The sequence below is a fragment of the Rhodoplanes roseus genome (assembly GCF_003258865.1).
Classification (GTDB): Bacteria; Pseudomonadota; Alphaproteobacteria; order Rhizobiales; family Xanthobacteraceae; genus Rhodoplanes; species Rhodoplanes roseus.
In genome coordinates this window covers 1-42,728 of sequence record NZ_NPEX01000020.1, presented here as the reverse complement: position 1 = coordinate 42,728, position 42,728 = coordinate 1, and the positions used below count along the sequence as shown (strand labels likewise).

General features: G+C 69.5%; 43 protein-coding genes. 20 read left to right on the top strand and 23 right to left on the bottom strand.

What is annotated here, in order from left to right; translation table 11 throughout:
- Positions 1-49 precede the first annotated feature (49 nt).
- From CH341_RS05040 to CH341_RS04995, 10 genes are all read right to left on the bottom strand, one after another.
- On the bottom strand, positions 50-403 hold the full coding sequence (locus CH341_RS05040) for a DUF4031 domain-containing protein (protein ID WP_111417939.1): 354 nt from the start codon (positions 401-403) through the stop codon (positions 50-52).
- Complete coding sequence (locus tag CH341_RS05035; RefSeq protein ID WP_111417938.1) at positions 400-663, bottom strand: hypothetical protein; 264 nt, start codon at positions 661-663, stop codon at positions 400-402. Before CH341_RS05035 ends, CH341_RS05040 begins: the two co-directional genes overlap by 4 nt.
- The gene (locus CH341_RS05030) at positions 660-2,459 is read right to left on the bottom strand and encodes an SNF2-related protein (RefSeq protein WP_111417937.1); all 1,800 of its coding nucleotides are present in this window, start codon (positions 2,457-2,459) and stop codon (positions 660-662) included. Before CH341_RS05030 ends, CH341_RS05035 begins: the two co-directional genes overlap by 4 nt.
- Complete coding sequence (locus CH341_RS05025) at positions 2,456-2,893, bottom strand: hypothetical protein (protein WP_111417936.1); 438 nt, start codon at positions 2,891-2,893, stop codon at positions 2,456-2,458. The genes CH341_RS05030 and CH341_RS05025 overlap by 4 nt, the downstream gene beginning before the upstream one ends.
- A complete protein-coding gene (locus tag CH341_RS05020; RefSeq protein ID WP_146604379.1) occupies positions 2,890-3,252 on the bottom strand; it encodes a hypothetical protein in 363 nt (120 codons plus the stop codon). The genes CH341_RS05025 and CH341_RS05020 overlap by 4 nt, the downstream gene beginning before the upstream one ends.
- Complete coding sequence (locus CH341_RS05015) at positions 3,249-4,271, bottom strand: DUF5131 family protein (RefSeq protein WP_111417934.1); 1,023 nt, start codon at positions 4,269-4,271, stop codon at positions 3,249-3,251. The genes CH341_RS05020 and CH341_RS05015 overlap by 4 nt, the downstream gene beginning before the upstream one ends.
- Positions 4,268-4,708 (bottom strand): hypothetical protein, encoded by a 441-nt coding sequence (locus CH341_RS05010; RefSeq protein WP_111417933.1) that lies wholly within the window; start codon positions 4,706-4,708, stop codon positions 4,268-4,270. Before CH341_RS05010 ends, CH341_RS05015 begins: the two co-directional genes overlap by 4 nt.
- A complete protein-coding gene (locus tag CH341_RS05005) occupies positions 4,705-4,944 on the bottom strand; it encodes a hypothetical protein (protein ID WP_111417932.1) in 240 nt (79 codons plus the stop codon). Before CH341_RS05005 ends, CH341_RS05010 begins: the two co-directional genes overlap by 4 nt.
- Before the next feature lie 615 nt (positions 4,945-5,559).
- The gene (locus tag CH341_RS05000) at positions 5,560-6,546 is read right to left on the bottom strand and encodes a tripartite tricarboxylate transporter substrate-binding protein (protein ID WP_111417931.1); all 987 of its coding nucleotides are present in this window, start codon (positions 6,544-6,546) and stop codon (positions 5,560-5,562) included.
- Between the two features lie 58 nt (positions 6,547-6,604).
- The gene (locus tag CH341_RS04995) at positions 6,605-7,471 is read right to left on the bottom strand and encodes an amidohydrolase family protein (protein ID WP_111417930.1); all 867 of its coding nucleotides are present in this window, start codon (positions 7,469-7,471) and stop codon (positions 6,605-6,607) included.
- 132 nt (positions 7,472-7,603) lie between these two features.
- Between CH341_RS04995 and CH341_RS04990 the strand changes: the two genes are divergently transcribed.
- Positions 7,604-8,794: a LysR family transcriptional regulator gene (locus CH341_RS04990; RefSeq protein WP_245430886.1), complete on the top strand. Its 1,191-nt coding sequence runs from the start codon at positions 7,604-7,606 to the stop codon at positions 8,792-8,794.
- 73 nt (positions 8,795-8,867) lie between these two features.
- Here the strand turns inward: CH341_RS04990 and CH341_RS04985 are convergent, their stop codons facing one another.
- From CH341_RS04985 to CH341_RS04965, 5 genes are read right to left on the bottom strand one after another with little or no spacing between them, the layout of a single operon-like run.
- A complete protein-coding gene (locus tag CH341_RS04985; protein ID WP_111417928.1) occupies positions 8,868-10,061 on the bottom strand; it encodes an NnrS family protein in 1,194 nt (397 codons plus the stop codon).
- Positions 10,058-10,801: an ABC transporter ATP-binding protein gene (locus tag CH341_RS04980; RefSeq protein ID WP_111417927.1), complete on the bottom strand. Its 744-nt coding sequence runs from the start codon at positions 10,799-10,801 to the stop codon at positions 10,058-10,060. Before CH341_RS04980 ends, CH341_RS04985 begins: the two co-directional genes overlap by 4 nt.
- 42 nt (positions 10,802-10,843) lie before the next feature.
- Complete coding sequence (locus CH341_RS04975) at positions 10,844-11,665, bottom strand: ABC transporter permease (protein WP_111417926.1); 822 nt, start codon at positions 11,663-11,665, stop codon at positions 10,844-10,846.
- Positions 11,662-12,705, bottom strand: coding sequence for an ABC transporter substrate-binding protein (locus CH341_RS04970; RefSeq protein ID WP_111417925.1), 1,044 nt, complete (start codon positions 12,703-12,705; stop codon positions 11,662-11,664). The genes CH341_RS04975 and CH341_RS04970 overlap by 4 nt, the downstream gene beginning before the upstream one ends.
- Complete coding sequence (locus tag CH341_RS04965) at positions 12,702-13,706, bottom strand: ABC transporter substrate-binding protein (protein ID WP_111417924.1); 1,005 nt, start codon at positions 13,704-13,706, stop codon at positions 12,702-12,704. The genes CH341_RS04970 and CH341_RS04965 overlap by 4 nt, the downstream gene beginning before the upstream one ends.
- A 266-nt stretch (positions 13,707-13,972) precedes the next feature.
- Here CH341_RS04965 and CH341_RS04960 point away from each other — a divergent pair, with 266 nt between their 5' ends.
- The 4 genes from CH341_RS04960 to nusB all read left to right on the top strand — a co-directional run bounded on the left by CH341_RS04960 (position 13,973) and on the right by nusB (position 16,555).
- Positions 13,973-14,836, top strand: coding sequence for a DMT family transporter (locus CH341_RS04960; protein ID WP_170149477.1), 864 nt, complete (start codon positions 13,973-13,975; stop codon positions 14,834-14,836).
- A gap of 57 nt (positions 14,837-14,893) precedes the next feature.
- A complete protein-coding gene (locus CH341_RS04955) occupies positions 14,894-15,499 on the top strand; it encodes a riboflavin synthase (protein WP_111417922.1) in 606 nt (201 codons plus the stop codon).
- Between the two features lie 61 nt (positions 15,500-15,560).
- Positions 15,561-16,067, top strand: a complete 507-nt coding sequence (gene ribH, locus CH341_RS04950) for a 6,7-dimethyl-8-ribityllumazine synthase (RefSeq protein WP_111417921.1) — start codon at positions 15,561-15,563, stop codon at positions 16,065-16,067.
- Complete coding sequence (nusB, locus tag CH341_RS04945; RefSeq protein ID WP_111417920.1) at positions 16,064-16,555, top strand: transcription antitermination factor NusB; 492 nt, start codon at positions 16,064-16,066, stop codon at positions 16,553-16,555. Before ribH ends, nusB begins: the two co-directional genes overlap by 4 nt.
- Before the next feature lie 21 nt (positions 16,556-16,576).
- Here the strand turns inward: nusB and CH341_RS04940 are convergent, their stop codons facing one another.
- Positions 16,577-17,008, bottom strand: coding sequence for a hypothetical protein (locus CH341_RS04940; protein ID WP_111417919.1), 432 nt, complete (start codon positions 17,006-17,008; stop codon positions 16,577-16,579).
- Positions 17,009-17,306: 298 nt separating this feature from the next.
- Here CH341_RS04940 and CH341_RS04935 point away from each other — a divergent pair, with 298 nt between their 5' ends.
- Positions 17,307-17,888 (top strand): TetR/AcrR family transcriptional regulator, encoded by a 582-nt coding sequence (locus CH341_RS04935; protein ID WP_111417918.1) that lies wholly within the window; start codon positions 17,307-17,309, stop codon positions 17,886-17,888.
- 69 nt (positions 17,889-17,957) lie between these two features.
- On the opposite strand, the gene phbB is transcribed toward CH341_RS04935, so the two are convergent.
- The gene (gene phbB, locus CH341_RS04930; protein ID WP_111417917.1) at positions 17,958-18,692 is read right to left on the bottom strand and encodes an acetoacetyl-CoA reductase; all 735 of its coding nucleotides are present in this window, start codon (positions 18,690-18,692) and stop codon (positions 17,958-17,960) included.
- A 553-nt stretch (positions 18,693-19,245) separates the two neighbouring features.
- On the opposite strand from phbB, the gene CH341_RS04925 reads away from it, so the two are divergent.
- A complete protein-coding gene (locus CH341_RS04925) occupies positions 19,246-21,276 on the top strand; it encodes a methyl-accepting chemotaxis protein (protein ID WP_146604378.1) in 2,031 nt (676 codons plus the stop codon).
- A gap of 77 nt (positions 21,277-21,353) precedes the next feature.
- Here the strand turns inward: CH341_RS04925 and CH341_RS04920 are convergent, their stop codons facing one another.
- On the bottom strand, positions 21,354-22,415 hold the full coding sequence (locus CH341_RS04920; RefSeq protein ID WP_245430885.1) for a CBS domain-containing protein: 1,062 nt from the start codon (positions 22,413-22,415) through the stop codon (positions 21,354-21,356).
- A 164-nt stretch (positions 22,416-22,579) separates the two neighbouring features.
- Here CH341_RS04920 and CH341_RS04915 point away from each other — a divergent pair, with 164 nt between their 5' ends.
- The 3 genes from CH341_RS04915 to CH341_RS04905 all read left to right on the top strand — a co-directional run bounded on the left by CH341_RS04915 (position 22,580) and on the right by CH341_RS04905 (position 26,190).
- The gene (locus CH341_RS04915) at positions 22,580-23,995 is read left to right on the top strand and encodes a bifunctional enoyl-CoA hydratase/phosphate acetyltransferase (RefSeq protein ID WP_210208181.1); all 1,416 of its coding nucleotides are present in this window, start codon (positions 22,580-22,582) and stop codon (positions 23,993-23,995) included.
- 114 nt (positions 23,996-24,109) lie between these two features.
- The gene (locus CH341_RS04910) at positions 24,110-24,616 is read left to right on the top strand and encodes a hypothetical protein (RefSeq protein ID WP_111417914.1); all 507 of its coding nucleotides are present in this window, start codon (positions 24,110-24,112) and stop codon (positions 24,614-24,616) included.
- A gap of 26 nt (positions 24,617-24,642) precedes the next feature.
- Positions 24,643-26,190, top strand: a complete 1,548-nt coding sequence (locus tag CH341_RS04905; RefSeq protein ID WP_111417913.1) for a hypothetical protein — start codon at positions 24,643-24,645, stop codon at positions 26,188-26,190.
- A gap of 14 nt (positions 26,191-26,204) precedes the next feature.
- Here the strand turns inward: CH341_RS04905 and pyrC are convergent, their stop codons facing one another.
- From pyrC to CH341_RS04890, 3 genes are all read right to left on the bottom strand, one after another.
- Complete coding sequence (pyrC, locus tag CH341_RS04900; protein WP_111417912.1) at positions 26,205-27,254, bottom strand: dihydroorotase; 1,050 nt, start codon at positions 27,252-27,254, stop codon at positions 26,205-26,207.
- A gap of 147 nt (positions 27,255-27,401) precedes the next feature.
- The gene (locus tag CH341_RS04895) at positions 27,402-27,716 is read right to left on the bottom strand and encodes a hypothetical protein (protein ID WP_111417911.1); all 315 of its coding nucleotides are present in this window, start codon (positions 27,714-27,716) and stop codon (positions 27,402-27,404) included.
- A gap of 109 nt (positions 27,717-27,825) precedes the next feature.
- A complete protein-coding gene (locus tag CH341_RS04890; protein WP_111417910.1) occupies positions 27,826-28,860 on the bottom strand; it encodes a LysR family transcriptional regulator in 1,035 nt (344 codons plus the stop codon).
- A gap of 123 nt (positions 28,861-28,983) precedes the next feature.
- Here CH341_RS04890 and CH341_RS34065 point away from each other — a divergent pair, with 123 nt between their 5' ends.
- The 8 genes from CH341_RS34065 (at position 28,984) to CH341_RS04855 (ending at position 36,885) form a co-directional block, all read left to right on the top strand.
- Entirely contained in the window at positions 28,984-29,886 is a 903-nt protein-coding gene (locus tag CH341_RS34065) for a polysaccharide deacetylase family protein (RefSeq protein WP_170149476.1), read from the top strand.
- On the top strand, positions 29,883-30,872 hold the full coding sequence (locus tag CH341_RS34060; RefSeq protein ID WP_170149475.1) for a hydroxyacid dehydrogenase: 990 nt from the start codon (positions 29,883-29,885) through the stop codon (positions 30,870-30,872). The genes CH341_RS34065 and CH341_RS34060 overlap by 4 nt, the downstream gene beginning before the upstream one ends.
- A gap of 42 nt (positions 30,873-30,914) precedes the next feature.
- Positions 30,915-31,703, top strand: coding sequence for an HpcH/HpaI aldolase family protein (locus tag CH341_RS04880; RefSeq protein WP_111417909.1), 789 nt, complete (start codon positions 30,915-30,917; stop codon positions 31,701-31,703).
- 19 nt (positions 31,704-31,722) lie between these two features.
- Positions 31,723-33,021, top strand: a complete 1,299-nt coding sequence (locus CH341_RS04875) for a hydantoinase/carbamoylase family amidase (protein ID WP_111417908.1) — start codon at positions 31,723-31,725, stop codon at positions 33,019-33,021.
- A gap of 162 nt (positions 33,022-33,183) precedes the next feature.
- The gene (locus CH341_RS04870) at positions 33,184-33,597 is read left to right on the top strand and encodes a phasin family protein (protein WP_111417907.1); all 414 of its coding nucleotides are present in this window, start codon (positions 33,184-33,186) and stop codon (positions 33,595-33,597) included.
- Between the two features lie 197 nt (positions 33,598-33,794).
- A complete protein-coding gene (locus tag CH341_RS04865; protein WP_111417906.1) occupies positions 33,795-34,478 on the top strand; it encodes a collagen-like protein in 684 nt (227 codons plus the stop codon).
- Between the two features lie 312 nt (positions 34,479-34,790).
- A complete protein-coding gene (locus CH341_RS04860; RefSeq protein ID WP_170149474.1) occupies positions 34,791-35,675 on the top strand; it encodes a Bug family tripartite tricarboxylate transporter substrate binding protein in 885 nt (294 codons plus the stop codon).
- 88 nt (positions 35,676-35,763) lie between these two features.
- Positions 35,764-36,885, top strand: a complete 1,122-nt coding sequence (locus CH341_RS04855) for a mandelate racemase/muconate lactonizing enzyme family protein (protein ID WP_111417904.1) — start codon at positions 35,764-35,766, stop codon at positions 36,883-36,885.
- 42 nt (positions 36,886-36,927) lie between these two features.
- Here CH341_RS04855 and CH341_RS04850 read toward each other — a convergent pair whose 3' ends face one another.
- Complete coding sequence (locus CH341_RS04850; RefSeq protein ID WP_111417903.1) at positions 36,928-37,932, bottom strand: tripartite tricarboxylate transporter substrate-binding protein; 1,005 nt, start codon at positions 37,930-37,932, stop codon at positions 36,928-36,930.
- A 42-nt stretch (positions 37,933-37,974) separates the two neighbouring features.
- Positions 37,975-39,051, bottom strand: a complete 1,077-nt coding sequence (locus tag CH341_RS04845) for a tartrate dehydrogenase (protein ID WP_111417902.1) — start codon at positions 39,049-39,051, stop codon at positions 37,975-37,977.
- 196 nt (positions 39,052-39,247) lie between these two features.
- Here CH341_RS04845 and CH341_RS04840 point away from each other — a divergent pair, with 196 nt between their 5' ends.
- A complete protein-coding gene (locus CH341_RS04840) occupies positions 39,248-39,967 on the top strand; it encodes a GntR family transcriptional regulator (RefSeq protein WP_111417901.1) in 720 nt (239 codons plus the stop codon).
- A 475-nt stretch (positions 39,968-40,442) separates the two neighbouring features.
- A complete protein-coding gene (gene pflB, locus CH341_RS04835; protein WP_111417900.1) occupies positions 40,443-42,701 on the top strand; it encodes a formate C-acetyltransferase in 2,259 nt (752 codons plus the stop codon).
- Positions 42,702-42,728: the final 27 nt, after the last annotated feature.

Here is a 42,728-nt window from a genome sequence, read left to right as displayed (position 1 = left end):
TGCATCACGCCCTTGCCGCAGCGAAGGCACTTCGTGAACTCTCGTTGTTTCATGATGCTGCTCCCGAGCGGGTGGTGATGGTCCGTGCGGCCGCAATTCTGGCCAGCGTCCTCTCCCCTCTCGCGACCAGCGCGGGATCGGCCGAGGCGAGGTGCAGCCGGGCGACGTGCTCGACCGGCCCGTATCGGTCGGTCAGCACGGCGCCACGCCGGAGCGCCAGGCGCTTCTTGCCGAGGCTGATGTCGTAGTGCCGCCAGGAGGCCTTCGGCGGCTGCTGGAACCAGCGCCGCGCGATCCCGAGGCCGTCCGCCATGGCGTGCAGCTCGTCCTCGGTGTCGGCCCACATGTGGCACATGATCATCTGGCCGAACCGGTGCTGGACGTCGTCGACATAGACGGTCACGTCCGTCCCTCCGTCGTCTCCAGGAAGCGATGCTGTCGGGACGCGCCGCGCATCATCGCTTTCGTCACCGCGTCGAGCGACCAGAGGCAGAGCTGACCGCGCAGCCCGCACCGAGTCGTCAGCTCTTCGAGGATCACCGGCGCAGCCGCGTCCTCGCCGTGGACGCGAAACACGGCGAGAGGCCTGCCGCCGTGCCAGATCACCGCACCGACGGCGATCGCGGCGTCGCGCCGCAGGGCAGGGCGGAGCTGGTCGCTCACGTCCGTCCCTCCGTCGTCTCCAGGAAACGCTGCGCCAGCAGCTTGAGGCGGCTCTGGTCGCGGACGACGATCTCGGGGCCGGCGAGCGGATCGGTGATGCCGCGGGACTGGAAGGCCTTGAGGCCGAGCACGCCGGCCATCACCGGATCGGCACCGCCGTTCGCATGCAGGATGTGGGCATCGACGGGCCAGCGCTGCTGGCCGAGGCGGCGGAGCCGCCAGACGAGCTGGTCGATCACCTGGGGCGACCAGTCGAGCTCGCCGACCACTAGCGTGTTGCAGACCTTCTGCAGCCCGTCGAGGCCGGAGCCGGAGCGCAGCGAGATCATCATCACGCGCGAGCGGCCTGCGATGAACGCGGCCTTGTTCTTGTCCTTCTGGGCCGGGGTTTCGGACCCGGTGTAGAGGACGGGCGAGAACGCCGCGAGCTCGCGCAGCCACACCTCGTAGACGTCACGGTGCCAGCCGGCGAGCAGCACCGGGTCGCCGCCGGCGAGCAGCAGCCGAACATAGGCGGCGACATGCCTCGCCTTCGCCATGCCGGTGATGCGGCGCAGCCGTGCATCGAGGTCGCGCGCCGCCTGGCCGCTCTCCGTGAATGAGCCGGTGGTGACCTGGATGGCCAAGGCGCGGCACAGCGCCAACTCGTCCTGCTCGACCTCCTCATCGTAGGGGACGTCGACGACGATGCGGTTCGGCTTGGGCAGCGCGTCGCCCAACTCGGCCTTCACCTCGGCGTCGTCGTAGGTGCGGCGGATCGTGATGGTCTGCTCGCGCAGATGCATGCCGAGCGCGTCGGGCTCCTTCACCACCCAGTGCTGCCCGACCGCGTGGCACCACTCCCGCCGGAACTCCCACACCGAGCCGAGCGCGCCCGGCTCGATGTACTCGACGATGTTGAACATCTCGTCGCCGTAGTTGTAGATCGGCGTCGCGGTGAGGCCGACCCGGATGGCGGCGTTCCGGACGAAGACCTTTCCGGCCTTGCCCTTCTGTGCGTCGCCGCCCCGGCGCAGCTCCTGAATCTCGTCGAACAGCACGACCCGGAACACGCCCTGTCCGGCGATGTCGACCCAGCCGGCGATGTTGGAGTAGCGGAACACGTAGACGTCCGCCTCGGGCAGGTCGTAGGGCCGGGTGCCGTCGATCACGTAGACGCGCAGAGTCGAAAACTCGGCGATGCGCTCGGCCCACTGGGTGGCGAGGTGGGCCTGGACGACCACGGCGGCCGGGAACAGGCCGGCCTTCACCATGATGCCGGTGCCGGTGATCGTCTTACCCATGCCGCCCTCGTCAAGGACGAGCAGGCGCCGCATCCGCACGGCGATCTCGATCGCCTTCTCCTGAAACGCGAAGGCGCGCTTGTCCGCCCGGAGCGCCGTGTGCACGGCGGGGCGCCACTCGGGCAGCAGGATGCGCTCGAACTCGGCCCGGCTGGCCTCGAAGCGCCGGCGCTCGCGCGTCAACCGGCGGCGGTCCTCGGCCGTCATGTCCATCCGGTAGCGGGACAGAAACCAGTCGAGATCAGCGCAGACGATCGGCGAGTCCTCGAAGGTGAACCGTCCGGTCTCCGCCTTGTCGAGGCGCGGGAACACGCTCTTCAGCCGCAGCGCGACCTGCGGGGCGACGCTGCTCATCACCCACCGCGCACCACCGCGGCCGCCACAGGAAAAGGAGAGCCGGCCATAGGCGCCTGCGGTGGCCCGCGCAGCCGGGCCCGCCCGCGCGGCGTTGGTCGCGCAGGGGAGCTGCATGATCTCGGCGGGATCCGTGAGCAGATCGACGCGTATGGTCACAGCCAGGCCCTCCCGAGATCGACCACCCGGGCCGGCTTGCCGGCGATGATCGGGGGCAGGGCGCCAGGGCGGACCGTGGCCAGCACCAGGCCGACCACGTCGGGGTGAAGGCAGTAGCGCTCGCACTGGCGATAGACGTCGCGGCGGCCGCCGTGGAGCTTCACCTCCACGGCGATTCCGTGGGGCGGCGCCGCGCCGGGCGGGGCGAGCACCGGCACGTAGAAGTCGACGATGTCGCCCGGACCGAGGCGTTTTTCACGTTCGAACACCAGGCCGAACCGGCGGAACGTCGCCTCGATCGCGTTCTGCAGCCCGATCTCTGAGCCGAACGGATAGCGCTCGCCGCGCAGCATGAACGCGATGGAGCCGAGCCGTTCGGACACGATCTCCGGGTTGATCGCAGCAGCCGTCACGGTGTAGGCGGTGACGCTCACGGCCGAGCCTCCTCGGCCGCCGGTGCGGCGCGGTACCAGGCGCGCGCGTCGTCGTGCTGAACGATCGCCTCCGTCAGCGTCTCCAGCGTCAGGAACTCCCGCCCGACGTCGTCGATCAGCGGCGGCGTGAGCTCGTCGACCTCGATCACGCCGTCGTCGGCGAAGTGGAATCGGGTCGCGACCTTGTCGCTCCGGTCCCCGGTGACGGCCTTCGTCACCCGCGGATCGCGCACCGACACGAAGTGCTGCTGCCAACGGCCACGCGCGAAGTCGATGCAGGCGACGCGCCGCCACCCGCCCGCGCGCAGCTCGCCGGCGAGCACCTCGGCCCGGCGTCGCACATGCTCGGGAACGCTCACGGCCGCACCTCCGGCCATTCCCGCACCCGCAAATCCGACGGCCACTCGGCCGGGTCCTCGCCTTTGCGGTCCTTGAAAGCGACGACGTCGACGCTCTTGTGGCGCCGCCATTTGGCGCCGGCGGCGATTGCGGACACGGCCTCGGCGCGCGTCATGCGGCAGGTGCGGCCGAGCTGCTTCACGAAGACCGGCATCGCCGATGTCCGGCACTGCCGTACCAGGTCCCGGACGATGTCGATGTCGGTCGGCTCGGGGCCGTTGAGGCCGCCGACGATCGCCAGATCGAGGCCGCCGGACCGGCCGCGGCCGCCACGCACGTCCCATCGGACGCCGCCGCCGCAATCGATCTCGGCGAGGTCGATGTAGTTCAGCAGCGGCTCAAAGGAGACCAACCGCTTGGCGAGAGGCGTCTGCAGGACCTCCGGAATCATCCGGTTCGCGTCGTCCTGGGTGGAGCAGGATGGGCCGGCCCAGACGTTGGGGAGGGGCCAGTCCTGGCCTTCCTGCAAAAGCAAAACGGCGTCACCGTCTCTGCTATCCGGCGCCTTCCACCCCGGCCGCCGGACGTACGGACGTCGGCCCGGATCGGACCGCAACGCGCTTAGGTAACGCCCCATCCGCTCCGGCCGCTTCGTCAGCTCGATGTAGGTGTGCTGCGGCGTCAGGGCCTGAACGGCCTTGATCCGGTCGATCCACTCGTCCGGCACCCACGACCCGTAAAGGTCCGTCATCGAGCAGGCGAAGATCCGGAGCGGCTTGCGCCAGTGGAGCGGGGCCCGCAGCGTTTTTTCGTCGAGGAAGAGCTCGACGTCGTCACGGTGCCCCGGCTTGTAGGGCAGCCCGGTGCCGCCACGCGCGCCGGCGCGGTTCTGTGCGGCCGCGTAGCAGTGCTTGCAGCCCTCGTGCACCGGCTCGCAGTGCCAGCCGATCTTGCCGGTCGCCCTGTGACGCGCCCGGATCGGATTCCAGGTCCGGCCCGGCCGGCCGGTCTCGTCCCGCAGCCACGAGATCGTGCTCATGCCGGCTTCCTCCCGAGCGGGATCGAGCGCACCGACACCTTCCGGCAGAACTCGGCGAAGGTCAGTTCGCTGAACGAGTCGCGGAGATCCAGGAAATAGCTGTACTTGGCGCGGCCGGGTGTTGTGGCGACCACCGTGGTGGTGTGACTGTCGTAGAGCACCTCGAACGCCCGGTGGGGGTCGCCGGCCTGCAGGAGGTAGGCCGCGAGGGCGCGTCGACCCTCCTCCGTGACCCGGCACGAAACGATGCCACCCGGCATCGGGCTCCCGACATCCCAGTGCGGGGTTGCTGCAAACTGCGCGGCGAGCACCGGCGGTGCCGCGAAGTAGTTCCGGTGGGTTTCGACGAGAGGATCGAGCGGGCGCCCGAGAGCATGGTCGATCGCCTCCATCGCTTCGTCGGCGAGACAGCGGTTCACCCTGAGGGTCGTGCTCATCGGCCGACACCTCCGGCCGGCCACCACCAGTCGGGGCGGCGATCCGTGCAGTAGGGAAGGCGGGTGAACCAGGCGTCGGCCTGCCGCTGCGCCACGGTGATGTGCGCGGCGGCCCGGCGGCAGGCCTCGAGGTCCTGGTACTGGATGCCCTGCACGCCCTGGTGCAGGCCGTTGTGGGCGGCCGAGGCGAAAATCAGCCAGGTGGTGACGGCGCCGGTTGCGGTGACGGCTGCCATGTCAGCCCCCCGCCGTCAGCGCGTCTCCCACCTCGAAATGCGATTCAACTTTCTCCCCTGAAGATGTTGAATCGCTGGCCTTACAGGCGCTGTTGCCCGGCAAAAAGTTGAATCGGGCCTTGAGAGTCCTGCTGAACCGCCGGCCTGTCACGCCGGAGGTCGCGGGTTCGAGTCCCGTCGCTCCCGCCATCAAATCAAAGACTTGATGGCCCTCCCGATCTCGCGATTGGACCCTCGCTGATTTGCGGGTCGACGCGTCGATTTTTGCTCCCTCCTCTCCGTCGTGCCCATTCGCGAGCCCTTGCCTCGTCGGCGAGCCGTGGCGCTCGTGCGGGAGGTGCGCTGCAGCTCACCGGTCTGATCGACGGTGTTGGCGCCTTGCCGACGAGCGCATGGGACATCGACTCCGCCGGGATTTCCACGGACCCTCGACCGGAACCCAGGCGACGATCTGGACCGGCGACGTGGGAGCACGTCCAGAGATCGGCCGGGGAGGGATCTGCAGATCGGCTGGAACCGGGACGGAGCCGCTGCCGTCAACGAGCGGGCGCAGCCCGCCGGGTCGCACGACGGCAGGAGTCTCGGCCGCGGGACGTCCGGAGGGCTCGCGGCGGGCTACTTCTTCTCGATCCCCGCGTCGGCCACGACCTTGGCCCATTTGACGACCTCGCGGGCGATGCGGGTCCGGAACTCCTCCACCGAGCAGCCCCGGGCCGTCATGCCGAACTTGGTGGCGGAGCCCTGGATGTCGGGCAGGGCGAGCACCTCGATGACGGCGCTGTTCAGCGTCGCGACGATGTCGGGCGGCGTCGCGGCCGGGGCGGCCAGACCGTTCCAGCTCGTCACCTCGTAGTCGGGCAGGCCACTCTCGGCGACGGTCGGCACCTCGGGCAGGGCGGCGGCGCGCTCGGTCGCCGTGGTCGCTACCGCGGTGATCTGGCGGTCCGCGAGCGCACCTTGCAGGGCAGCCTGATACTCGAACAGCACGTCGACGTCGCCCTGGATCATGGCGGTGACGAGCTGTGGCGTCGTCTTGAACGGGATCGACGTGACCGTGATCCCGGCCATCGACTTAAACAGCTCGCCGGCGAGGTGCTGATTGCTGCCCGGATTGATGCTGCCGAAGTTCAGCTTGCCCGGCGACGCCTTGGCGGTCGCGATGATGTCCTGCACGCTCTTGAGCGGGGAGCCCGCCTTGGTCGCGACGACGAGCCCGTACGAGGCCGTCGTCGAGATCGGGACGAGGTCGCGTTCCAGATCGTAAGGCAGCGACTTGAACAGCGATTTCGCCGCGGTCAGTCCGCCCCCGATCATCGCCAGCGTGTAGCCGTCCGGCGTCGAGGCGACCACGGCGTTGATGCCGATCACGCCGGCGGCGCCCGGCCGGTTGTCGATGATGAACTGCTGGCCGAGCTTGTCCGACAGCTTCTGGGCCACCATTCGCATGGTGACGTCGGCGATGCCGCCGGCGCCATAGGGCACGATGATCCGCACGCTGCGGTTCGGGTAGCCGGCCTGGGCGGGCGCCGCCGCCGGCATGGCGCCGACGACGGCGCCGGCGAGGCCGCCGAGGACGACGGTACGGCGATCGGGACGGATCATGGTCTTTCCTCCGGTCTTATCGTTGTCTCCGTCGCCGCAGCGGCGCCGGAGGGACACGTCAGGCGTGGGCCGGCTCGCCGGCGAGCGCGGGGTAGAGGCGTCGAGCCGTGCCGGCGAAGATCGTGGCCCGGTCGGTCTCCGACAGGCAGGATAGGCTGTCACGAGCGGCGGCGAGGATGCGGCTCATCGGCCCGGGCTCGGCCGGGAAGTTGGAGCCCCAGGCGATCCGGTCCGCCCCGAAGGTCGCGACCAGACGCGGGAAGAAGTCCTCCGGCCGGGACGCCCCTGTCGAAGCTTCGCGCACGGTCCGGCTGGTCAGCTTGAGCACCACGTTCGGTCGGTCGGCGAGGGCGAACAGCCAGCCCGCGTTGCGATACGGCGCGCCGTCGGAGAGATCCACGCGGGCGAGGTGGTCGAGGATCACGGGGACGCGCCGGAACCGGTCCAGCAGGATCAGGAGCTGGTCGATGCCCTCCGGACGCATCTGGATACAGACAGGCAGGGCGGCGGCCTCCGCCCGCTCCCAGATCGGGAAGGTTCGCGGATCGGCGAGCCAGCCGGCCTGGCCCGGCTGTGTCGTGCCGGTGGTGAACAGGCGGAGCCCCGTCAGGCCGGCGGCGACCCAGTGGTCGAACACGCGGGGCGCGTCGGGCGCGAACATGTCCATCGAGAAGACGCCGGTGAACCGGTCCGGAAAGGCCGCGACCGACCATGCGGCATAGGAATTATCGAACCCGTAGGCCGTCGACGCCTGCACGACCGCCGCCTTCGCGACGCCTCCCTCGTTGAGGGCGGCCACCAGTTCCTCGGCCGTGGTCGGGTGGGCATGCGACCAGTCCGACTGCTTGCCTCCGAGAGGGGCCAGCGGGTAGCGCGCCGTATCCGGCGAGATCACATGCGTGTGGATATCGATGATGTCTGTCATGGGCGGATCCTCATCGCCGCCATGTCAGCATCTTTCGACACAGTCGCAGGCATTCCAACCGTGTTTCGGGGCATAACTTTGTGCTAAGTATTCATGCCGCGCCGCACTGTCCGGGAGGAGCGCTTGGATCCGGTGACGCTCGGGCGCCTGCGCGCCTTCCACCACGCCGCAATGGCGGGCGGCATGACGGCCGCGGCCCGAACGCTGCGCTTGACGCAGCCGGCGGTCAGCCGCGCCGTCCAGGGCCTGGAGGAGGCGCTCGGGACGACCCTGATGGAGCGGCGCGGCGACGGCAGCGGGCTGACCGAGGACGGGCGCGTGCTGGCTCGCCGGATCGATCGCTTCTTCTCGCGGCTGGCCGGCGCGGTCGGCGCAGCGACCGGACGCGATCCGGCCAGCGAGGCCGTGGCCCGCACCGTCCGAGCGCTGGGCGACGCGCATCTGCGCAGCCTCACCGCGATCTGGACGGCCGAGACCTTCCGCCGCGCCGCCGCCGCGCTGGGCGTGGCCGAGCCGACGCTGCATCGCGCCGCGCGCGATCTCGAGCAGCGCGTCGGCGTGCCGCTCTATCGGCGGACGCGCGACGGAGTCGGGCTGTCACCGACCGGGGCCGAGCTCGCCCGCCGGTTCGCTTTGGCCGGGGCGGAGATCCGGGCCGCCCGCGAGGAGCTGAGTCTCGGGCGTGGCACCGCCGCGGCCGTCGTCACGATCGGGGTGCTGGCGCTGGCGCCTGTCCGGCTGGTCGCGCGGGCTGCCGAAACGCTGCTGGAGCGGCATCCGTGGGCGCGGCTGACGATCCGGGAAGGGCCTTATGCGGCGCTCGCCGACGCGCTGCGCAGCGGCAGCCTCGACGTGATCTTCGGTGCACTGCGTGCGCCGCCGCCCTTCGCGGATCTCACCGAGGAAGCGCTGTTCGACGATCCCTACCGGGTCGCATGCCGGTCGGGCCACCCGCTCGCAGCGCGCCGTGACCTCGCACCCGCCGACCTGCGGCCGTATGGCTGGGTGGTGCCCACCGCCAGCCTGCCTCGGCGCGCCGTGATCGATCGCATCGTGACCGGCTGGGACTTGCCGCGCCGGGTCCAGATCGAGGCGGATTCGCTCGGCGGCACCGTGGCGGCGCTGGCGGCGAGCGATCGCTTGAGCCTGCTGCCGCAGGGCTGTGTGATCGGCGAGGGCGGGGGTGACAGCCTCGCCGTGCTGGATCTCGCCGTGCCGCACCAGCGTCGGACCGTGGGTCTCACGACACATGCCGATTGGCTGCCCACCGCCGTCCAGGCGGATTTCGTCGGCTTGCTGCGGAGTGCGACCGCGGCGGCGTGACACCGGCCGCGTCGGCCCGCCTCACGGCCGGCCGCGTCCGGTCATCACGGGTCGGAACGCGTGGAGGTCGGCATCACCCGGGCTTGCCGTCGAGGCGAGGGGTCACGAGCCAAGGGCCGAACACCACGAGCCAGGCGAGGAAGCCGGCCGCCCACAGCGCGCTCGGCAGTGCGACCCCGAGCCACGGCATCGCCTCCGGGGCGATCTCCGGGACGGCGACCCGCAGCAGCGTCGCGGCGATGATCAGGAGCGGGCCGATCCACACGGCGCGCGGCAACGGGAAGGCGCGGCCGCTGTGGCGCAGCGACACGATCGACATCACGGTGACGACCGTGAGCGAAGCGGCGCCCATGCCGAGCAGGTGGCGCAGGCCGACCGGATCGAAGCAAGCGCCCAGCGCGGCGGCGCCGAGTCCGGCCAGGCCGGCCGCCATGAAGGCTTGCGCCACGTAGAACAGCAGCACCTGCGGGCGGCGAAGCGCCGCGCCCCGGTGCAGCTCCACGATGCGGTCGAGCTGGGCGCAGGCGGCGGCGAGGGCGATCCATCCGGTGACCGGACTCGCCGGAGCGAACGTGTCGGCGGCGGCAAACAGCGCGAGGGTCGCGGCAGCGAAGTGGCGCCGCCCGGGCGACAGGCGGACCGGACCGCGCAGTCCGGCCTCCTGCAGCGCGGCGCCGAGCGCCACCGGGAGAATCCGGCCGAGCGCCAGTGCGATCGCGACCAGCAGCAGATCGAGGCCCAGCACCACGGCGACATCGGGCGTGCCGGGCAGCGCTCCCAGCCGCGTCATGTGGAACCAGAAATTGGCGAGCAGCAGGCCGGCAACGACGAGCCCGAGATCGATCGGCCGCTTTCCGGCTTTCGCGAGCGCCGGCAGGGCACTGCCGAACACGGCCGGCAGAAAGGCGAGGTCGGCGAGGGCGACCAGCGAGGCGGGCAGCACGCCGTCGAGCCAGAAGGCGAGGCGGCCGGCGAGCCAGACCGTGACCAGCATCGCGAGCGGACGGCCCGTCACCGCCGGCGTGCCGGTCCAGCTCGGCAGGGCGGTGAGCAGAAACCCGGCCATCGCCGCGGCGAGACAGCCGAACACCTGTTCGTGGGCGTGCCACGCCGCACTGCCGATCGTTCCGCTCCCGACGAGACCGGTCCAGATCACGGGCAGCGGCAGCACGGCCGAGATGGCGGCGAGCGGAACCAGCAGGAAGAACGGGCGGAACGCGCTCGCGAGCACGATGTCGCCGAAGCGCGGAGCGGCCGGCGGCTTCACGACAGGCCCTCGACGGCGAGGGCCTCGGCCGTCGCCGGATCCGCGAGCAGCCGTCCGACCTCGGCCTGGACGAAGCCGTCGTCCCGCGCCGCGCGGGGCATGCCGATGTCGTGCTGCGCCGCGACGTGCGCCGGGCGCGGCGACAGCACGACGATGCGGTCCGCCATGCGTACGGCCTCCGCGAGGTCGTGCGTGACCAGCACCGTAGTGAGCCCGCGGGCGTCGATCAGCCGCCGCACCAGCGCCTGCATCTGCCGGCGCAGTCCGACATCCAGCGCGCTGAACGGCTCGTCGAGCAGCAGCAGGTCGGGCTCGATCGCGAGGGCCCGGGCGAGCGCCACGCGCTGTCGCATGCCGCCGGAAAGCTCGCGCGGATACTTCTCACCGTCCTCCGCCGTGAGGCCGACCGTGCCGAGCAGGCGGTCGGCCCGTGCGCTACATTCCGTCCGGCTCATCGGCAAGGCGTTCAGGCCGAAGGCGATGTTGCCGCGGGCATCGCGCCACGGCAGCAGGCAGGGGTCCTGGAACACGAAGGCGGGCCGCGCGAACGGATGGGCGACGCGTCCCTGATCGGGCCGCAGGAGCCCGCCGATCATGGCGAGCAGCGTGCTCTTGCCGCAGCCGGACGGCCCGATCAGGCAGCCGACCTGTGCGGCCGGCAAGGTGACGGAGAGGCCGGACAGCACCGGCTCGGGTCCGAAGGCGTGCGACACGGCGTCGATCGCGAGCCCGGCGCTCATCCGTCTCGGAGAGTCCTGAGCGATCATCACGGCGGGGCTCATTCAGATGCCCTGCGGGTCGCGCGTCTCGGCGCCGGGCAGCTCGCGCCGCCAGCCGAGGACATGCCGGCGCAGCGGCTCGAGCAGCAGATATTCGACGGCGAGGAGGAGCGCGACGACGACGAGGATCCAGGCCATCGCCTTGACGGTGTCGACCTGGACGCGTGCCGTGGCGAGCCCGTCGCCGATTCCGCCGGCGCCGCTCAGCAGCTCGGTCATCACGGCGACCTTCCAGGACAAGGCGAGAGCGGTCGCGACGGCCGGGAACAGATAGGACAGCATGTGCGGTAGATAGACGTCCCACACCAGCACGCGACGCGGCACCCGGAAGGCGCGAGCCATTCGCTGCAGTGCGCCATCGAGGCTGCGCACCCCCTCGGCCGCGCTGGCGAACACGACCGGCGCGCTCGTCACCAGCACGGTGAACACCACGGCGAGCCCGCTGCCGCCGAACCACAGCAGCGACAGCACCACCCAGGCGATGGCCGGAATCCCGAGCATCAGCGTCGAGACCGGCGCGAGCAGCCGGCGCATCATGTCCGAGAGGCCGGCGAGGGCGCCGAGCAGGCCGCCGACCAGCACGCCGCCCAGGAAGCCGGCGAGGGCGTTACGGCCGGTCTCGACCACGGCTGGCCAGACCCTGCCGTCCAGCGTCATGCGCCAGAGCATCGCGAAGGTTTCGCGCGGCGAGGGCAGCACCAGGGTGCCATAGGCCTCGTGCCCAGCCTCCCACAGTGCGACCAGCAGCAACAGGCTCGCGGCGGCGCCCCATCCGCCCCACACGTAGTCGAGCGCTTGGGCGAGTCGCGTCCGCAGCGGGATCATGCGGTGTCTCCCCAGTAGAACCGGGCGGGCGGCAGTGGGCCCCCCAGGACGTTCGGGGCGACGGCGGTGAGGTCCGCATAATAGTGTGCGATGTCGTCGTGGGCCGCGGCCGCGGTCACTACGTCGAGCCGGAAATGCGGCAGCGACGCCTCGATCACGGCGGCGGGCAGATCCAACGGCTCGGCGCCGAGCCGGCCGGCCGCCGCCGGCTCGGCCCGCACCCAGTCGGCCGCGGTGACGCAGGCGGCGTGGGCGGCCACCACCAGCTCGGGCCGTGACTGCAGCAGTGCCTCGCTCGCCACCAGCCCGGCCTTCGGCAGGCCGCGCGGGCGTCCGACGAGGGCGCCATAAGCTGCGGTGAGATCGGCGATCCGGCGCACCGGCCGGTCGGACGGCGCGGCCCGCATCAGCACCGCGGTAGCGACCGGCTCCGGCAGCGCGGCGAGGTCGGTCTCGCCGGCGAGCAGCCGCCGGGCCGTCTCGGCCGGCGAGCCGCAGTAGTCCAGCTCGACATCGCGATCCGGATCGACGCCCAGCCGGCGCAGCACCAGGCGGAGGATCAGGTCGGGCGCCTCGCCCCGGAACGCCACGGTGACACGCCGGCCGGCGAGCTGCTCGACCCGCTGCACGTCGGCGCGGCCGATCAGGAACAGGAGCCCCCAGGCGAGCACGTCGACGAGGCGGATCGCGGCGCCGGCGTTGAACAGCGAGGCGGCCGCGTCGGTCGGCAGCGCGACGAGGTCGTAGGCGCCGGTGCGCACGCCGGCGCGCAGCTCGTCGAGGGTACGCCAGACCGTCAGGGTCGGCGTCGTGACATGGGACGCGAACGCGCCGGACGCGATGGCGCGGGCCAGCAGCACGGTCGGGGTGGCCGGCATGCCGGCGATCACCAGACGCTCGATCTGTCCCGCAGCGAGACCACCCGTTTCGGACGCGCCGCTGCGGCCGGAGGCCAGCGTCCATGCGGTGGTGGCGAGGCCCGCCAGCGCGGCGCGGCGGGAGACGGCGCCGGCGCGGTCCGAAACCGCGCGGCCGATCATGCGCTCTGGCCCCAGTAGAACCCGTCGTCGGGCAGGCGTCCGCCCAGAATGTCGGGCGACATCTCCATCAGGTCGGTGAAGTAGCGTTCGATGTCCGGACGGGCCGCCGCCGCCGAGACCACCTCGAGGCGGAAATGAGGAACCGACTGGGCGATGGTTCCGGGGCCGAGATCGAGCAAGGGCGCGCCGAGACGGCCGGCCTCGACGGGATTGTCGAGCACCCACCGCGAGCCGGCGATGCAGCCGTCATGGATTGCCTGCACGATCTCGGGATGCGCCTGAAGTAAATCCTCCCGTACGCCGAGGCCGGCTTGGGCGATGCGCGGTGGCCGGCCGGCGAGCCGGCCGTAGACCTCGGTCAGGTCGGCGGCTCGGCGCAGCGCGATGCCCGCCTGGGCGCCGCGGATCTCCGCCGCGGTGGCGGCCGGCTCGGAGATCACCGCGAGCTCGGCGCGGCCGGCGAGGAGGAGCTGCACGGCTTCGGTCGGGGTGCCGACGTAATGGAGCCGGACGTCGGCGTCGGGGTTCATCCCGAGCCGCCGCAGCGTCATGCGAAAGATCAGGTCGGGCGCATCGTTGCGGAACGCCATCAGCACCGATTTTCCGGCGATGTCCTCGATCCGACGAACGCTCTCGTCACGGCTCATCAGATAGAGGAGCCCCCAGGTGACGATGTTCATCAGGCGCACCGGAGCACCGCGGTTGCGCATGGTGGCGCAGGAATAGGACGGCGTGCCGAACACCTTCATGTCGCCCGAGATCACGCCGGCGCGCATCTGGTCGGGGCTGCGCCAGATCTTCAGCTGGGGCTTGTCGGCGAAGGTCGAAAGCGTGCCGGTCTCGATCAGGCGCGCCATCACCACGGACGGCGTCGCCGGCATTCCGTGAATCACCAGGCTGTCGAGCCGGTTCGGCGCCGCTGCGACGCGCCGTGGCAGGAGCGCCGCTGCACCTGCGCCGACGACGCCCACCAATGCGTCGCGTCGGGTCGGCCCCATCATGCCGTGTCTCCTGTTGCCGCGAGGCGTCTTACGCTCCAGCATCCGCGATCGCCGGGTGGACCGGTGGTAGTCGGTCGCTCGGTCGCCCGACATACGAGAGATTACCGAGAAAATATGGAATTGGCCGAAACTGCCGCCCCGCACAGGCCCCGCTTGACGCAGCCGCCCGGGCGGGGGAGTGCTGCAGGGCCAGCCCGTCCGACATCTCCGACCGGGCTCATCCGACGCTCGATGACCTTTCCCGACATGACCTCTCCCGACGGCCCATGACATCACGTTCCGTTCTGCCCGGCATCTTGTTCATGGTCGGCGCCACGATCATGTTCTCGGTCGGCGGCGCCGTCTCCAAATGGCAGCTCACGACCTATCCGGTCGGCGAGATCCTGTTCGTGCGCGCCGTCGTCTCGCTGCTCACGGTCGCCGTGATCATCCTGCCGCGCAGCGGCCTGGCGGTGTTCCGGACGAACCGGCTGCGCGACCACGCCACGCGATCGGTCACTCAAGCAGCGGCGCAGACCTGCATCATGGTGGCGCTCGGACTGATGCCGCTCGCCAGCGTCATCGCGGTCAACTTTTCGGCACCGCTGTTCGCCACGCTGATCTCGGCCCTGGTCTTCAAGGAGGCGGCGGGCCGCGCCCGCTGGGCTGCGCTGGTGGCGGGCTTCGTCGGCGTGCTGATCGTCACGAATCCCGGGGCCGAGACGTTTCAGATCGGCTTCCTGTTCGCGATCGGCAACGCGCTGCTCTACGGCGTCGTCACGGCCGGCGTGCGCAGCATGACCAAGACGGAGTCCGCCGGTACCCTCACCATGTGGCAGATGGTGATGCTCACCGCCATCTTCGCGGCCGCGCTGCCGTTCGGCTTCGTGACGCCGACGCCGTGGGACTCCGTGCTGATGATCTTCAACGGCGTGTCCAACGCGGTCGGCCAGTACTGGTGGACCCGCTCGCTCCATCTTGCGCCAGCGGGTGCGGTCGGGCCGTTCTACTACCTGTCGCTGGTGTGGGCGATGGTGATCGGCTTCGTCGTGTGGGGCGACATTCCGACCGTGCATCTCCTGGTCGGGTCGGCCGTGGTGGTTGCCTCGGGGATGGCGCTGCTCTGGCACGAGTCGAGCCGGAAGAGGTGAGCCCGCCGACGTGTTGCGGCGTTGCAATCCGGGCGCCGGCAGCCTAATCCAGGAGCCATGTTCACGGGCATCGTCACGGATATCGGCACGGTCGTCGCGGTCACCCCGCGCGCCGACGACCTGCGCCGGCTCACATTGTCGTGCGGCTACGACCGTTCCACCATCGTGGACGGCGCCTCGATCGCATGCAGCGGGACCTGCCTCACGGTGGTCGCCGCGGGCGTCGATGGTGGGCGGACGTGGTTCGCGGTCGACGCCGCGGCCGAGACGTTGCGGCTCACCACGGTGGGTCGCTGGACGGTGGGGACCCGGGTCAACCTGGAGCGGTCGCTGAAGATCGGCGACGAGCTCGGCGGGCACCTGGTCACCGGGCATGTCGACGGCCTCGCTGATCTTCTCGCGCGCGACGATCTCGGGGAGATGTCGAAACTGACGTTCCGGGTGCCGGTGCGGCTGGCGCGCTTCGTCGCCACCAAGGGCTCGGTGACGCTGGCCGGGGTGTCGCTGACCGTCAACGAAGTGGCCGGCGACACCTTCTCGGTGCTGCTGATTCCCCACACGCTGCAGGTGACCACCTTGGGTGATCTCGCGTCAGGCGACCAGGTCAACCTCGAAGTCGACCTGATGGCGCGTTACGCCGCGCGCCTCGCAGAGGCGGTCTGACGCGATCGGGGTTGCGACCGATCCCGCCGCCTTGCTACTGACGGCGCGACCGAGGAGCCCCATGGCCGGACCGAGCACAGCGACCCGAACGATCGAAGAGCCCTTGCCGGGCGCGCGTATCCTCATCGTCGAGGCGCGCTATTACGGCGCCATCGCCGATGCGCTCCTGGAGGGGGCCCGGCGCGTGCTCGACGCCGCCCAGGTGGAGTGGGACATCGTCAGCGTGCCGGGGTCGCTGGAGGTGCCGCAGGCCGTGGCGATCGCGCTGGAGGCACCGGTCCACACAAGGCGGCTGCCGTTCGACGGGATCGTCGCCCTCGGCTGCGTGATCCGCGGCGAGACCAGCCACTACGACATCGTCGCCGGGGAATCCGCTCGCGCCCTGATGGATCTGGCCGTGCGCCACCGGGTGCCGGTCGGCAACGGCATCGTGACCACCGACACCACCGCGCAGGCGATGGCGCGCGCCAATCCGGACGAGGGCGACAAGGGTGGGGTCGCGGCTGCAGCCGTGACGTCGCTGATCCGGGTGAAACGCCACCTCCAGAGCCCGCGGGGCGAGCGGTGAGCCGAGAGCCGAAGCCCCTGCGCAAGGCGAACCGCCGCGGCGCCGCACGGCTCGCCGCCGTGCAGGCGCTCTACCAGATGGACATCGCGGCGACGCCGCTGCACGAGATTCTCGCCGAATTCGAGAGCCACTGGATCGGCCGCGAGGTCGAGGGCGAGCAGTATCTCCCGGCCGAGGCTGGTTTTTTCCGCGAAATCGTCAACGGCGTGGTGGCCGGCCAGCGTAAGCTCGACCCTCTGGTCGATCAGGCCCTGGCCGCGAGCTGGCCGCTCAAGCGGGTCGAGGCGATCCTGCGTTCGGTGCTGCGGGCCGGCGCCTGGGAACTCGATCAACGTCGCGACATCCCGGCCCGGGTGGTGGTCTCGGAATACGTCGATGTCGCCCACGCCTTCGTCGACCGCGACGAGACCGGCATGGTCAATGCCGTGCTGGACGAGGTCGCCCGGCGACTGCGCGCCGCCGAGTTCGATCCCGCACCGCAAGCCTGAAGGGCCAAGCGGGGCGCCGGTTCAGCGCCAGCCGCCCCTCGTCCAGGCGCAGCCGGACAGGCCGAGGCTCCCGGTTCCGTAATACGCCGCCGGCGCCGCCGGATACACGTATGTGGGATAGGCGTAGATGCGCTGCGCGTCGGTGGCGTAGATGGTGCCGTCCTGGGCGGGCGTGAGATAGCCGACCGGACCGTAGGCGCCGGGCGGCACGGGGCCCCCCGCCGCGACGAAGCCGCCGCGGGTCGGCAGCCGCGTCCGATAGGACACGTACCAGCCGTATCCGGGCCGCCACGAATAACCGTACCGCGAGTATGCAGAAGCATGGGCGCGGTGGTGGGCGGCGGCGTGAGGCATGCCGACGGCCGCATGCGGCGCCTGCGCAAGGGCTGCGGGCACGAAGCCGATCGTCGTGGCGGCGAGCCCAGCCATGAGGATGGTCCCGGTGCGCGTCATCTCCTGGTCCTTTCGCTCGGAATGAGGCCGTGATCGCAGGACTGCATCCGCGATCGCCGCAGACCCGCCACCCGATGTTCTCCCATGGAAGCCTGAAGGCCGAGATAACGCGCCGCGGTCCGCCCCGGTCTCCGGTGATCACCGAGCCCGTTTCGGCCCCGCGGCATCTTGTCCCGCGCTGCGAAAGCCCGGATCGTTAAAGAAGGTATCTTCTCCAACAAAAGACATTAATGTGGTTCGACTAGTCTAAACACGAGCCCCACGACAACCATTCCATAGTAGATTTCGGAATACAGCAATGGCTCGCAAGTACGAGCTGAGAAGCCGTGCCATTCGACAGGACGCCACGCGTCAGAAAATCGTCTCCGCCGCCGTCGACTTGCACTGCGCGATCGGGCCGATCCGAACCAGCATTCTCGCGATAGCGGAACGCGCCGGCGTGGAGCGACCGACGGTCTATCGGCACTTTCCGACGCTCGGCTCGCTCTACGAAGCATGCTCCGCCCGGTTCTGGACTGAAAACCCGCCTCCTGATCCCGCCGCCTGGATCGACATCGCCGAGCCGGAGGAGCGACTGCGTCGTGCGCTCGGCGAACTCTACGGTTTTTTTGAACGGCTTTCCCCGGCGCTGTGGAACATCATGCGCGACCTGGAAGACGAGCCCGAGCTGCAGCGCTTCTGCGCCGGCCATGTCGGTCAGTGGACGCGGATGCGCGAGATTCTGGCCGAGCCTTTCAGCCTGCCGCAGCCCCGGAGAGTCCGGCTCGACGCCGCCATCGCCTACGCGCTGGATTTTTTCGCGTGGCACGCGTCGCGGCGCCACAGCATCTCCAACCCGGAGATCATCGACCTGATGGTCGGCATGGTCCGCTGTCTCTGAGGCGGCAGGTGCCACCCGGACAAGGGAGAGCGCCGCCCCGGCACCGTGATGCCGGGACGACGCATGTCGTCACATGTACTGGCCGCCGTTCGCGGCGATGTCCGTTCCGGTGATGTAGCCGGCGCTGTCGGACGACAGGAACACGACGACGTCGGCGATCTCGTCCGGCGAACCGAGGCGGCCGACCGGGATCAGCGGCAGGATCTTCGTGTCCATCACTTCCTTGGGCACCGACATCACCATCTTGGTGCCGAGATAGCCCGGCGAGATGGTGTTGACCGTCACGCCCTTGCGGCCGACCTCGAGCGCCAGGGACTTGGTGAATCCGTACATGCCGGCCTTGGTGGCGGCATAGTTGGACTGGCCGAACTGGCCCTTGGCGCCGTTCATCGACGAGATGTTGATGATCCGGCCCCAACCGCGCTCGAGCATGCCGTCGATGACCTGCTTGCTCATGTTGAACACCGAATACAGGTTGGTGCGCATCACGAGGTCCCACTGCTCGAAGGTCATCTTGCGGAACATGCTGTCACGCGTGATGCCGGCATTGTTGACCAGCACGTCCACGGGCCCGACCTCGGTCGAGATGCGCGCGACGCACTCCTTGCAGGATTCATAGTCGGCGACGTCGACCTGATAGGCCTTGAACTCGCGGCCTTCCTTCTTTTGGTTGTCCAACCACTCGTCGACCGTCTTGTTGCCCGGCGAACACGTGACGGCGACCCGGTAACCCGCAGCGTGCATCCTCACGCTGATCGACTCTCCCAAGCCCCCCATACCGCCGGTGATGACTGCAACGCGCATGGTCCGAATTCCTCCTCGTTGAATGCGGCGTAACCCTCGTCCCCCCGATCGAGGACCGGGTCGTTCGTGCCTCGGTTCATCCGCAGGCCTCAAAACCCCGAGGCGCGGCTTTCTTCGGCGTTGGTCCTCGCGCTTGCGCAGCTGTCGCGCAGCGGTTCGGATGATTGGGCGCCACGCCGCCGGGGGTCGTTACGGCGTGCACCGGAAATGCAATTGCGATTATGACAGGTGGGCGATCTTCGGCGATTGCGACGAGTACCGCAAGGTGCAGTACGCGGTTGCCGCGAAGGATTGTCCGGTCGCGTCTGCGACCAATTCGCCGGACCGGCACTGTTTCTGATTGTGCAGTGCAACGGTCGACAGTTGTCAGGAAATGGGGCGTGCCGCTCGGTCCCGGTCGTCGGGTCGTCAGCACGCGCGCTGAACGACCGCGTAATATGCCGTCCCTGCAATGCTTCGTTTACGCCTCCTCAAGGTCTACCCCTCTTACTAGTGCGCCGGACGAGTGTGTGACCGACCAGTGAAGTCGGCGCGCCGGCTCCTGGAGGAATTCATGCGGGGTCTTCGATTGCGCGTCGGTGCGAAGCTGACGCTGTCGGCCGCGGTCGGCATCGCTCTTGTCTTGGTCTTGGTCGGAAGCGCGTTCTTCAGCGGTCGCGACACAATCGCGGCGACCGAGACGGCGCTGACGCGCCAGAAGCTCATCCAGGACGCCGGCCGCGCCCAGGTGGAGTTCGAACGGATGCGGGTCGCGTTCCGTGAGATCAAGATGGCCCGGTCCAAGGAGGAGGTCGACAGGGCGCTCACGACTTTCCGGCAGACGGCCGGCGAGGCGTCGCGATACCTCGCCGAGATGCGGAACGCCGTGCGGCTCCAAGACAACGTCACACGCATCGACCGCGCCGCGGGGCTGATCGGGACCTACGACAAGGCCGTCGAGGACGTCGCCATCCTGCAGAAGCAGATCTTCGACCTGTGGGTCGCCCGCGACCAGGTCCTGGACGTCTGGAACAAGGCGTTCGACAGCTTCGTCAAGTCACCGGCGCTCGAGGCGTCGCCGGACGGCGCCGACGTGGAAGCGCTGGTGCGCGAGGCGGATTCGGTCTCCAAGACGGCCCGCATCGTCTCCTGGCGCTACGACGCCACCGAGGCTGCCGCGCAGGCCGCCCGCATCCCGCCGCTGCAGAAGAAGGCCCAGGAGATTCTCCGCCAGGGTCGCGGCAAGCTGACCGACCCGACCCTGATCGCGGCGCTCGACGGTCTCGACAAGAATCTCGCGCGCTTCTCGGAGGTGATCGACAGCACCGTCAAGGCGCGGGCGCAGCAGGGGGAGGTGCTGGAGAAGCGGCTTCATCCGCTGGTCGGTGAGATCGATCGGCTGATCGCCGAGACGGTCGGCTCGGCGACCGAGATGGTTCGCCGCGAGGCCGGCGAGCTGATCTCGGGGGTCGAGCAGGCGACGCGCCTCTCGGTCGTGCTCGGTCTTCTGGTGGTCGCGGTGCTGGTCGGCTCGGCCGTGTTCGGAGGTATGATGGTCGGTAAGCCGGTGCGCCGGATCGGCGAGGTCCTGCGCGGCCTCGCGGACGGCAACCGGTCCGTCGAGATCCCCTACACGGCGCGCTACGACGAGGTCGGCGAGGCGGCGCGCGCCGCGCTCGCCTTCCGTGACAATCTGGCCCGGGTCGAGCAACTCGAATCCGACCGCAAGGCCACCGAGGCCCAGACCGCCGAGGAGCGGCGTGCCGCCATGAGCCGGCTGGCCGGCGAGTTCGAGACCGCGGTCGGCCGGATCGTCGAGCGTGTGTCGCAGGCCTCCGGTGCGCTCGAGGCGGCAGCCGGCGCCATGACGAGCACGGCCGAATCCACCGAGACGCTCGCCGGGAACGTGGCCGCGGCCTCCGAGGAGGCCTCCGCCAATGTGGCCGCGGTCGCCTCGGCGACCCAGGAAATGACCTCGTCGGTCGGCGAGATCGGAAGACAGGTGCAGGAGTCGAGCCGGATCGCCACTCACGCCGTCGCTCAGGCCCGCACCACCGACGACCGCATTGCGACGCTGTCCCAGTCGGCTGGTCGCATCGGCGACGTCGTCAAGCTGATCACGGCGATCGCCGAACAGACCAACCTGCTGGCGCTCAACGCCACCATCGAGGCAGCGCGGGCCGGTGAGGCCGGCCGGGGCTTCGCGATCGTCGCCCAGGAGGTGAAGGCGCTCGCCGCCCAAACCGGCAAGGCGACCGGCGACATCTCGGCCCAGATCGCCGATATGCAGGCGGCGACCCAGGACTCGGTGCTTGCCATCAAGGAGATCGGCGGCACGATCGGGCAGATCGCCGAAATCGCGTCGGCCATCGCGGCCGCCGTCGAGCAGCAGGGTGCGGCGACGGGCGAGATCGCCCGCAACGTCCAGCAGGCCGCCAAGGGCACCGACGAGGTCGCCCGCCACATCACCGACGTGAACCGCGGCGCCAGCGAGACCGGCACGGCCTCCGGCCAGGTGCTCGCCTCCGCCAAGGAGCTGGCCCAGGACGGCGCCCGGCTACGGCAGGAGGTCGGCAAGTTCCTGGCCGCCGTGCGGGCCACCTGAGCGGCGGCGCCTTACGGAGGGTCGAAACGAAACGGGCGCCCCGCGGCGCCCGTTTGGCATTCGGGGCTGCGCCCGGGTTATTTTCCCCAGTTCAGGAACAGACCCACGTCTCCCGGGACGCCGCCGGGGAAGTCGACGACGCGGGCCGACAGGCCGAAGCCCTTGGGGCGCAGCTCGTCCTTCCAGCGCAGGAAGACACGCGCCGGCAGGCCGCGCAGGGTGGCGGGCCATTCGGGATCCGGCACGTTCACGGCGCGGCCGTGGTCGGTGCACAGCTCGCAGGGGAAGCGCAGCATCAGGTGCTCGGTCTCTCCCTTCTCGGCGGCGACGCGGGCCTCGTGCAGCATCCGGTTCCAGGCGGCATCGGTGAGGTCGGCCGCGAGCATCTCGTCGACCTCGTGATGCCGCTTCTCCTCGGCCTGCCGATGGACGTCGGAGCGCAGGGCGCTCTCGTCCTTTTCGTGGCGTTCGACGAGTCCGCGGAAATCGGTGGCCGAGACCACCTCGGTCGCATCGTCGGCGGAAGGGGTGGCGGGCGCGGCGGCCCCGGGTATTTTCTTCTGCATGCGAGCCTGCAAAGCGGTCAGGTGTTCCTGGGCGGCTTGGAGAGTGTCCGGGCTGCGCTCGGACGGCGGCGGCGCAGCGGCGTGGCCGTCGCCGGCGATCGCCCGGACGAGGTCGGCCCGGCTGACGATCCCGACCATGCGGCCGTCGGCGATCACGGGCGCGCGCTTGATCCGGTTCTGCGCCAGCACGCCCGCCACCTCGACGATGTCGGCGTCCTCCGCCACCGTGATCACCGGGCCGGTCATGATCTCGCCGGCGGTCCGCTCATCCTTCTCCAGGTTCGCGATGAACTCGGGGTTGAGCTCCTCGCCCTCGGCGAGCATGCGCAGCCACCAGTCGCGGCGCGCGTCGCGGTCGCGCGCGTCGCGTGGGATCAGGTCCCCCTCGCTCACCATTCCGAGCAGGGAGCCCCCGTCGTCGACCACGGGCACGGCGCTGATTCCGTGCTGGTGCAGGAGCTTGGCGATCACGCGGGCGGGCGCGGACGGCGCCACCGTGATCACGGTCCGGGTCATCACGTCGGCGGCTCTCACGGTCGCTGTCCTGATGTTGGGGAAGGTCGGGCCGAGCATCGCAGGTTCCGTATCTCTCGGCCAATTGGTCACCAAGCTCGGATCGATGACTTTGATCTGGAGCAAGATTTTTGCGGGCGCACCGATTACGATACGCGCAGGCGGCGAGCGTCGGCTTTCAAGACCGCCAGGCAATCATTCTAGGGAGAGCGGTGATGAAAGGAATGAGCGTGCGCAATACCACTTGGGACGAGCTGGAGGTGGGTGCCTCTGCGGCGCTCGACCGGACCTGTACGGCACAGGACTTGTTGCTGTTCGCGCACGTCTCCGGAAACCTCAATCCGCTCACCCTTCCCGGCATGGAGGCGCTCACCAAAGGCGAACCGGTGGCGCCGTCTCTCTGGGTCGGCTCGCTGGTGTCCGCCGTGCTCGGCACCCTGCTGCCGGGCGCCGGCACGCTCTATCGCGCGCAAAGCTTCGATTTCGTCGAGCGGGTCCGGATCGGGTCGCGGCTGCGCATCGAGGTCAAATGCATCGAAAAGCGGGCCAAGCCGATCGCGCTCTTCGAGACCACGGTGCGCGAGAGCGACGGCCGCCTGGTGGTGCGGGGCGTCGCCGAGGTCGAGGCCCCCTCGATGACGATCGTCACCGAGGCGAAGGATCTCCCGGCCCTCATCCTCGACGATCACGAGCATTTCGCCCCGCTGATCGCGGTGGCCAAGCGGCTGCCGGCGCTGCCGACCGCCGTGCTCGGGCCGGACGACCGTCATGCGCTCGGGGGCGCCGTGCTGTCGGCCGAGGAGGGACTGATCGTTCCGATCCTGGTCGGCGACGGCGGACGCATCCGGGCTGCGGCCAAGGATCTCGGTGTCGACATCGGCCGCTTCGAGCTGATCGACGTGGCGGACGACCGCGAAGCGTCGAAGCGCGCCGTCGGGCTGGTCAACACCGGCAAGGCGGCCGCCATCATGAAGGGGAACGTCAAGGCGGAAGCGCTGCTCAACGCCGTCATCAAGCGTGACGGCGGACTGCGCGGCGCCCGCCGGCTCAGCCACTCCTTCGTGCTCGACGTGCCGACACTCGACCACCTGCTGTTCATCACCGACTGTGCCGTGAACATCGCGCCCGACCTCGCCACCAAGGTGGACATCGTCCAGAACGGCATCGACCTGGCGCGTGCTTGCGGCATCGAGACGCCGCGGGTCGGCGTTCTCTCGGCGGTCGAGACCGTGAACCCGAACATCCCGTCCACCCTCGACGCCGCCGCCCTGTCCAAGATGGCGGAGCGCGGCCAGATCAAGGGCGGCATCGTCGACGGGCCGCTCGCCATGGACAACGCCATGGACGTGTCGGCGGCGAAGACCAAGGGCATCACGTCGCTGGTCGCCGGCCGGGCCGAGGTGCTGATCGTCCCCAATCTGGAGGCCGGCAACATGCTGGCCAAGGAACTCACCTTCGTGGCGCGGGCCGAGTCGGCCGGCCTGGTGATCGGCGCCCGGGTGCCCATCATCCTCACCAGCCGGGCCGACAACGATCGGGCGCGGCTCGTTTCCTGTGCGCTCGCGCAGCTCTACATCCACTGGTGCCGGACCGGCCGGTCCGCCTGCACCACGCCGGCCTTCGCCAACGCGGCCGAGTGATCCTGCCGGTTCGGCTGGTCGTAGATCCTGGCCGCCCGCCGGGTGGTCGAGCGAGTCGTGGTCCGGAGGTGGGTCGTGGAGAGTACCGCGGATTGGGTAGCGGGGACCGGGACCGTGGCGGCGCCGTTCAGCGCCGACCGGCTGTTCTCCCGCACGATGGTGGATGCCGGCCATCTGGCCCGGCAGAGCGAGCGCATGATGCAGCGGCTCGCCCAGGCGGCGGAGCGCTTCGGCTACGATCACGGGCTCCGCCTGCAGGGCCAGGTACGGACGCTCGGGCGTGTCGGCGACCGCGTCTGCGCCTATGCGTTCGGGCCCGGGATCCTGCCGCTGGAGGCCTGCGACTACACGCTGCTGGCGGCCCGTCGCGTGCTGCGGAACGTCGAGCCGGTGGCCGGGGCGGCGACGCCGTTCGCTCCGCCGGGCGGCGTGTCTTTGCGGCCGCCCGCCGACAACGGCTTCCTGCTGGCGGAGCGGATGTGGTCCGATCTGGTGAACCAGGTGCTCGATCTGCAGCACGACGTGTTCGGCGTGTGGCTCGATCTGGGCCGCGAGGCGGTGCAGATCCTGCCGGGCTTCGGCCCGGGCGCCGAACCGAACCGCGAGGACAGGAGAGGCTGAGCGTGGATCGGAGCCGCCCCCGCCCGATGTCGGGGTCGTTCGCGCGGTGGAGTGCTGCCGCCGCGCTCTTGTTGCTGTCGCTGATCGTTTGGCCCGGCGACGCCCCGGGGCAGCCGACCGACCCGTCCGCCGACGCTACTATTTCGGCCGACTTCGCCGCCGTGACGGCCGCCGCCGCGGCGAGCCGTCGCGCGTTGCAGCCGCTCGATCGCGCGCTCGCGGTGCTCGCCGCGCGCGACCGCACCGCCCCGGATGATCGCGGTCTCGGCCCGATTCGGGTCGTCCTGGGACGTCATGCCGAAGCGTTGGACCGTTACGCCGGCTTCGCCGCACTGGCCGGATCCTGGCGCGATCTCGGCTACGAGCTGGCGGCGCTGCTGGCGGCGGTCCGGCGCGAGGAGATCGACGCTCTGTCGGCGGGCATCGCGCCGGGGCAGGATGCGGCGACCGCGCTGGCGGCCTACCGGCAGTCCATCGACAGCCTCACCGCGACCGCAGCGCCGCTGCACGACCGGGTCACCGCATCCCGCGAGCGGGACCGTCTCGCCGGCGAGTCGCGGGGCGGCAAGGACGATGCGCGTTACCGCCAGCTCGTCGGCCAGCTCGGCGAGACGTTGGCGAACGCCTCGGTCTACGTGCCCTCGGCACCGCCGGAGTTGTACCGACCCAAGGTCCCGCCGGCCGAAAAGGTCTTCGACGTCGCGCTGGTGTGGGACGAGGCGGAGGGGGAGTGGCTCCGCCTTCCGGCCGATGTTCCGGTCGAGGAGATCTTTCGCGATGTGTTCATCGCGTCCGGCAGGCGGCCGACCCCGGGGCAGCTCAAATATCTGGCCGGCATCCATTCCCAGATTCTCGCACGTCAGGCGACGATCGACGCATTCGCGGACCTTCTCCGCGCCGCCCGGGCCGGGGAGGGGAGCACGGCACAGGCCTTCGCCCGATCCGCGGACGGACCGGCGATTCGCAAGGCGCTGGACGAGCCGTGGCGGCTGCGCGCCCGCTATGTCTACGACGGAGCCTACCGGGCCTGGACGCTCGGCGTGATCGACCAGATCCGCCGCGATCTCGTGACGCAGGGCGCGGCGGCTGCGGACGCATTGCGCTCGCTGGACGAGCTGCTCGACCGCCATGGCCTGACGCTCGACTCGCAATGGGCCGTCGCGGTTCCACCTGCGGTCGGCAGCGTCACCGTGACGGCCTGGTTCCGCGACGATCCGAAGACCCGTTTCGTCAGCACCTGGCGGTTCGAGAAGGAGCAGGTGCGGATCGAGATCGACCAGGGTCGGGCCAACGGCGTCCGCCGCGGCAACACGGTGCAGACCGAGGGCTCGATCCCGGGGCGGAACTGTGTGGCGACCGACACGCGCAGCTTCGCGCCGAACGGAACGCTGACCTTTTCGGCGAGCTATCGCTGCGTTCGGGACGACGGCACGATCGAGGTCAACGACCGGAGCGGCGCCGGCACCTGGGAGATCGCTGCGGAGGCGGCCAAGCCGACTGCGACGTCACCCGCGACGCCGGCCGATAAGCCCGCCGTCGAGCCGCGTCCGGCCGCGCGCCAGCGCCCGCGTTGAGTTCGCAGCGCCGGTCAAGCCGCCGCGCCGTCCACCACGCTCCACCCGAGTCCCTCGTCCGAGCCAAAGGCGCGAAGGCTGCCCTCGCCCGGGACCGCGACCTCCACGGCCGGCTCCGGGGCCGTGTTGGTCAGCGTGATCCGCTCCTCGTTCGGCGGCAGCCCGTAGAAGGCCGGGCCGTTCAGGGCTGCGAACGCCTCGAGCTTGTCGAGCGCGTTCTCCTGCGCGAACACGGTGGCGTAGCATTCCAGCGCAGCCGGCGCGTTGAACAGGCCGGCGCAGCCGCACTCCGCCTCCTTCAGATGACGCAGATGCGGCGCCGTGTCGGTGCCGAGGAAGAACGAGGGATGGCCGCTCGTCGCCGCCGCGCGCACGGCGAGCCGGTGCACCTCGCGCTTGGCCACGGGCAGGCAGTAGTAGTGAGGCCGGATGCCGCCGCGGAAGATCGCGTTGCGATTGATCATCAGATGCTGCGGCGTGACCGTCGCGCCGATCAGCGGTCCACCGGAACGCACGTAATCGACGGCCTCCTTGGTGGTGACGTGCTCCATCACGACCTTCAAGCTCGGGAAGCGCTTTCGCGCGGGATCCAGCACCCGCTCGATGAACACGGCCTCGCGGTCGAAGATGTCGACCGTCTGGTCGTTGACCTCGCCGTGCACGAGCAGCGGCATGCCGGCCTTCTGCATCGCCTCCAGCACCGGGTAGATGCGGCCGACGTCGGTGACACCATGGCTCGAATTGGTCGTCGCGTGGGCCGGATAAAGCTTCGCGGCCGTGAAGATCCCGTCGCGATGCCCGGCGATCAGGTCGGCCGGGTCGGTGGCGTCGGTGAGGTAGCAGGTCATCAGCGGCGTGAAGGTCACGCCCGCGGGAATCGCGGCGCACACGCGCTCGCGATAGGCCGCCGCCATTGCCGCCGTGGTGACGGGCGGAGTGAGGTTCGGCATGACGATGGCGCGGCCGAACCGGCGCGCCGTGAACGGGACCACGGTGCGCAGCACCGCGCCGTCGCGGAAATGAACGTGCCAGTCGTCCGGACGCCGGAGCGTGATCGACGCCATGATGTCTCTCGTGATCGTTGCAAGGCGCGCCCGGTACGGCGTGCGGGGCGCGATCAGTCGCCGTCGGGCGACGGCTGGCGGAGCCTACGACCGCCGGAGACCAGGATCAATGAGGGGAGGGGGCTCGGTGGCGCGCCTGACGGCGCGTCAGCGCCGCTCTGATGCCCGGGTCGGCACTGCCGCGGCGGCGAGGCCGCGCTGGACCCAGTTCTTGAACGCCGACTCGCAGGCGCGGCGCATGGCGGGCGTCGCTGCGCAGGTGTCGGCGATGATGCAGTGAGGATTGGCGGTGCAGCGGCGCGGGGTCGTCGAGTGTGTGAGGGGAGCGATGCTGAACGGCCGCTCTCTGGCCGCCGTCGCGAGCGCCCCGGCCTGTGCCTCCGCGTCGATCTGCTCGGCCGTCGTCATGGCCGGCAGCCCGCCCGAACAACAGCGGCTCGCATTCAGAAGCGACACGATCATGCGCAGGGGTCTCCAAAAATTCCGGCGAACTCCGACCACCTGGAAGGTGGTAGGTCGAAGCTCGAAAATCCACTATGCGAAAATCATGCCTCGAGTAGACGGCGAACGATCACGCTTCGGTGCGCTGCGACGCGTGCACGCCTTGCTGGCGTCCGGTGCCGGTTCGCGGTTTCGGCGTCGCAGGCTCTCCGGCGAACGACAGGGCGGCTGCGGAGAGAGTCATGCCCTCGTCCTGGTTGAGCACCTTGCCCTCAGAGATCACGTTGGTGATCGCCTTGACGATGGTGCGCGCCGCCGGCGACAGCCCGATGCCGTGCCGCCAGACCACCCTGATGGTCCGTTCGAGGCTCGGCTCCTTGAGCGGCCGATAGACCAGGAGCGGGTGGTCACCCGGGGGTAGTGCCAAGCCCGGCAGCGCCGTGATCCCGACCCCCTGCTCGAGCAGCCCGTAGATGGTGACCAGGTTCGACACCTCGGAGGCGATCGAAAGCCGCACGTTGTGGGGCGCGATCGCATTGTCGATGAGGTTGCGGATGCCGTGCTCGAGCGTCATCGCGATGAACGGATGGTCCTGCAGGTCGGCCCAGCTCACCTCGGCCTTCTGGGCGAGCGGATGCGATTTCGGGAACGCACCGTAGAAACGGTCGCGGCCGATCACTACGCCGTCGAGCGAGGGCGCCGCCGTCTCGAAGCTGCCGATCCCGAGATCCGCCTGGCCGTCGAGCACGGCCGTCGTGATGGCGGTCAGGTTGACGTCGCGGACCACGACCCGCAGGCCGAGCCGCGAGGCCTCGCCGGCGATCACGGCCGGCATCAGGCGGAACGCGATCGAGGGCAGGCAGGCGACCACCACGCGGCCGCGCTTGCGGGCCGCGGCTTCCTGGATGTCGGCGACCGACGTGTCGACCTGACGAAGGAGATGCCGCGCGGTGGGCAGGAACCCCATGCCGAGCCCCGTCAGCTTCACGCTCCGGGTGGTCCGGTGGAACAGCGCGCTGCCGATCTGCTCTTCGAGCTGCTGTATCGAGTGGCTCAGCGCCGGTTGCGACAGCGCGAGCGTCTCCGCGGCCGCGACGAAACTGCCCTTGTCTGCAACCAGGACGAAGGCTCGCAGTTGGCGCAGCGTGACATTATTCCGGTTCATCGATTAATCGTTTAGATCATTCGATTGGAAGACGCAATCCGAACCGTCGCACTATTTTGACGCGGGCGCCGGCCGTCCCTGCGACCGCACCTGTTCGTTCCGCGGTTTCGGGAAGGCTCACCCATGGCGATTTCAAGCACGCGACCCGACGTTCTCCTGGTCCCGCTCATCGACGTGAACTGGCTCGTCTACGCGCCCTTCGATCCGGGCCGCGATTTTCGGGTCGATCCGCCCAAGGTCGAGCAGAGCGTCGGGGAGACCCGCGGCATCTGCCGTATGCTGAAGGACATGACGGGCGGCAAGTTCATCCTGTCGCCGCACTCCGGAACCTACTGCCGCACCGGCTACTACGACGGCGAGATGCTCGACGTGTACCGCGAGGCGGTCGCCGGCGGAGCCGAGCTGTCGATCCACCTGCACGAGGAAATCAAGGGCGTGGGGACGCGCTACATGGAGCGCGACCACGTCACCGCGGTCTATCTCGACTGCAAGCGGCGGCTCGAGAATGCCGGCATCAAGCCGGTCGCCTATCGGGGCGGGCACTACGCCTACACGCCCTTCATGAACGAGCTGCTGCCGCAGACCGGCGTCTTCATCGACTGCTCGTGCTCGCCGGGCGGAAACCACCCGGACCGCGAGGCGATCTGGGTGAACGCCGAGACGACCGGCTACTATCTGCCGATGAATCCGCGTCTGCCCGCCGCCGGGCAGGCGCGTTCGCCGGTGTTCGAGATTCCGATCGGCTGCGACGGGAACGGGGCCGCCTACAAGAATCTCCTGCATGTCGAGCAGTCGGAGCTCTCCAACCTGCAGCGCATCTTCAATGTGATCCGCGAGCGCACCCAGCGCACCGGCGAGCAGCAAATCGTGCATTCGCTGTTCCACACCGGCTCGGTCGGCGAGCCGCACTGGATCGAGCGCTTCAAGCAGTTCCTCGCCTGGGTACCGAACAACGGTGGCGAGTTCGTCACCACGGTCGAGGCGAAAGCCGCCTTCGACGTGCGGGCGAAGGAGAACGCGGCGTGAGTGGACTCTGTCTGCTGGTCCAGCCGATCCACCCGGGCGGAATTCGCGTCCTGGAGGAGGCCGGACTGGAGGTGCGTCAGGCGAGCGCGGCGACCATGGACGTGGTCGCGCGGGAGGTGAAAGACGCGGTCGCGGCGATCACCCGCAATGCCGGCTTCGATCGTGCCGCAATGGCGGCGGCGCCGCGGCTGGGCGTGCTCGGCAACCACGGCACCGGCTACGATCCGGTCGACGTCGGTTATGCCCGCGAGATCGGGCTGCCGATCGTCTACACGCCGACCGCCAATGTCCAGTCGGTGGCCGAGCATGCGATCAGCCAGATGATGGCGATCGCCAAGCGCGTCCGCGAATGCGACCGCGCCGTCCGCCAGGACAATTTCGACTATCGGTACGCGCGCGACTTCCACGAGCTGTCCGGCAAGACGCTGCTGATCTTCGGGTTCGGCAAGATCGGCCGGCGCACCGCCGAGATCGCCCGTCTCGCCTTCGGCATGCGGGTGCTGGTCTACAGCCCGAGCGCCGAGACGTCCGAGATCGTCGCGGCCGGCTGCACGCCGGTCGGCGACCTCGGCCGCGCCCTCGCCGAGGCCGACATCGTGTCGCTGCACCAGCGCCTCACGTCGCAGACTCGCGGCATGTTCGACCGCGAGCGTCTGTTCTCCATGAAGAAGGGCGCCGTGCTGGTGAACACCGCCCGGGGCGCGCTGGTCGAGGCCACGGCGCTGATCGAGGCGGTGGAAAGCGGGCACCTGCGCGGCGCCGCCATGGACGTGTTCGACAAGGAGCCGCTGCCGGCCGCCCATTCCTACACGCGGTGCGACGGCATCCTGCTGTCGCCGCACACCGGCGGCGCGACCGAGGAGGCGCTGGAGCGCACGGCGGTCGAGACCGCCCGCCAGGTCGTCGACGTGCTGGCCGGCCGCCGGCCCGAATTCCTGGTCGATCCCGACGTGTGGGCGAAACGCCGCGTCTCCGCCCCCGCCTGACCGAACCAACCCGCAACAAAGTCCGTTGAAAGTCGAAGTCCAATGATCAAGAGCAACAAGGTCAAGGCCCTGCAGCGCGAAGGCAAGCCGGCCTTCGGCACGTGGATCACGCTGTGCCCCCATCCGCGGGTGGTGAAGATTCTCGCCACCTCGGGCTTCGACTTCGTCATCATCGAGATGGAGCACACCGACTTCAACATGGAGACGGTGGGCCTCCTGTCGATGTATGCGCGGGAATGCGGGATCACCCCGATCGTGCGGCCGCCCGGCACGCTGAAGCCGCACGACCTGACGCGGCCGCTCGACGCCGGCGCGCAGGGCCTGCTGCTGCCCTCCATCGAGACGCCCGAGCAGTTCATGGAGATCGTCAAGGGCACGCGCTACTATCCGATCGGCAACCGACCGATGAATCTCCGCGGCCCGCACACCGACTATTTCGCCGGCGACCCGAAGCAGATGCTCGCGCATCTCAACAGCGAGACCATGCTGGTCGTCATGGTGGAGTCGCAGAAGGCGATCGCCAATCTCGATGCGATCCTGAAGACCGGGGCGGTCGACTGCGTGATGATCGGCCCCGACGACCTGTCGCAGGATCTCGGCATCCCGGCCGAGATGCAAAACCCCATCCTGCACCAGGCCTACGAGACGATCTTCTCGATCTGCCGCGCCAATGGCGTGCCCTACGGCCTGTCGGCGCAGACGCCCGAGATGGCGGAGGGCTGGGTCGAGAAGGGCTGCACCTGGATCCCGTATCAGAACGACGCCGCCATGGTGCTCAACGCGGCCCGCGCCGTGGTGCCCAAGCTCATGAAGGCCGGCGGCCGGACCTGAGCGCGAGCGGAGCGCGGTGATGCTGGAGGTCGCCCGAGATCGCCGCACCGAGGCGCTGGCCGAGGGCTCGCGCCTCGGTGCGGGGCTGTTCGAGGCGCTGGCGGAGCGCACCGCCGACGCGCCGGGCGTCACCCGGGTGGCGTACGGGGAGGGCGAGGGCGCCGCCTTCGCGCTGATGGCCGAGGCTGCTGGCGACCTCGGCGGCGATTCCGTGTTCGATGCGGCCGGCAACCAGTTCCTGACCTTCCGGGGCGCCGACCGGAGCCGCACGATCTATATCGGGTCGCATCTCGACTCGGTGCCGCACGGCGGCAATTTCGACGGCGCCGCCGGCGTCGTGCTCGGGCTCGCCGCCGCGGCCGTGCTGGCGCGGCTCGGCTCGGCGCCGCCGTTCGACGTCTGCGTCCTCTGCCTGCGGGCCGAGGAGAGCTGCTGGTTCCCGCACAGCTATATCGGCAGCAAGACGGCTCTCGGCCGGCTCGAGCCGACCGTGCTCGACACCGTGCTGCGCAGCGACACCGGACGATCGCTCGCCACCCATATGCGCGAGCTCGGCTTCGATCCGGAGGCGGTCCGGCGCGGCGAGAGCCGCATCGATCCGGCTCGGGCCGTCGCTTATATCGAGCCGCATATCGAGCAGGGGCCGGTGCTGGTCGCGGCGGGGCGGCCGCTGGGGCTCGTCACCGGCATCCGCGGCAGCTTCCGGTTCCGCGAGGCGGCGTTCCACGGCACCTATGCCCATTCGGGCGCGACCCCGCGGACACTGCGACGCGACGCCGTGGTGGCGGCCTCCGAGCTGGTGATGGCCATGCAGGCGCTGTGGGAGCGGCTGGAGCGCGACGGGCACGACCTCGCCGTCACGTTCGGCATCGTCGGCACCGATCCGGCCCAGCATTCCTTCTCCAAGGTGGCGGGCGAGGCGCGGCTGTGCATCGACGTACGCAGCCAGAGCGAGTCGACCCTGGAGGAGGTCCGCCGCCGCCTGGTCGAGACGGGGCTCGACATCGCGGCCCGCCGGGACGTGCGGCTCGAACTCGGTCCGCTCGGCGGCAGCACGCCGGCCGTGATGGCGCCGCGGCTTCTCGAGCAAATGCGGGCCGCCGCCGCAGCGGCCGGGATCGAGGCGGTCGAGATGGCGAGCGGGGCCGGTCACGACGCTGCGACCTTCGCCAATGCCGGCATTCCGACCGGCATGATCTTCATCCGCAACGAGAACGGCAGCCACAATCCGGACGAGCGAATGGACATGGCGGACTTCGACCAGGCGCTGGCCGTGATGGTCGACCTGCTGCAGCAGCCCGCCGATCGCTGGGGCTGACCCGCCCGCGACCGACATCCGTTGTCACACGGCGGTTTTGACGCACTGCAATAGGTTTTGACCGGGCGCCGCCGGCATGCCTAAGATGCGGGCGTTCGCTCACATTTGTTCATCGGCATCACGCCCGCCGCCCGCCGGCCCGCGTGTCCCCAGGAGATCGCCATGAAGACAGGCACGCCCTTCGAAATGCCCGCTGACCTCCGAAAGATGACCGAGCAGAGCATGGAGCAGGTGCGCTCTGCGATTAACAGCTATCTGCAGTTCTTCCAGCGCGGGGTGCCCGGGATGCCCGGCATGCCGATGCTGGGCGGCAACGAGCTGAGCAACAAGGTTCTGGGCTACGCCGAGCGCAACGTCGCCACCGCCTTCGATTTCGCCCAGAGCCTGATGGCGGCCAAGGACGTGCAGGAAATCCTGAAGATGCAGACGGAGTTCCTGCAGACCCAGATGCAGGCCATGACCGAGCAGGTGAAGGACCTGAGCGAGACCGCGATCAAGGCGGTTTCCGAGTCGGCCAAGATGCCGGGTATGCCGGGCATGCCGGGAATGGGCGGCAAGTCCGGCCCGTCGTCCTGAGCCTCGCGGCCGCCGCTCTGGCGGCGCACGGCGGATGCGCTGCGCATCCGCTTCAATCGGCCACGCCGGGCGGGCCAGCCCGGCGCTCGGCGAGGCGTATCCATGCTGCCCGCGTCCAGGTCGCTGATCCATGATGCGGATGCCGGCGCTCTTCGATCGTCTTCGATTCCGTTGACATCAGAGGTTACGAGAGACCCATGCGAACGATCACCATAGGGGTGGTGGCGACCCTGCTCGCCGTCGGCTCGGCCCAGGCGGCGATCGAGATTTCGGCAGCCCGTATCGAGGCGGGCGAGATCGTGGTCATCGGGCGCGTGACCAGGCCCAACGAGAAGGTGACGTTCGACGATCGTTTCGAGGTGGTGGCGGGCCGTGACCGCCGCTTCGCCTGGCGGGCGGCTTATCATCCTGGTGGCTGCACCGTGACGGTGAAGTCGGAGCCCGATGTGCGCGAGATCGTCATCGCGAACTGCGGCCAGACCGGCGCCAAGGGGGACAAGGGTGACAAGGGCGACCGTGGCGACGCGGGTGCTCCAGGACCCATCGGCGCTCCGGGACCCGTCGGCGCTCCGGGACCCGCCGGCGCACCTGGGTCGCAGGGACCGGCCGGGCCCGCGGGACCGCAGGGGGCCGCCGGGCCGGCCGGCCCGAAGGGCGATCGTGGCGAGCCGGGGCAGGCGACCTCTGCGCCTGCACCCGCGATGCCGCTGCGCGTGGTGACGACGAGCTGCCAAGGCCAGAGCCCCTGCCAGGCGACTTGCGAGCTCGACGAGGTGCTCCTCACGGCGTTGCCGAATCCCGCCGAGCGGACGCTCGTCGCCGCGAGCTGGACCGGCGAAGCCCCGGCCGAGGTGCGGCTCGTGTGTGCCAAGACGAAATAAGAGAGCCGACGCGAGACCAGAGGTGACGCGCCGCGCGCCTCCCGTGTCGCGGCGCGAAACTGCGAAGCGCGGCGAACCGTACGGTTGCGCCGGCGTGATGCTCTCCTTAACCTGACGTCGCCGTCGAAGACGGCACAAGCAGAAAAAAGACGTCAGGGAGGATACATGATCAGCTCGAACGGCGCAGGCGCCGTATCGCGTCCGCGTGGACGCTTGTCTCGGCGCAGCCTTTTGGGTGCAGCGGCCTTCGGTCTCGCCGCGCCGGCGATCCTGCGCAGCGGCCCGGCTTTCGCGGCCTACCCGGATCGCCCCTTGCGGATCGTCGTCGCGAACTCGCCCGGCGGTCCCTCCGACATCATCGCCCGGATCGTCGCCGCTGCGATGCAGGAGCGGATGGGCGGCACCGTGTTCGTCGAGAACAAGGGCGGCGGCGGCAGCAATATCGGCATGGGCCTTGTCGCGCGCGCCGAGCCGGACGGCACCACGATCCTGCTGGCGACCAGCGCCTATGTGGTGAACCCCAGCCTCTACGACACGCTGCCCTACGACCCGTTCAAGGACTTTTCGCCGATCTGCGAGCTGGCGACGTCCCCGAACGTCTTCGCGGTCAAGCCCGATCTCGGCGTCTCCACCATGAAGGAGTTCGTCGCGTTGGCGAAGCAGAACCCGGCGAAGTTCAACGTGTCCACGCCGCCGGTCGGCACCACGCCGCAGCTCGAGGCCGAGGTCCTCAAGGTCCGCGAGGGACTTTCCGGGATGGCCACGATCGTGTTCGCGGGCGGTGGCGAGGCGCTGCAGGCGCTGCTCGGCGGCACCGTGCAGCTCTCTTCGGGCGTGCTCGCGCCGGCGCATCCCTACATCAAGTCCGGCACGATCAAGGGCCTCGCCGTCACGGGCGAGAGGCGCTGGCACGACCTGCCCGACATTCCGACCATGGCCGAGGCCGGCTTCCCGGATTTCGTGTTCGAGACCTACACGGCGCTGCTGGCGCCCGCCGGAACCTCGCCCGAGTTCGTCCGCAAGCTCGAAACGGAGACGCTGGCGATCCTGGCGAAGCCGGAGACGCGCGAGAAGCTCATGCGTACGGGATTCGAGGTGCAGGCCCGCACCGGCAAGCAGCACATGGAGCGGGTGGCTCGCGAGGTGCCGATGTTTCGCGACATCATCACCAAGGCCGGCATCAAGGTGAAGAGCTGAGGCCGACGTTCGAGAAGACGCCCCGGGGCGCGCGGGGTCCCGGGGCGACGTCGCCGTCCTGACAACAAGAACACTGTGGAGTGCCGTCGTGAAGATCACGAGCGTGGAGCCCATCGCGGTCGGCCTGCCGATGAAGAAGCCGGTGATCATGGCGGGCGAGGAGATCCGTCGTGCCGACAACGTGCTGGTGCGCATCGTGGCGGATGACCGCACGGTCGGGTGGGGGGAGGCGGCGTCGGCTCCCACCATGACGGGCGAGACCATCGAGAGCATGGTGGCGGCCATCCACCACCTCTCGCCTGTTCTGGAGGGGCGCGATCCGTCCGACATCGAAGGCGCGCTCGCCGCCATGGACGGGCGAATGTACGCCAATCACGGCGCCAAGGCGGCGATCGAGATCGCGTTGCACGATCTGGTGGGACGCGCCTCCGGCCGTCCCGTGCATGCGCTCCTGGGCGAGAAGAAGCGCGAGCGCGTCGCGCTGCTCGGTGTGATCGGCGGCGGCGATCGGGACGGCGATCTCGCCGACGCGGCGCGCAAGAAAGCCGAGGGCTACACGGCGTTCAAGATCAAGGTCGGGATCGACACGCCGGAGCGCGATGCCGAGCGGACCCGGGCCGTCTGCGCGATCCTGGGCGAGAATGCCTTGATCTCCGCCGACGCCAATCAGGGATTTTCGATCGAGCAGTCGCTCGTCTTTGTGCGGGCCGTCGAGGGCGCCAGTCTCGATTTCTTCGAGCAGCCCGTCGCAGCGCATGATCTCGCCGGCATGGCGGCGATCGCGGCGGCGACCTCGATCGCGATCGGAGCCGACGAAGGCATCCACGGCTTCGACGACATTCGCCGTCATCACGAGCGTAAGGCGGCGCACGGTGTCAGCCTCAAGGCGATCAAGCTCGGTGGCCTGCGCGCGGTCGTCGAGGCCGGCCGGCTGTGCGACCGGCTCGGCATGGACGTGAATCTCTCCTGCAAGACCGGCGAGTCGAGCATCGCCTGCGCAGCGGCGCTTCACGTCGCCGCCGTAGTGCCCGGCCTCGCCTGGGGCCTCACCCTGACCTGCCAGGCGCTCGGCAAGGACATCACGGCGCAGCCGGTCACGATCCAGCGCGGCCACGCCGACGTGCTGAACCGCCCCGGGCTCGGCATCGATGTCGACGACGCCCTGGTCCAGCGCCACCGCATCGGGGTGTCGCTGGAGAGCGTGGCGTAATGCCCGGCACGAGGCCGGGCACGACGACTCTGAATGCAGTGATCAGTTCCCCTTCACGCCGGCGGCGCGGATCACCTTGCCCCACTTGTCGACCTCGGCCGTGAGCTGGGCCTTCAGCGCGTCGGGGGTCGCCAGGGCGAGCGGCACGGGCGCGGTGCCGAGGCTGGCGAAACGCTCGATCACCTTGGGATCCTGCAGCGCTGCCTGAAGCGCCGGGACGAGCTTGTCGGTCGCCTCCTTCGGCAGTCCGCGCGGCGCCCACATGGCGTGCCAGGCCGAGACCTCGAAGCCCTTCATGGCGCTCTCGTCGAGCGTCGGCAGGTCGGGCAGCGACGATACGCGGGATTTGGTCGTCACCGCGTAGCCTTTGATGCGGCCGTCCTTGATGTGGTTGGTGGTGTTGGTGGTCTGGTCGCACAACAGATCGATCTGGCCGCCGACCAGATCGTTCATCGCCGGACCGGTGCCGCGATAGGCGACCTGGGCGAGCTGGAGGTCCAGCTCGCTCATGAACAGCAGCGCGCACAGATGGGCCGCCGATCCGACACCGGCATGGCCGAAGCTCGCCGTGGCCTTGTTGGCCTTCATCCAGGCGATCAGCTCGCCGATCGATGTCGGCGGCAGCGCGGACTTGGAGACGATCGTCATCGGCACGTCGGTGATGCGGCCGATATGGTCGAAGTCCGCGACCGGGTCGTATTTCAGCGTGTCGTACAGGGCAGGGGCCGTCGCATGCGCGATGTGCCAGATGGCGAGCGTGTAGCCGTCGGCCGGCGTCCGCGCGATGCGGGCCATTCCGATGGTGCCGCCGGCGCCGCCCTGGTTCTCGACGATGACGGTCTGGCCGAGCGTCTTGGTCATCGACTCGGCGATCAGGCGGGCGACCGTGTCGGTCGGACCGCCGGCCGCGGACGGGACCAGGATGGTGATCGGTTTGGTCGGCCACGCCGATTGCGCGAGGGCCGGCGCCGTGACCCCGGCCAGGACAAGACCCGCGACGGTCGCCTGCACGCAGGCACGCAGAAACCGCGACGAAAGACTTCGCATGGGCTCCCTCTTCCGCGAGGGCGGTCGGCCGTTCCGGCCTGGCTAGCGATTGTCTCCGAGCAGCGCCTCGCAAACCGCGTCGGTGACCTTGGCCGTCGTCGCGGTGCCGCCGAGGTCCGGCGTGTGCAGCCGCGGATCGGCGGTGACGCGCTCGACCGCCCGCATCAGCCGTGCGGCGGCGGCGGTCTCGCCGAGGTGCTCCAGCATCATCGAGCCCGACCAGAAGGTGGCGATCGGGTTGGCGATGCCCTTGCCGGTGATGTCGAAAGCGGAGCCGTGGATCGGCTCGAACATGGAGGGGAACTCGCGCTCCGGATTGATGTTGCCGGTCGGCGCGATGCCGAGCGAGCCGGCGAGCGCCGCGGCGAGATCCGAAAGAATGTCGGCGTGGAGATTGGTCGCCACGATGGTGTCGATGGTCTCGGGGTGCGTGACCATCCGCATCGTCATGGCGTCGACCAGCATCTTGTCGCAGCTCACGTCGGGATACTGCGCCGCGACCTCGGCGGCGATCTCGTCCCACATCACCATGGCGTGCCGCTGTGCGTTCGACTTGGTGACCACGGTGAGCAGCTTTCGCGGACGCGAACGCGCCAGTTCGAACGCGTAGCGCATGATGCGGGTGACGCCGACGCGCGTGAACATGGCGACGTCGGTCGCCACCTCGTGGGCGAAGCCCTTGTGGACCCGGCCGCCGACGCCGGCATACTCGCCCTCGGAGTTTTCGCGCACGATCACCCAGTCGAGCTCGGGGCCCGAGACGTTGCGCAGCGGGCTGACGATGCCGGGCAGGATGCGGGTCGGCCGCACATTGGCGTATTGCTGGAACGGCTGGCAGATGGCGAGCCGCAGGCCCCACAGCGTGACGTGGTCCGGCACGTCGGGTGCGCCGACGGCGCCGAAGAAGATCGCGTCGTGGTTCCGGATCAGGTCGCGGCCGTTCTCGGGCATCATCAGCCCGTGCGCCTTGTAGTAGGCCGAGCCCCAGTCGAATTGGTCGACCGAGAGCGTGAAGCCGCCGTCGCGCTCGGCGCAGACGGCCAGCGCCTGCAGGCCGGCCGCGATCACCTCCGTCCCGATTCCATCGCCCGGGATCGCCGCGATCCGATAGTCCCGCATGAGTGCTCCGCGTCTCGTACGTTCCACCACCGGCCCGACTGCGCCTTCCGGCGCCAGGACGGCCGGGCCCGAGATGCATGCCGTCTTCCATGCAAGCTCACGAATCCGCTATACTGCGGCGACTGCGGGATTGTCAACGATCCATAGGAGCTTCCATGCAAGGTTCAGGCGACGCCGCGGCCCGGCGGGCCCGCCGATGACGGCCCGCGGCACCGGCCTGATCGTCGGCCCCCCCTCCGAGGCGATCGAGGCCAAGGCGCCGTCGCTGGTGGAGGACGCCTACCGGGCCATGAAGACGGCGGTGCGGGACAACGTGTTTCCGCCCGGCTACCAGGGCTCCGAGCAGGAGATCGCGATCCGGCTCGGGATGAGCCGCACCCCCGTGCACGAGGCGCTCATCCGGCTGCAGGAGGAGGGGCTCGTCAGGGTCCTGCCGAAGCGCGGTATTCTGGTCTGCGCGCTCTCTCCCGCCGACATGCGCGAAATCTACGATCTGATCGCCACGCTCGAAGGGCTCGCGGCCGAGCTGCTGGCCGGTGACGAGGCGCTGCGTCGGCCCGCGCTGGAGCGTCTCGACGCGATCAACGTCGACATGCGCACGGCCCTCGACCAGGACGATCTCGACGCCTGGGCCCAGGCCGACGATCGCTTTCACCGCGAACTCGTCGAGCGCTGCGGCAACAGCCGGCTCGCCCGCGCGGTGCATACCGTGATGGATCAGTCGCACCGCGCCCGGATGCTGACCCTACGGCTGCGGGCGAAGCCGGTGCGCTCGCTCAAGGAGCACCTCGCCGTCACGTCGGCGATCCGCAAGGGCGATGCGGTGAAGGCCGGCACCCTGGCGCGCGCGCATCGCCAGCATGCGCGCGACGAGCTGATGCCGCTACTCGAGACCTTGGGCATGCGGCATTTGTGAGCGGCGCCGCGCGACCCCGCTCCGCCGTGGCGGCGGCCGGACCGTGCGACGTCGCGGGTAGGATCGCGATGGCCGCGACGCCGCCGAGGCCATCCGTTCGCCGCATGGCGGATCGGCATCGCTACGCGCTAATCCGGATGAAACGAGGTCGGGCCGCAAGAAAGTGCGTTCCGGTCGGGGTGAAATATCACAAGATTTCTTCGGACTCCGGCTTTGGGGACGATCCGAAAAGCCTGCGTGGCGGCACATGCAGCCATTCGCGGTCCCGGCTTCTTGCCCGAAATACGTGGTGATATATCAGCGGACATCGAAGTTCGAACCGCTGCGCGACCCTCCCGGGCCGAGCGGTCTCGCCGGAACCAGGGCGTTCCGACGTCTCCGCGGCGACCCCTCTCGCCTGAGACTTCTTGGATCAGACGATCGAAGCGCTCCGTGCTCGGATCACCCTGTGAGCCAAGTTTCTACCGAGGTCGTCATGAACGCCATCACCGTGAACGTCACCGCCGAAGAACCATGGGCCGGCTTCGCCGCGGGCGTGTGGCAGACCCAGATCGACGTACGCGGATTCATCCAGGCGAACTACCGGCCGCATCTCGGCGACTCGAGCTTCCTGTCCGGCCCGACCTCGCGCACCCTTGGCGTCTGGGCCAAGCTCACGGAGCTGCTGGCGCAGGAGCGCAAGAAGGGCGTGCTCGACGTCTCCGCCGACCGCCCGGCCGGCATCACGGCGCACGACGCGGGCTACATCGACCGCGACGCCGAGCTGATCGTCGGCTTGCAGACCGACGCCCCGCTGAAGCGCGCCATCATGCCGAATGGCGGTCTCCGCATGGTGGAGATGGGCCTCGAGGCGTACGGCTTCAAACCCGACCCGATCGTCCAGGACATCTGGACCAAGTACCGCAAGAGCCACAATCAGGGCGTCTTCGACGCCTACTCGCCGGAGATTCTCGCGGCCCGTAAGTCGGGTGTGATCACCGGCCTGCCGGACGCCTACGGCCGTGGCCGAATCATCGGCGACTATCGTCGTGTTGCCCTCTACGGCACAGACAAGCTGAAGGCCGACAAGCGGCGCGAGCTGCACGAGATCGACGACGCGGTCTTCAACGAGAAGACGATGCAGCTGCGCGAGGAGCTCAACGAGCAGATCCGCGCGCTGGACGAGCTCGCCGCGATGGCCGCGAGCTACGGCTGCGACGTGACGCAGCCGGCCCGCACCGGCCGCGAGGCGGTGCAGTGGACCTATTTCGGCTATCTGGCCGCCGTGAAGGAGCAGAACGGCGCGGCCATGTCGCTCGGCCGTGTCTCGACCTTCCTGGACATCTATCTCGACCGCGACATCGCGCGCGGCCTGCTGACGGAAGAGAGCGCCCAGGAGCTGATCGACGACCTCGTCATCAAGCTGCGGATCGTGCGCTTCCTGCGCACCCCGGAATACGACACGCTGTTCTCCGGCGATCCGACCTGGGTGACCGAGTCGATCGGCGGCATCGGCGAGGACGGCCGCCCGCTGGTGACCAAGACCAGCTTCCGCTTCCTGCAGACGCTGTTCAATCTCGGCCCGGCGCCGGAGCCGAACCTGACGGTGCTGTGGTCGACGCAGCTCCCCGAGGGCTTCAAGGACTACTGCGCCAAGGTGTCGATCGAGACCTCGTCGATCCAGTACGAGAACGACGACGTGATGCGGCCACACTGGGGCGACGACTATGGGATCGCCTGCTGCGTCTCGCCGATGCGGATCGGCAAGCAGATGCAGTTCTTCGGCGCCCGCGCCAATCTCGCCAAGGCGCTGCTCTACGCGATCAACGGCGGTGTCGACGAGAAGTCCGGTGCCGTGGTGGCGGAGGGCTTCGAGCCGATCACGGGTGACGTGCTCGACTACGACACGGTGGTCGCCAAGCTCGACCCGATGATGAGCTGGCTCGCCAAGACCTACATCAAGGCGCTCAACGTCATCCACTACATGCACGACCGCTACGCCTACGAGCGGATCGAGATGGCGCTGCACGATCGCGACGTGCTCCGCACCATGGCGTGCGGCATCGCCGGCCTGTCGGTCGCCGCCGACAGCCTGTCGGCCATCAAGCACGCCAAGGTGAAGGTGGTGCGCAACAAGGCCGGCCTCGCGATCGACTACGTCATCGAAGGCGATTACCCGGCCTACGGCAACAACGACGATCGTGCCGACACCATCGCGGTGTGGCTCGCCGAGAGCTTCATCCAGAAGATCAAGGCGCAGCCCTACTTCTATCGCGAGGCGATGCCGACCCAGTCGGTGCTGACCATCACCTCCAACGTGGTGTACGGCAAGAAGACCGGCAACACGCCGGACGGCCGCCGCGCCGGCGAGCCTTTCGCGCCGGGCGCCAACCCGATGAACGGCCGCGACAAGAAGGGCTTCATCGCGGCCGGCGCGTCGGTGTCGAAGATCCCGTACGCTTGCGCGCTCGACGGCATCTCCTGGACCGCCTCGGCGACGCCGACGGCGCTCGGCCGGGTGCCGGAGGAGCGGCAGAAGAACCTCGCGGCCTGCCTCGACGCCTTCGCGGGCGCCATGGGCCATCACGTCAACGTCAACGTGCTGAACCGCGAGACGCTGCTCGACGCGATGGAGCACCCGGAGATCTACCCGCAGCTCACCATCCGGGTCTCCGGCTACGCCGTGAACTTCGTCAAGCTGAGCCGCGAGCAGCAGCTCGACGTGATCAGCCGCACGTTCCACGGTTGCATGTGAGACGGCCGGCGCCGCCGCTCCGGCGGC

Excerpts from the sequence above, each read along its gene's own strand:
- CH341_RS05015 (WP_111417934.1), bottom strand. The coding sequence starts at position 4,271 with ATGAGCACGATCTCGTGGCTGCGGGACGAGACCGGCCGGCCGGGCCGG.
- CH341_RS05010 (WP_111417933.1), bottom strand. The coding sequence starts at position 4,708 with ATGAGCACGACCCTCAGGGTGAACCGCTGTCTCGCCGACGAAGCGATG.
- CH341_RS05005 (WP_111417932.1), bottom strand. The coding sequence starts at position 4,944 with ATGGCAGCCGTCACCGCAACCGGCGCCGTCACCACCTGGCTGATTTTC.
- CH341_RS05000 (WP_111417931.1), bottom strand. The coding sequence starts at position 6,546 with ATGATCCGTCCCGATCGCCGTACCGTCGTCCTCGGCGGCCTCGCCGGC.
- CH341_RS04995 (WP_111417930.1), bottom strand. The coding sequence starts at position 7,471 with ATGACAGACATCATCGATATCCACACGCATGTGATCTCGCCGGATACG.
- CH341_RS04980 (WP_111417927.1), bottom strand. The coding sequence starts at position 10,801 with ATGAGCGCCGGGCTCGCGATCGACGCCGTGTCGCACGCCTTCGGACCC.
- CH341_RS04975 (WP_111417926.1), bottom strand. The coding sequence starts at position 11,665 with ATGATCCCGCTGCGGACGCGACTCGCCCAAGCGCTCGACTACGTGTGG.
- CH341_RS04970 (WP_111417925.1), bottom strand. The coding sequence starts at position 12,705 with ATGATCGGCCGCGCGGTTTCGGACCGCGCCGGCGCCGTCTCCCGCCGC.
- CH341_RS04965 (WP_111417924.1), bottom strand. The coding sequence starts at position 13,706 with ATGATGGGGCCGACCCGACGCGACGCATTGGTGGGCGTCGTCGGCGCA.
- CH341_RS04960 (WP_170149477.1), top strand. The coding sequence starts at position 13,973 with ATGACATCACGTTCCGTTCTGCCCGGCATCTTGTTCATGGTCGGCGCC.
- CH341_RS04955 (WP_111417922.1), top strand. The coding sequence starts at position 14,894 with ATGTTCACGGGCATCGTCACGGATATCGGCACGGTCGTCGCGGTCACC.
- ribH (WP_111417921.1), top strand. The coding sequence starts at position 15,561 with ATGGCCGGACCGAGCACAGCGACCCGAACGATCGAAGAGCCCTTGCCG.
- CH341_RS04940 (WP_111417919.1), bottom strand. The coding sequence starts at position 17,008 with ATGACGCGCACCGGGACCATCCTCATGGCTGGGCTCGCCGCCACGACG.
- CH341_RS04935 (WP_111417918.1), top strand. The coding sequence starts at position 17,307 with ATGGCTCGCAAGTACGAGCTGAGAAGCCGTGCCATTCGACAGGACGCC.
- phbB (WP_111417917.1), bottom strand. The coding sequence starts at position 18,692 with ATGCGCGTTGCAGTCATCACCGGCGGTATGGGGGGCTTGGGAGAGTCG.
- CH341_RS04925 (WP_146604378.1), top strand. The coding sequence starts at position 19,246 with ATGCGGGGTCTTCGATTGCGCGTCGGTGCGAAGCTGACGCTGTCGGCC.
- CH341_RS04920 (WP_245430885.1), bottom strand. The coding sequence starts at position 22,415 with ATGCTCGGCCCGACCTTCCCCAACATCAGGACAGCGACCGTGAGAGCC.
- CH341_RS04915 (WP_210208181.1), top strand. The coding sequence starts at position 22,580 with ATGAGCGTGCGCAATACCACTTGGGACGAGCTGGAGGTGGGTGCCTCT.
- CH341_RS04905 (WP_111417913.1), top strand. The coding sequence starts at position 24,643 with ATGTCGGGGTCGTTCGCGCGGTGGAGTGCTGCCGCCGCGCTCTTGTTG.
- pyrC (WP_111417912.1), bottom strand. The coding sequence starts at position 27,254 with ATGGCGTCGATCACGCTCCGGCGTCCGGACGACTGGCACGTTCATTTC.
- CH341_RS04895 (WP_111417911.1), bottom strand. The coding sequence starts at position 27,716 with ATGATCGTGTCGCTTCTGAATGCGAGCCGCTGTTGTTCGGGCGGGCTG.
- CH341_RS04890 (WP_111417910.1), bottom strand. The coding sequence starts at position 28,860 with ATGAACCGGAATAATGTCACGCTGCGCCAACTGCGAGCCTTCGTCCTG.
- CH341_RS34065 (WP_170149476.1), top strand. The coding sequence starts at position 28,984 with ATGGCGATTTCAAGCACGCGACCCGACGTTCTCCTGGTCCCGCTCATC.
- CH341_RS04880 (WP_111417909.1), top strand. The coding sequence starts at position 30,915 with ATGATCAAGAGCAACAAGGTCAAGGCCCTGCAGCGCGAAGGCAAGCCG.
- CH341_RS04875 (WP_111417908.1), top strand. The coding sequence starts at position 31,723 with ATGCTGGAGGTCGCCCGAGATCGCCGCACCGAGGCGCTGGCCGAGGGC.
- CH341_RS04870 (WP_111417907.1), top strand. The coding sequence starts at position 33,184 with ATGAAGACAGGCACGCCCTTCGAAATGCCCGCTGACCTCCGAAAGATG.
- CH341_RS04865 (WP_111417906.1), top strand. The coding sequence starts at position 33,795 with ATGCGAACGATCACCATAGGGGTGGTGGCGACCCTGCTCGCCGTCGGC.
- CH341_RS04850 (WP_111417903.1), bottom strand. The coding sequence starts at position 37,932 with ATGCGAAGTCTTTCGTCGCGGTTTCTGCGTGCCTGCGTGCAGGCGACC.
- CH341_RS04845 (WP_111417902.1), bottom strand. The coding sequence starts at position 39,051 with ATGCGGGACTATCGGATCGCGGCGATCCCGGGCGATGGAATCGGGACG.
- CH341_RS04840 (WP_111417901.1), top strand. The coding sequence starts at position 39,248 with ATGACGGCCCGCGGCACCGGCCTGATCGTCGGCCCCCCCTCCGAGGCG.
- pflB (WP_111417900.1), top strand. The coding sequence starts at position 40,443 with ATGAACGCCATCACCGTGAACGTCACCGCCGAAGAACCATGGGCCGGC.